This is a genomic window from Kitasatospora sp. NPDC092039, assembly GCF_044756065.1.
Lineage (GTDB): Bacteria > Actinomycetota > Actinomycetes > Streptomycetales > Streptomycetaceae > Kitasatospora.
Window position 1 is genome coordinate 1 of sequence record NZ_JBIVSD010000030.1, and the last position, 55,685, is coordinate 55,685.

Annotated in this window: 50 protein-coding genes (1 of these 50 running past the window's edge); 26 read left to right on the forward strand and 24 right to left on the reverse strand. The window is 73.3% G+C overall.

The features are described 5' to 3' along the window. Positions 1-36: 36 nt before the first annotated feature. The 5 genes from ACIQI7_RS36190 to pdxH form a co-directional block, all read right to left on the reverse strand. Positions 37-1,263 (reverse strand): FxsB family cyclophane-forming radical SAM/SPASM peptide maturase, encoded by a 1,227-nt coding sequence (locus ACIQI7_RS36190; protein ID WP_401118381.1) that lies wholly within the window; start codon positions 1,261-1,263, stop codon positions 37-39. A 45-nt stretch (positions 1,264-1,308) separates the two neighbouring features. After that, complete coding sequence (gene fxsT / locus ACIQI7_RS36195; protein WP_401118384.1) at positions 1,309-5,322, reverse strand: FxSxx-COOH system tetratricopeptide repeat protein; 4,014 nt, start codon at positions 5,320-5,322, stop codon at positions 1,309-1,311. Beyond that, positions 5,312-6,715: a TIR-like protein FxsC gene (locus ACIQI7_RS36200; RefSeq protein WP_401118386.1), complete on the reverse strand. Its 1,404-nt coding sequence runs from the start codon at positions 6,713-6,715 to the stop codon at positions 5,312-5,314. Before ACIQI7_RS36200 ends, fxsT begins: the two co-directional genes overlap by 11 nt. A 241-nt stretch (positions 6,716-6,956) precedes the next feature. Next, positions 6,957-7,148: an FxSxx-COOH cyclophane-containing RiPP peptide gene (gene fxsA, locus ACIQI7_RS36205; protein WP_049656076.1), complete on the reverse strand. Its 192-nt coding sequence runs from the start codon at positions 7,146-7,148 to the stop codon at positions 6,957-6,959. 144 nt (positions 7,149-7,292) lie between these two features. Then, positions 7,293-7,925 carry a pyridoxamine 5'-phosphate oxidase gene (gene pdxH, locus ACIQI7_RS36210; RefSeq protein ID WP_401118518.1) on the reverse strand — a complete coding sequence of 211 codons (633 nt, stop codon included), beginning with the start codon at positions 7,923-7,925 and terminating at the stop codon, positions 7,293-7,295. A gap of 423 nt (positions 7,926-8,348) precedes the next feature. Here pdxH and ACIQI7_RS36215 point away from each other — a divergent pair, with 423 nt between their 5' ends. Further along, positions 8,349-9,449 carry a citrate synthase 2 gene (locus ACIQI7_RS36215; RefSeq protein ID WP_380447642.1) on the forward strand — a complete coding sequence of 367 codons (1,101 nt, stop codon included), beginning with the start codon at positions 8,349-8,351 and terminating at the stop codon, positions 9,447-9,449. Between the two features lie 172 nt (positions 9,450-9,621). Beyond that, positions 9,622-10,740: a phosphoserine transaminase gene (serC, locus tag ACIQI7_RS36220; RefSeq protein WP_401118389.1), complete on the forward strand. Its 1,119-nt coding sequence runs from the start codon at positions 9,622-9,624 to the stop codon at positions 10,738-10,740. A gap of 294 nt (positions 10,741-11,034) precedes the next feature. Here the strand turns inward: serC and thpR are convergent, their stop codons facing one another. Further along, complete coding sequence (gene thpR, locus ACIQI7_RS36225; RefSeq protein ID WP_401118395.1) at positions 11,035-11,622, reverse strand: RNA 2',3'-cyclic phosphodiesterase; 588 nt, start codon at positions 11,620-11,622, stop codon at positions 11,035-11,037. Positions 11,623-11,668: 46 nt separating this feature from the next. Here thpR and ACIQI7_RS36230 point away from each other — a divergent pair, with 46 nt between their 5' ends. After that, positions 11,669-12,187, forward strand: a complete 519-nt coding sequence (locus tag ACIQI7_RS36230; protein WP_401118398.1) for a GNAT family N-acetyltransferase — start codon at positions 11,669-11,671, stop codon at positions 12,185-12,187. A 64-nt stretch (positions 12,188-12,251) separates the two neighbouring features. Here the strand turns inward: ACIQI7_RS36230 and ACIQI7_RS36235 are convergent, their stop codons facing one another. After that, positions 12,252-13,541 carry an MFS transporter gene (locus ACIQI7_RS36235; protein WP_401118521.1) on the reverse strand — a complete coding sequence of 430 codons (1,290 nt, stop codon included), beginning with the start codon at positions 13,539-13,541 and terminating at the stop codon, positions 12,252-12,254. A 535-nt stretch (positions 13,542-14,076) separates the two neighbouring features. Beyond that, a complete protein-coding gene (locus ACIQI7_RS36240) occupies positions 14,077-14,511 on the reverse strand; it encodes a MarR family transcriptional regulator (RefSeq protein ID WP_359905720.1) in 435 nt (144 codons plus the stop codon). A 165-nt stretch (positions 14,512-14,676) separates the two neighbouring features. Between ACIQI7_RS36240 and ACIQI7_RS36245 the strand changes: the two genes are divergently transcribed. From ACIQI7_RS36245 to ACIQI7_RS36255, 3 genes are all read left to right on the forward strand, one after another. Continuing rightward, entirely contained in the window at positions 14,677-15,198 is a 522-nt protein-coding gene (locus ACIQI7_RS36245) for a TnsA-like heteromeric transposase endonuclease subunit (RefSeq protein WP_401118401.1), read from the forward strand. 507 nt (positions 15,199-15,705) lie between these two features. Next, positions 15,706-16,143, forward strand: a complete 438-nt coding sequence (locus tag ACIQI7_RS36250) for a hypothetical protein (protein WP_401118403.1) — start codon at positions 15,706-15,708, stop codon at positions 16,141-16,143. After that, positions 16,104-16,919, forward strand: coding sequence for a hypothetical protein (locus ACIQI7_RS36255; RefSeq protein ID WP_401118405.1), 816 nt, complete (start codon positions 16,104-16,106; stop codon positions 16,917-16,919). Before ACIQI7_RS36250 ends, ACIQI7_RS36255 begins: the two co-directional genes overlap by 40 nt. A gap of 241 nt (positions 16,920-17,160) precedes the next feature. Here the strand turns inward: ACIQI7_RS36255 and ACIQI7_RS36260 are convergent, their stop codons facing one another. Further along, positions 17,161-19,929 carry a restriction endonuclease gene (locus ACIQI7_RS36260; protein WP_401118408.1) on the reverse strand — a complete coding sequence of 923 codons (2,769 nt, stop codon included), beginning with the start codon at positions 19,927-19,929 and terminating at the stop codon, positions 17,161-17,163. Positions 19,930-20,305: 376 nt separating this feature from the next. On the opposite strand from ACIQI7_RS36260, the gene ACIQI7_RS36265 reads away from it, so the two are divergent. Next, positions 20,306-20,764 carry a VOC family protein gene (locus ACIQI7_RS36265; protein ID WP_401118409.1) on the forward strand — a complete coding sequence of 153 codons (459 nt, stop codon included), beginning with the start codon at positions 20,306-20,308 and terminating at the stop codon, positions 20,762-20,764. A 285-nt stretch (positions 20,765-21,049) separates the two neighbouring features. Continuing rightward, entirely contained in the window at positions 21,050-21,928 is an 879-nt protein-coding gene (locus ACIQI7_RS36270) for an MHYT domain-containing protein (protein ID WP_401118412.1), read from the forward strand. A gap of 118 nt (positions 21,929-22,046) precedes the next feature. Here ACIQI7_RS36270 and ACIQI7_RS36275 read toward each other — a convergent pair whose 3' ends face one another. Together ACIQI7_RS36275 and ACIQI7_RS36280 are read right to left on the reverse strand one after the other, a co-directional pair. Continuing rightward, a complete protein-coding gene (locus tag ACIQI7_RS36275) occupies positions 22,047-23,759 on the reverse strand; it encodes a hydrogenase maturation protein (RefSeq protein WP_401118414.1) in 1,713 nt (570 codons plus the stop codon). A gap of 236 nt (positions 23,760-23,995) precedes the next feature. Then, complete coding sequence (locus tag ACIQI7_RS36280) at positions 23,996-24,919, reverse strand: DUF4231 domain-containing protein (protein ID WP_387760408.1); 924 nt, start codon at positions 24,917-24,919, stop codon at positions 23,996-23,998. Positions 24,920-25,050: 131 nt separating this feature from the next. Between ACIQI7_RS36280 and ACIQI7_RS36285 the strand changes: the two genes are divergently transcribed. Continuing rightward, a complete protein-coding gene (locus tag ACIQI7_RS36285; protein WP_401118416.1) occupies positions 25,051-25,500 on the forward strand; it encodes a VOC family protein in 450 nt (149 codons plus the stop codon). A gap of 77 nt (positions 25,501-25,577) precedes the next feature. Here ACIQI7_RS36285 and ACIQI7_RS36290 read toward each other — a convergent pair whose 3' ends face one another. After that, a complete protein-coding gene (locus ACIQI7_RS36290; protein WP_401118419.1) occupies positions 25,578-27,038 on the reverse strand; it encodes an NCS2 family permease in 1,461 nt (486 codons plus the stop codon). A gap of 176 nt (positions 27,039-27,214) precedes the next feature. Here ACIQI7_RS36290 and ACIQI7_RS36295 point away from each other — a divergent pair, with 176 nt between their 5' ends. Genes ACIQI7_RS36295 through ACIQI7_RS36305 form a run of 3 tightly spaced genes read left to right on the forward strand, consistent with a single transcriptional unit; the run spans position 27,215 to position 30,346 of the window. After that, positions 27,215-27,529 (forward strand): DUF2530 domain-containing protein, encoded by a 315-nt coding sequence (locus ACIQI7_RS36295; protein WP_401118421.1) that lies wholly within the window; start codon positions 27,215-27,217, stop codon positions 27,527-27,529. Positions 27,530-27,581: 52 nt separating this feature from the next. After that, positions 27,582-30,044: an HAD-IC family P-type ATPase gene (locus tag ACIQI7_RS36300; protein ID WP_401118423.1), complete on the forward strand. Its 2,463-nt coding sequence runs from the start codon at positions 27,582-27,584 to the stop codon at positions 30,042-30,044. Positions 30,045-30,070: 26 nt separating this feature from the next. Further along, a complete protein-coding gene (locus tag ACIQI7_RS36305) occupies positions 30,071-30,346 on the forward strand; it encodes a hypothetical protein (RefSeq protein WP_401118425.1) in 276 nt (91 codons plus the stop codon). A 27-nt stretch (positions 30,347-30,373) separates the two neighbouring features. Here the strand turns inward: ACIQI7_RS36305 and ACIQI7_RS36310 are convergent, their stop codons facing one another. Both ACIQI7_RS36310 and ACIQI7_RS36315 read right to left on the reverse strand, forming a co-directional pair. Then, the gene (locus ACIQI7_RS36310; RefSeq protein WP_401118428.1) at positions 30,374-33,670 is read right to left on the reverse strand and encodes a sacsin N-terminal ATP-binding-like domain-containing protein; all 3,297 of its coding nucleotides are present in this window, start codon (positions 33,668-33,670) and stop codon (positions 30,374-30,376) included. A 284-nt stretch (positions 33,671-33,954) separates the two neighbouring features. After that, positions 33,955-34,836, reverse strand: coding sequence for a DUF3027 domain-containing protein (locus tag ACIQI7_RS36315; protein ID WP_401118524.1), 882 nt, complete (start codon positions 34,834-34,836; stop codon positions 33,955-33,957). 593 nt (positions 34,837-35,429) lie between these two features. Between ACIQI7_RS36315 and ACIQI7_RS36320 the strand changes: the two genes are divergently transcribed. The 4 genes from ACIQI7_RS36320 to ACIQI7_RS36335 all read left to right on the forward strand — a co-directional run bounded on the left by ACIQI7_RS36320 (position 35,430) and on the right by ACIQI7_RS36335 (position 39,041). Further along, a complete protein-coding gene (locus ACIQI7_RS36320) occupies positions 35,430-36,785 on the forward strand; it encodes an MFS transporter (RefSeq protein WP_401118527.1) in 1,356 nt (451 codons plus the stop codon). Positions 36,786-36,857: 72 nt separating this feature from the next. Continuing rightward, on the forward strand, positions 36,858-37,388 hold the full coding sequence (locus ACIQI7_RS36325; protein ID WP_387760414.1) for a hypothetical protein: 531 nt from the start codon (positions 36,858-36,860) through the stop codon (positions 37,386-37,388). Positions 37,389-37,398: 10 nt separating this feature from the next. Beyond that, on the forward strand, positions 37,399-38,178 hold the full coding sequence (locus ACIQI7_RS36330) for a futalosine hydrolase (protein ID WP_401118431.1): 780 nt from the start codon (positions 37,399-37,401) through the stop codon (positions 38,176-38,178). Between the two features lie 11 nt (positions 38,179-38,189). Then, positions 38,190-39,041, forward strand: a complete 852-nt coding sequence (locus tag ACIQI7_RS36335) for a 1,4-dihydroxy-6-naphthoate synthase (RefSeq protein WP_401118433.1) — start codon at positions 38,190-38,192, stop codon at positions 39,039-39,041. A gap of 55 nt (positions 39,042-39,096) precedes the next feature. On the opposite strand, the gene ACIQI7_RS36340 is transcribed toward ACIQI7_RS36335, so the two are convergent. Beyond that, complete coding sequence (locus ACIQI7_RS36340) at positions 39,097-39,480, reverse strand: cold-shock protein (RefSeq protein WP_401118436.1); 384 nt, start codon at positions 39,478-39,480, stop codon at positions 39,097-39,099. 469 nt (positions 39,481-39,949) lie between these two features. Between ACIQI7_RS36340 and ACIQI7_RS36345 the strand changes: the two genes are divergently transcribed. Then, complete coding sequence (locus tag ACIQI7_RS36345) at positions 39,950-40,189, forward strand: hypothetical protein (RefSeq protein ID WP_392882480.1); 240 nt, start codon at positions 39,950-39,952, stop codon at positions 40,187-40,189. Between the two features lie 17 nt (positions 40,190-40,206). On the opposite strand, the gene ACIQI7_RS36350 is transcribed toward ACIQI7_RS36345, so the two are convergent. Next, on the reverse strand, positions 40,207-40,836 hold the full coding sequence (locus tag ACIQI7_RS36350) for an HAD family hydrolase (protein ID WP_401118439.1): 630 nt from the start codon (positions 40,834-40,836) through the stop codon (positions 40,207-40,209). A gap of 99 nt (positions 40,837-40,935) precedes the next feature. Between ACIQI7_RS36350 and ACIQI7_RS36355 the strand changes: the two genes are divergently transcribed. The 4 genes from ACIQI7_RS36355 to ACIQI7_RS36370 all read left to right on the forward strand — a co-directional run bounded on the left by ACIQI7_RS36355 (position 40,936) and on the right by ACIQI7_RS36370 (position 44,889). Beyond that, positions 40,936-41,964, forward strand: a complete 1,029-nt coding sequence (locus ACIQI7_RS36355) for a FecCD family ABC transporter permease (protein ID WP_401118441.1) — start codon at positions 40,936-40,938, stop codon at positions 41,962-41,964. Next, entirely contained in the window at positions 41,961-43,007 is a 1,047-nt protein-coding gene (locus ACIQI7_RS36360) for a FecCD family ABC transporter permease (RefSeq protein ID WP_401118444.1), read from the forward strand. The genes ACIQI7_RS36355 and ACIQI7_RS36360 overlap by 4 nt, the downstream gene beginning before the upstream one ends. Beyond that, positions 43,007-43,825: an ABC transporter ATP-binding protein gene (locus ACIQI7_RS36365; protein WP_387760422.1), complete on the forward strand. Its 819-nt coding sequence runs from the start codon at positions 43,007-43,009 to the stop codon at positions 43,823-43,825. Before ACIQI7_RS36360 ends, ACIQI7_RS36365 begins: the two co-directional genes overlap by 1 nt. A gap of 71 nt (positions 43,826-43,896) precedes the next feature. Then, on the forward strand, positions 43,897-44,889 hold the full coding sequence (locus ACIQI7_RS36370) for an ABC transporter substrate-binding protein (protein ID WP_401118446.1): 993 nt from the start codon (positions 43,897-43,899) through the stop codon (positions 44,887-44,889). Positions 44,890-44,909: 20 nt separating this feature from the next. On the opposite strand, the gene ACIQI7_RS36375 is transcribed toward ACIQI7_RS36370, so the two are convergent. Next, positions 44,910-45,749: a DUF6597 domain-containing transcriptional factor gene (locus ACIQI7_RS36375; protein ID WP_401118449.1), complete on the reverse strand. Its 840-nt coding sequence runs from the start codon at positions 45,747-45,749 to the stop codon at positions 44,910-44,912. 66 nt (positions 45,750-45,815) lie between these two features. Here ACIQI7_RS36375 and ACIQI7_RS36380 point away from each other — a divergent pair, with 66 nt between their 5' ends. Then, the gene (locus ACIQI7_RS36380; protein WP_401118451.1) at positions 45,816-46,403 is read left to right on the forward strand and encodes a TIGR03086 family metal-binding protein; all 588 of its coding nucleotides are present in this window, start codon (positions 45,816-45,818) and stop codon (positions 46,401-46,403) included. Positions 46,404-46,451: 48 nt separating this feature from the next. Here the strand turns inward: ACIQI7_RS36380 and ACIQI7_RS36385 are convergent, their stop codons facing one another. Both ACIQI7_RS36385 and ACIQI7_RS36390 read right to left on the reverse strand, forming a co-directional pair. After that, positions 46,452-47,336: a LysR family transcriptional regulator gene (locus tag ACIQI7_RS36385; RefSeq protein ID WP_401118453.1), complete on the reverse strand. Its 885-nt coding sequence runs from the start codon at positions 47,334-47,336 to the stop codon at positions 46,452-46,454. Positions 47,337-47,501: 165 nt separating this feature from the next. Then, complete coding sequence (locus ACIQI7_RS36390) at positions 47,502-48,476, reverse strand: PRC and DUF2382 domain-containing protein (protein ID WP_401118456.1); 975 nt, start codon at positions 48,474-48,476, stop codon at positions 47,502-47,504. A 199-nt stretch (positions 48,477-48,675) separates the two neighbouring features. Here ACIQI7_RS36390 and ACIQI7_RS36395 point away from each other — a divergent pair, with 199 nt between their 5' ends. From ACIQI7_RS36395 to ACIQI7_RS36405, 3 genes are all read left to right on the forward strand, one after another. Beyond that, positions 48,676-49,038 (forward strand): nuclear transport factor 2 family protein, encoded by a 363-nt coding sequence (locus ACIQI7_RS36395; protein ID WP_401118458.1) that lies wholly within the window; start codon positions 48,676-48,678, stop codon positions 49,036-49,038. A 159-nt stretch (positions 49,039-49,197) separates the two neighbouring features. Beyond that, entirely contained in the window at positions 49,198-49,737 is a 540-nt protein-coding gene (locus tag ACIQI7_RS36400) for a hypothetical protein (RefSeq protein ID WP_401118461.1), read from the forward strand. After that, a complete protein-coding gene (locus tag ACIQI7_RS36405; protein WP_401118463.1) occupies positions 49,734-50,936 on the forward strand; it encodes a sensor histidine kinase in 1,203 nt (400 codons plus the stop codon). Before ACIQI7_RS36400 ends, ACIQI7_RS36405 begins: the two co-directional genes overlap by 4 nt. A 19-nt stretch (positions 50,937-50,955) precedes the next feature. Here ACIQI7_RS36405 and ACIQI7_RS36410 read toward each other — a convergent pair whose 3' ends face one another. From ACIQI7_RS36410 to ACIQI7_RS36430, 5 genes are all read right to left on the reverse strand, one after another. Next, a complete protein-coding gene (locus tag ACIQI7_RS36410; RefSeq protein ID WP_401118466.1) occupies positions 50,956-51,747 on the reverse strand; it encodes a hypothetical protein in 792 nt (263 codons plus the stop codon). A 119-nt stretch (positions 51,748-51,866) separates the two neighbouring features. After that, complete coding sequence (locus ACIQI7_RS36415; protein ID WP_401118468.1) at positions 51,867-52,349, reverse strand: VOC family protein; 483 nt, start codon at positions 52,347-52,349, stop codon at positions 51,867-51,869. A gap of 133 nt (positions 52,350-52,482) precedes the next feature. Further along, on the reverse strand, positions 52,483-53,523 hold the full coding sequence (locus ACIQI7_RS36420) for a fatty acid desaturase family protein (protein WP_401118530.1): 1,041 nt from the start codon (positions 53,521-53,523) through the stop codon (positions 52,483-52,485). Between the two features lie 195 nt (positions 53,524-53,718). After that, positions 53,719-54,336, reverse strand: coding sequence for a TetR/AcrR family transcriptional regulator (locus tag ACIQI7_RS36425; protein WP_401118471.1), 618 nt, complete (start codon positions 54,334-54,336; stop codon positions 53,719-53,721). Between the two features lie 96 nt (positions 54,337-54,432). Beyond that, positions 54,433-55,206, reverse strand: coding sequence for an SDR family NAD(P)-dependent oxidoreductase (locus ACIQI7_RS36430; RefSeq protein WP_401118474.1), 774 nt, complete (start codon positions 55,204-55,206; stop codon positions 54,433-54,435). Positions 55,207-55,416: 210 nt separating this feature from the next. Here ACIQI7_RS36430 and ACIQI7_RS36435 point away from each other — a divergent pair, with 210 nt between their 5' ends. After that, positions 55,417-55,685: the start of an NAD(P)-dependent oxidoreductase gene (locus tag ACIQI7_RS36435; protein WP_401118476.1), read on the forward strand. Its footprint extends 367 nt past the window's final position; 269 of the gene's 636 nt are visible here — the first part of the coding sequence; its start codon is at positions 55,417-55,419; the stop codon falls past the right edge of the window.

The following is a 55,685-nucleotide window of genomic DNA, read 5'->3' on the forward strand; positions in this document are numbered from 1 at the left end:
CAACCTGGCCCACCCCCAGAACCGGCAGTCTGAAAATCACCCAGCCCCCGCAGCACCCACCCCCGGAGCCGCCCCCGGCCCCCCACCCTCCCGAAAGCCCGCACCCCGTCCCCCGACCCCCAGAAGCCCCGCCCGCAACCGCCCCGCAATGTGCCGGATCAACCGGTCCAAGTCCCCGCAGTACACCGACGGATGCCCGAACCCGTCCCCCGCGTACCGGTGCGCGTACAACCCCCCGCCGCACACCCGCACCAACGGGCAGCCCCCGCAGACCGGCCCGAGCCCCGCGAGCCCGCGCTGACGGGCCCGGAAGGCCGGGTGCGCGGCCGCCCGCGCGAAGCCGTGCCGCCACACGTCCAGCCCCGTCCCCGGGGCGCCCTCGTACGCCACCTTGAGGCTGTCCGCCTGCTCGATCGTCCCGTCCGCCTCGACCACCACCAGGTCGACGGGCGCCAACCCGACCGCCTCGCTGGCCGCCCGCCCGCCGAGCAGCAGCACCGCCAGCTCCTCGAACAGCCGCACCCCGGTCTCCCGGCGCGGCGCGCCGTACCAGCGGTCGAAGGCGGCGATCAGCCACTCCCCGTACAACGCCGGCTCCGCACCCGACGGCGGCACGTCCGGCACCGCCCGCGGCGGCACGCCCGGCGGCGGCTCGCACCAGGTCGCGTGCGGCAGCAGCAGGTCGAGCCGGGGCGGCGCGAACTCCAGCAGCGCCTCGTAGGTGGCCACCGGGTCCGACGCCAGGTCGACCACGCACAGCAGCCCGGCGAACAGCTCCCGGTGCCGGTCCGAGCCGAGCAGCCGCACCGCCTCGGCGGTGCGCGCCCAGCTGCCCGCGCCGGACGGCAGCCGGCGGTGCCGGTCGTGGTCGGCCCTGGCGCCGTCCAGCGAGACCCCGACCGCGACCCGGTGGCGGTGCAGCACGTCGAACAGCGCCGGTTCGTCCAGCAGCCGCAGCCCGTTGGTCTGCACGGTGAACCGCACCCGGGGCCGGACGGCCGCCAACTCGCCCAGCAGCGCGTCCAGGTGGGCCGCACCGACGAGCAGCGGCTCGCCGCCGTGCAGCACCACGGAGACCTCGTCCAGCCCGTGCTCGGCCGCGTGCTCGTCGATCCGCCGGGCGGTGCGGCGGGCGGTCGCGAGCTCCATCCGCCGCGGCCGCTCGCGCCAGCTCTGGTCCGCGCCCTCGTACACGTAGCAGTAGTCGCAGGCCAGGTTGCACCGACTGTGGATCTTCAGCAGGAACTGCCGGAACGGCACCATGCCCGTGAGCCTAAGACCTGGAGACCCGGACCACCCGACCGGCCGTCACACGTGCGGCGGCTCCACGTCCGAGTCCAGCCGCGTCCCGGCCCGCACCGCGATCGTGGTCGGGTGCTCCTCCCCCAGGGTGAGCCGGGCCCGCCGGATGCAGTCCGCCCGCAGCTCCGCGGCCCGCTCGGTCTCCCCGAGGGCGGCCAGCGAGAGCGAGAGGTTGGAGTTGATGCCGATGGAGTCGTAGTGGTCCTGCCCGAGGGCCTCGCACATCAGCGGCGCGGCCTCCAGCTCCAGGTCGAGCGCCGCCTGCAGCTCCCCGCCCAGCGACAGGTCGTTGGCGTGGTTCATCATCGCGATCGGGATGTAGAGGTGGTGCGCGCCGAGGACGGTGCGAAACTGCGCCAGGGTACGGCCGGACAGCTCGCGCGCCTCCGCCGTGCGCCCCGCCAGCCGCAGGTACACCGAGAGGTTGTTGGCGCCGGCCAGCGTCACCGGGTGGGTCTCGCCCAGGTAGTCGCGGTACCGCGCGAGGGCCCGTTCGGCCAGCGGGATCGCCCGCCCGGTGTCGCCGAGCGCGTTGAGGTCGCTGGCCAGGTTGGTGGCGGCGGCCAGGGTGTCGGGGTGCTCGGCGCCGTTGATGTCCAGGTAGCGCTGGTAGATGTCCTCGTCGATCTCCAGCGCCTCGTGGTAGCGGCCGGCCCGGCGCAGCGCCACGGCGAGGTTCTTGCGGGCGCGCAGGGTGTCGGTGTGGCTGTCGCCGATGGTCTGCTGGTAGATCCGGACGGTCTCCTCCAGCAGGTCCAGGGCCTCCCGCAGCCGCCCGGTCTCGCGCAGGTCGCGGGCGTAGTTGGAGGCCGAGGAGAGCGCGTAGAGGCTGTGCGCGCCGAGCGCGTCGCGCTGCTGGAGGTAGTTGCTGCGGTGCCGTTCCAGGGCGGCCCGGCGGTCGCCGGCCAGGTAGTCGGAGACGGCGAGGTTGTTGGTGATCATCAGGGTCCGCGGGTGGTCCGGGCCCAGGGTGCGCCGGGCGGCGTCCAGGGTGCGGCGGTCGAGCGCCCGGGCCTCGTCGTACCGGCCGAGGAAGCGCAGGTCGGCGCCGAGGCTGTTGGCGACGGCGAGGGTGTGCGAGTGCTCCGGGCCCAGGGTCGCGGTGAAGCGCTCCAGGATGTCCCGGTCCATCTCGTACGCCTCCTGCAGGGCGCCCTGGGAGCGGCGGATGTTGCTCAGCTGGGTGCGCAGCATGAGCGTCTGGGCGTCGTTGTCGACGTCGAAGCCGGGCCCGCCGTAGCCGTCCTGGCGCCAGTGCTCCAGGGTCCGTTCGGCCAGTTCCCGGCCGGACTCGTGCAGGCTGCGCTTCCACTGGTAGCGCACCGAGTCGATGATCCACTGCCGGACGTCCTCGTCGGCGCTGTCGAGCGCCCCGGACGGCCAGAGGTGGGGCAGGAGTTCGGCGTACTCGGCCCAGTTCACGGGCACGTCCGGGTCGCCGGGGTTGGCGGTGGCGAGCGCGGCGTGGACGACGCCGCGCAGTTCGGCCCGCCGCTCCTCCTCGACCTGGTCCCGCAGCACCGCCTGGACCAGCCGGTGCACGGTGATGGTCTCGCTGCCCTGGTCGGTGCGGGCGAGCCCGAACCGGTTGATGGCGCGCAGGAACTCGCCGATCGCGAGCTTGTCGCGGGGCGCGCGCGGGGGCAGCCGCAGGGCGCGGGTGACGGCCCGGCTGTAGAGCAGCCGCATCGGGATGGCGTCCGGGCCGAAGAAGGCGCAGATCTCCAGGATCTGGGCGGCCGGGGCGTTCATCCGGCGCAGCTCCTCGACCGAGATGCGCCAGGTCGCGGCGGCCGAGTGCGGGTAGTCGGCGGCGCGCAGCCGGGTGCGCTCCAGCATCTCGGTGAGCTCTTCGTCGAGCAGTTCGAGGTAGGTGGCGATCGGCATCGACGTCTCCTGGAGCCAGACGGCGGCCTGGCCGACGGCGAGCGGCAGGTCGCCGAGGCGGTGCGCGACCTGGTCGGCGTCCTCCGAGGAGAGGCCGCCGTTGAAGCGGCGCAGCAGCCGGACGCTCTCCTCTCGGAGGAAGACGTCGACCTCCACCAGGCCGGCGTGCCGGGCCCAGCCCTGGTTGCGGGAGGTGATCAGCACGTGCCCGCCGGAGGAGCCGGCCGGCTGCCAGGGGGCGAGCTCCTCGGGGGTGCCGGCGTTGTCGAAGACGAGCAGCCAGCGGCGGTACGGCTGGCCGCGGCGCAGCGCGTCGAGCACGGCGGCGGCGGTGTGCGCGACGTCGTCGCTGGTGGGGACGCCGAGCCGGGGCGCGAGTTCGGCGAGCTTCTGCGGGATGTTGGCGGGCTCCTCGGCGGGCACCCACCAGACCACGTCGTACGCGGCCTTGAAGCGGTGCGCGTACTCGGCGGCGATCTGGGACTTGCCGGCGCCGCCGAAGCCGTAGAGCACCTGGCTGAGCACGGCGGTGGGCCCGCCGGTGAAGCGGTTGCGGAGCAGTTCCAGCAGCTTGCCGCGGCCGATGAAGGCGGCGTTGCGCGAGGGCGCGTCCTGGACCTGCGGGGCGGTGCCGGGGAACCGCGCGGGGGCGACGAACTCGCCGCTGTCGGTGTCGGGCTGGCGGTTGCTGCCGGGCGGCGGGCCGAACTCGGCGTAGAGCTGGGACTCGGCGCCGACCGCGGAGGAGCGGACCAGGTCGGGCACCGGCTGCCCGGCGAACGGGCGGGGCACCGGTTCGTCCGAGTCCTGGAGCCGGAAGGAGACCAGGGCGGGTGAACCGGAGGCCAGTTCGCGCCCCTGCAGGCCCTGCCAGACCTCGGCGGCGCGGGGCAGCGCGGTGTACTCGGGCGAGAGCAGCGCGAGCAGTCGGCCCTGGCCGTCGACCGGTCCGGCGACCTCCGGCGGCCGGGAGCCGGCGTAGGTCTCGGCGGCGCTGTGCAGGGAGGTCTGGTAGCCGAAGCGGGTGAGCGTCCCGGCGGCCCACTCGGCCCACATCCGGTCCTCGGGGGCGTAGCTGACGAACACCTGGCGCGGCACCGCGCGGGCGGAGCGCAGGTAGGCGCCGTAGAGCCGGCGGCGGGTCTCGGCGGTGAGCGGGCGCAGGGTGCGGACCCGGCCCTCGGTGATCCAGCCGGCCAGCCGTTCGAAGGCGTTGAGCAGGCTGCGGGCCTCCTGCGGCCGGTCGGCGACGGTGGCGGGCACCTCCTCGTAGGCGTAGAAGGGCTTGTACGGCACCTCGACGTCGGCCCAGTAGCCGGCCCGGCGGTCGCCGGCCAGCCAGCGGCCGAGGTAGGGGGCGAAGGCCTCGCGGGCGTAGTCGCGGCCGGCCTCCAGGCGCTCCTGCTCGGCGTCCTCGACCCGCATCGGCACCGGCAGCACCCGGATCGCGCGCTCCTCGGCCTCGGCGATGGCGCGGGCGGCGTCGACGCCGCCGCGGATGTTCTGGGCGCTGAAGGTGAAGCAGTCCACCACGGTGTCGGGCATCAGGACGGTGCAGATGCCGGAGGTGTCGCTGACGCCGGTGCGGCTGTCGATGAGGACGTAGTCGTACGCGCGGGCCCAGCGGTCGCGCAGCTCGCGCAGGAACTCGCCGCCGCGGATGTCCCGGCCGTGGTAGAAGCTGCGCCAGTTGAAGCTGGTGACGGCGGCGGCGTAGGCGGCGTTCTGCCGGCCGGCGGGCAGGAAGTCGAGCCGGCCGCCGGGCGGCAGGTCGAGGGCGAGGCCGCAGACGTAGCCGTCCAGCCGCCCGGGCTCGTCCAGCCAGGCGGCCGGGGACTGGCCGACCGGCCCGGCGGCGGAGGGCAGCGCCTGCCGGACGTAGGAGCGCAGCAGGTCGATCAGGCCGTCGGTGGAGTGCAGTTCGGGGTCGACCAGCAGCGGGTGGTAGTAGCGGTGGAGGCCGGGCGCCTCCAGGTCCCAGTCGACGACCAGGACGCGCAGTCCGCGGCTGGCGAGGATCCAGCCGACGTTGGCGAGCGCCATGGTGCGGCCGGTGCCGCCCTTGAAGGAGTAGAACGTGACGACCGATCCCGGTCCGCCGCGCTCCGGCTCCGGGCCGGGCTCAGTGGTCATCGTGCTTCTCCCCCCTCAGCGGGGCGGTGTCCTCGCCCCGTCTCTGGTGCGGCAGGTCCGTGGATCCCGGGCGGCCCCGGTCGACGCGTACGGTCCCCTGGCGGGGGCCCGGCGGGCCGGCCGGGATGGCCAGCCCGGGCATCGCCGGGCCGGTGTCCGGGCCGCCGCCGGGGCCGAAGCCGAAGGCGTCGCCGCCATCGTCCCCCCAATCCAGGTTGTCGTCCATGAGCTTGTTCTGGGCGACCGTCACCATGATGGTGAGCTCGTTGTCGAAGCTCTCCCGGCTCACTTTGACCCGGAACAAGTGCTCCAGGTCGCTCCGGCGCAGCCAGTTGCGCCGGAACACGTCGCGCACGCCCGCCCAGAGCGCGTCGCGCCCCGGCCCGTCGGCCGGGTCGTCGCTGCCGGCGGGCACCATCACGCCGGTGACCGGGTGGTTCTGCTCGTCATAGGCGCGCAGCGCGGTGCGGTAGCGCTCGCCGCCGGCCACCCAGGGGTCCACCAGCAGGATGCTGACCTGGCTGTCCTCGCGGGCCTGGTCGAGCTTGTCGGCGAGGGAGGCGTCGACCTCCTCCAGCGTGGTGGTGTGCCCGGCGCCGGTGATCACCTGCTGGGCGCGGGCGGCCAGCGACGGCTGGGTGGGCGGGTGGTACGGCGCCCAGTGCCAGGGCTTGGCGCCGTACCAGCCGCCCGCGCGGGAGCCGCCCGCGGCGGCGCCCTCCGAGGCGCGCCCGGCCGCGATGAACAGCCGCACCATCCCGGGCGCGGACGCCGCGGGCGGCGCCGCCGGGGGCGGGAAGTAGCCGCGCACGGCGCCGAGGTCGAACTCGGGCAGTTCGCCGAGCCGGCGCGCGGCCGCGTCCCGGACCCGCTCCGCGACCACCCGGACGACCTGCTCGTACGCCCCGGCCTGCGCGGTGCGCAGCAGCGCCCGCAGGCCGTGCCGGGCGTAGGCCTCGCCCATGTCCGGCTGGGCCCACTGGATCTTGTTCACCTCGTCGGCCAGGCCGCCCGGCTCGACGGGCTCCCAGAGCACCGGGACGAGCGCCGAGATGAGCTCCCCGGTGTCCTCGTGGTGGCGGCGGACCCGGCCGCGGAAGGCGGTCCACTCCTTGCCGCAGTAGAGGCTGGCGAAGTAGGCCGGGGAGTAGAGCGCGACCATGGTGCGGCTGCGGCCGAGCATCGTCGCCAGCTTCTCGGCCCAGTCGTCGCCCAGGCGCAGTTGTTCGGTGTCCCGGTAGGCCAGTTCCTCGACGCGCACGGCGGCGCCGACCATCCGGCCGAGTTCGTCCCGCAGGTCGTTGAAGAACTGGTTGACGAAGGCGTCCTCGGCCTCGAAGTCCCGGCGCGCGTAGCTGAAGAAGAAGTACGGCCGGTGTTGTTCGTGCTCCATCACCTGTTCCCCCCGTGCCCGACGGTCCGCGACGGCGCTGGTTTCATACCCCAGCATGTCGTGAACTCCACCGTCCACGCTGGAGAGTTGGCGGAATCGGCGGCCTCGGGGGGTTTAGCCGGTGGTCAGGCGCACTCGCCCGGTCGGGAGCGCTCCGGCGCTCGGGGGCGCGCCGACGGGGGCGCGGGCGCCCGGGGGGATCGGCGCGCCGGACGAGGGGGCGCGGGCGCCGGGCGGCGCGCTACCGGTCGAGGGCCGACTGGAAGGCGGCCAGCGGCTCCGCGCCGGGGGTCAGGGCGTCCGCGACCACCCGGCGCAACAGGTCGCCGAGGACGGTGTCGGGCAGGGCGTCGAGTTCGTCGAGCGGCAGGGCGGCGACGTCGACCAGGTCAGAGCCGAGTCCAGCGGCGGTTTCCGCACCGGTGACGCCCATCAGTCCCTCACTCGATCGTGTCGGCACAGCGGGCTGCCGGCCGGAAGTGCATCGGCCCAGGTCCGCGACGGGCATCCTACACCCGGGCCGTGACGGTCCATCAGCTCCGCGCGGACGCCGCGCGGAGGCCGTGGGCCGAACGGATCACGGGCAGAGCCGCTCCACCCGCCACCCCGTCGGGCCGGACGGATCGGCGACGTAGCGGAGCCGGTCGTGCAGGCGGTTCTCCCGGCCCTGCCAGAACTCGACGCTCCGCGGCACCACCCGGTACCCGCCCCAGAACGGCGGGACGGGCACGCCCTCGCCCTCCGGGTAGCGCCGCTCCAGCTCGGCGTAGCGCTGTTCGAGGACCTCCCGGCCGCCGACCGGGCTGGACTGCTCGCTGGCCCAGGCGCCCAGCTGGGAGCCGTGCGGGCGGGTGCGGAAGTAGGCGGCGGTCTCGTCCCGGCCGACCTTCTCCACCCGGCCCTGGACGATCACCTGGCGGGCCAGCGCGATCCACGGGAACAGCAGCCCGGCGTACGGGTTGGCGGCCAGTTCGGCCCCCTTGCGGGAGCCGTAGTTGGTGAAGAAGACGAAGCCGCGCAGGTCGTAGCCCTTGAGCAGGACGGTGCGGGAGCTGGGCCGCCCCTCGGCGTCGGCGGTGGAGAGCACCATCGCGTTGGGTTCCACCACCCCGGCGTCGTCCGCCTCGTGGAACCAGCGGGTGAACTGGCCGATCGGCTCGGGCGCGAGCTGCTCCTCGACCAGGCCCTCGTGGCTGTAGTGCTTGCGCATCACGGTGAGGTCCGGGCCGGGGCGGGCCTCGTCGGCCAGGATCCGGTAGGCGGGGCTCGGGGGCGTCGACTGGGCGCGATCCGGGGTCTGCACGCCAACATCATCCCGTACGACAAGCAACGGGGACCGCTTCCTCCGGACAAACCTCGGCGGGAGATAAGGTGTCCCGCCACCGCTTGGCCGCCCGCCATGCGGGGAATTGTCCGGAACGAGCCGTTTTGGTTCCGGGCCTCCGGGGCGCGGACGACCCCCCGACGGGAAGACCGACCGGGCCCGCGGGAAACATCACCATGGTGGTGTATGGCGCAATGCACCCCGTGCCTGTCACCCTGGCACCGAGTGCCAAACACCATTCGGTCACTGGCGCGCCGCCCCACCACGGCGGGTGCGCCGATCGCGGAACTGAACTGAAGGAGCCGTCGCATGTCCGATTTCGTACCCGGGCTTGAGGGAGTCGTCGCGTTCGAGAGCGAGATCGCCGAACCCGACCGTGAAGGCGGCGCCCTGCGGTACCGCGGTGTCGACATCGACGACCTGGTGGGCAACGTCTCCTTCGGCCACGTCTGGGGCCTGCTGGTGGACGGCAAGTTCAACCCCGGCCTGCCGGCCGCCGAGCCGTTCCCGATCCCCGTGCACTCCGGCGACATCCGGGTCGACGTGCAGTCGGCCCTCGCCATGCTCGCCCCGGTCTGGGGCCTCAAGCCGCTGCTGGACATCGACGCCGAGCAGGCCCGCGACGACCTCGCCCGGGCCGCCGTGATGGCGCTGTCCTACGTCGCCCAGTCGGCCCGCGGCCAGGGCCTGCCGATGGTCCCGCAGAGCGAGATCGACAAGGCCGAGACGGTCGTCGAGCGGTTCATGATCCGCTGGCGCGGCGAGCCGGACCCGAAGCACGTCAAGGCCGTCGACGCCTACTGGACCTCGGCCGCCGAGCACGGCATGAACGCCTCCACCTTCACCGCCCGGGTCATCGCCTCCACCGGCGCCGACGTCGCGGCCGCCCTCTCCGGCGCGGTCGGCGCGATGTCCGGCCCGCTGCACGGCGGCGCGCCGTCCCGGGTGCTCGGCATGATCGAGGAGATCGAGCGCACCGGCGACGCGACCGCCTGGGTCAAGAACGCCCTGGACAAGGGCGAGCGCCTGATGGGCTTCGGCCACCGCGTCTACCGCGCCGAGGACCCGCGCGCCCGCGTGCTGCGCCGCACCGCCAAGGAGCTCGGCGCGCCGCGCTTCGAGGTCGCCGAGGCGCTGGAGAAGGCCGCCCTGGAGGAGCTGCACAACCGCCGCCCCGACCGCGTGCTGGCCACCAACGTCGAGTTCTGGGCCGCCATCATGCTGGACTTCGCCGAGGTCCCGGCGCACATGTTCACCTCGATGTTCACCTGCGCGCGCACCGCCGGCTGGTCGGCGCACATCCTGGAGCAGAAGCGCACGGGCCGGCTCGTGCGCCCGTCCGCGCGCTACATCGGCCCCGGCCCGCGCCGCCCCGAGGAGATCGAGGGCTGGGACGCCATCGCCCGCTGACCGCCCCCGCGGGATACCGGACGAGCGTCCGGTCAGCACCCCTGAGCAGCGGGTCCGGCTCCGGCCGGGCCCGCTGTCGCCCGCCCGCGACCGGCCCGCGAGCAGCCAAGATCACAGTCTCAGCGGGCGGACGACCGTACCCCGCGGGACCCCCGGCCGGTAGGCTGCGCGCGTGGCTCAGATCCAGATCCCCGCTGACATCAAGCCCGCAGACGGCCGTTTCGGCTGCGGACCGTCCAAGGTGCGCCCCGAGGCCCTGAGTGCCCTCGCCGCCACCCAGACCTCCCTGCTCGGCACCTCGCACCGCCAGGCCCCGGTCAAGAACGTGGTCAAGCGCGTGCGCGAGGGCGTGAGCAGCCTCTTCTCGCTGCCGGACGGCTACCAGGTCGTCCTCGGCAACGGCGGCTCCACCGCCTTCTGGGACATCGCCGCCTTCGGCCTGGTGCGGGAGAAGTCCCAGCACCTGGACTTCGGCGAGTTCTCCTCGAAGTTCGCCTCCTCGGTCAAGGCCGCGCCGTGGCTCGGCGAGCCGACCGTGATCAAGACCGCCCCGGGCACCCACCCGCTGCCGGTCGCCGAGGCCGGCGTGGACGTCTACGGGCTCACCCACAACGAGACCTCGACCGGCGTCGCGATGCCGATCGCGCGCCCGGCCGGCGCGGACGAGGGCTCGCTGGTCCTGGTGGACGCCACCTCGGGCGCCGGCGGCCTGCCGGTGGACATCACCGAGACGGACGTCTACTACTTCGCCCCGCAGAAGTCCTTCGCCTCCGAGGGCGGCCTGTGGCTGGCCACCTTCTCCCCGGCCGCCCTGGAGCGCGCCGCCGAGATCGCCGGCTCCGGGCGCTACGTCCCGCCGTTCTTCTCGCTGCCGACGGCCATCGACAACTCGTCGAAGGACCAGACGTACAACACCCCGTCGATCGCCACCCTCTTCCTGCTGGCCGACCAGCTGGAGTGGATGAACGGCAACGGCGGCCTGGACTGGGCGGTCGCCCGCACCGCCGACTCCTCGTCCCGGCTGTACTCCTGGGCCGAGAAGTCCTCCTTCGCCACCCCCTTCGTGGCGAACCCGGCCGAGCGCTCCCAGGTCGTCGGCACCATCGACTTCGACGAGTCGGTGGACGCCGCCGCGGTCGCCAAGGCACTGCGTGCCAACGGCATCGTGGACACCGAGCCGTACCGCAAGCTGGGCCGCAACCAGCTGCGCATCGCGATGTTCCCGGCGATCGACCCGGCGGACGTCGAGGCGCTCACCCACTGCATCGACTACGTGGTCGAGCAGCTCTGACCCGGCCCCCGAGGACACGGCCGAGGGCCACCGCCGACGGGCGGTGGCCCTCTCGCCGTTCCGGAGCCGGGGCCCTTCGGCCTGCCCGGCCACTGCGGCTTCGCGGTCGACGCGGGCCGACGCGGGCCGACGCGGCTAGCGTCCGACCAGCGAGCTGATCAGCACGACGACCAGCATCAGCACCAGGGTGCCGGAGACGATGCGCATACGAGTCTTGGGATCCACGGTCAACGAGCGTACCTCCGGCTCATCCGGGACTCCGCCCGGGCCCTGCCCCGGGGGCGCCCCAGGAGCTCAGCCCCAGTCCGCCAGCGGCCAGCTGCGCAGCGTCTCGTAGTGCGCGGCGCCGCCGCCCAGGCCGCTGCGCACCAGGTGCAGCTCGGCGGCCGTCCACTCCGGCCCCCGGTAGCCGGCCAGCGCCGCCACCATGCCGTCCAGCTCGGCCGCCGCGACCCGCTGCACGGCCCGCCGGTGGCCGCGCGAGGAGCCGGCCCGGGCGAGGGTGAGGTGCGGGTGGAAGGCGAAGTCGTCGGTCGCCCCGGTGACCTCGGCGGTGGCCTCGGTCACGGCGTCGGCCAGCCGGCGCAGCGCCCAGGTCTGGCCCTCGACGCCGGCCCAGAGCACCCGGTCGCCGAACCGGCCCGCGCCCGCGATCCGCAGCCGGTGCACCGAATGCACCTCGCTGACGGCGGCCAGGCCCGCCTCCAGCTCCGGCAGCCGCTCGGCCGGCACCTCGCCCAGGAAGGCCAGGGTCAGGTGCCAGCCGTCGACGCCGGTCCAGCGCAGCCGCTCCGCCCCGGGCAGCTCCCGCAGCGGAGCGACGGCGTCGAAGAGCCCCTGCAGCGCCCCGGCCGAGGGCAGTACCGCCACGAACAGCCTCATGGACCAATCTTCCCGCGCCCGGCGGTCTGGGGTAGAACGTTCTTCCATGAAGATCCGCAACGGGGGCCCCTCGGACGTCCCCGACATCCTGTCCCTGCTCGACGGTGCCGTCTCCTGGCTGACCGCCCAGGGCCGCACCGGCCAGTGGGGCGACCAGCCGTTCAGCACCAACCAGGCCCGAATCGACCAGGTCTCCTCGTACGCCGAGGAGCCGTTCCTGATCCGCCTCGCCGAGGACGGGGACGGCCGCACGGTCGGCTGCTGCGTGCTCTCCGAGGACCGCGGCCGGTGGATCCCCGCCGTGGACGAGCGCGAGCTGTACGTCCGCAACCTGGTCACCGACCGCGACCGCAAGGGCTCCGGCATCGGTGCCGCGCTGATCGCCGACGCGATCGAGGAGGCCCGCCGGCGCGGCATCGGCCTGCTGCGGGTGGACTGCTACGGCGGCGCCGACCGCAAGCTGGTCGGCCGCTACCGGGCGCTCGGCTTCACCGAGACCGTGGCGTTCGAGGTCGACCAGCCGCACGGCGTCTGGCCCGGCCAGGTTCTGGAGATCCGCCTCTGACCCGAAGTCCCCACCCTGGTTTCCCCGAAGGCCGACGAGGACCTCGGGGAAACCCGACTCTCCGTCAGCAGGCCGGGGCGAGCTCGGACTTGTTGGTCGCGCCGGCGCGCGGCACGAAGGCCACCACCCGGCCGCCGCGGCCCGGGTGCAGGTCGAACCGCACCCGCAGGTCCGCGCTGCGGGCCAGCACCAGACCGACCGCGCCGGCCGCCGCCGCGGACACCAGCCCGCAGGCCAGCAGGCCGAGCCGGGGCCCGTACGAGGCGGTGACCCAGCCGACGATCGGGGCGCCGATCGGCGTGCCGCCGGTGAAGACCAGCACCAGCAGGCCCATCACCCGGCCGCGCACCTCGGGGTCGGTGGCCAGCTGCAGCGAGGCGTTGACCGAGGTGTTGAAGGTCAGCCCGAAGACCCCGATCAGCATCAGCAGCAGCGCGAAGGTCCAGTAGTCGGGCGCGAACGCGGCGACCACCTCCAGCGTGCCGAAGGCCAGCGCGGCGCCGACCAGCCGGCGCAGCCGCGGCGCGCCCCGGCGGGCGGCGAGCAGCGCACCGGTCAGCGAGCCGATCGCCATCGCGGTGTTCAGCAGGCCGTACTGGCCGGCGCCCACCTCGAAGGTGTCGTACGCGAACCCGGAGAGCAGTGTCGGGAAGTTGAAGCCGAAGGTGCCGATGAACCCGGCCAGCACCATCGGCCAGAGCAGTTCGGGCCGCTCCCTGACGTACCGCAGGCCCTCGCGCAGCTGTCCCTTCTCGCGGGCGATCGGCTCGGTCGGACGCAGTTCGCCCTCCCGCATCGCGAGCAGTCCGCCGATCACGGCGGCGAAGGACAGCGCGTTGACGGCGAACGCCCAGCCGCTGCCGACCGCGGCGATCAGCAGGCCCGCGACGGCGGGGCCGACCAACCGGGCGGTCTGGAAGTTGGCGGCGTTCAGGCTGACGGCGTTGGCGAGGTCCTTGGGCCCGACCATCTCGGAGACGAAGGCCTGCCGGGTCGGGTTGTCCACGACCGTGACCAGGCCGAGCAGCAGCGCGAAGGCGTACACGTAGTACGGCGTCACCACGCCGCCGACGGTCAGCACCGCGAGGCCGGCGGCCAGCAGGCCCATCGCGCCCTGGGTGTAGATCAGCAGCCGGCGCTTGGGCATCCGGTCCGCGAGCACGCCGCCGAACAGGCCGAGCAGCAGCATCGGCAGGAACTGCATGGCGGTGGTGATGCCGACCGCGAGCGGGCTGCCGGTGAGGCTCAGCACCAGCCAGTCCTGGGCGATCCGCTGCATCCAGGTGCCGGTGTTGGACACCACCTGGCCGGCGAAGTAGTAGCGGTAGTTGCGAACGCGCAGTGAGGAGAACATCCCCCGGGGCCGGGTGAACTCGGCGCCTGTGGGAGACGTGGCCGGGCGGGTCCGGCCGGGAGCGGCGGGGTCCGCCGCGGTGCGTTCGTCGGGGTCGTCGTCGCCGTTGCCGGGCAGTCCCGCGGGGGCGGGGGCCTGGGCGTCGGCGGTCGCGGTGGCCGCGGCGGGGTGGGTGGTCGGGTCGTCGGTACGGATGGCGGCGCTGGCTGCGGCCGGCGGTGTCACGGTGGTCTCCCCTCGTGGCGGGGGGGGCCGGGCGGGGGGGGGGGGGCGCCCGGGGGGGGGGGGGGGGGGCGGGGGGGCGGGGGGGGGCCCGCCGGGCGGGGGGGGGGGGGGGGGGGGGGGGGGGGGGGGGGGGGGGGGGGGGGGGGGGGGGTCCGGGGGGGGGGGGGGGGGGGGGCGGGGGGTGCCGGGGGGGCCCCCCCGGGGGGCGCGCGGGCCTGGGGGGGGGCCGCCCCGCTCCTGGTGTCGGTGGTCGGTCCTGCGGTGATGCGGTGCTCCTCGTTCTTCCGGCGGCTTGCCGGATTCGGTGTGCCTAGAGGTGTGCGAGCTTGTAGAGCACGGGCGCGGCCTCCCTGAGGACGGCCCACTCCTCCTCGTCGAGCCCCTGGGCGAGCTCGGCGAGCCAGACGTTCCGGCGTCGACGACTCTCCGCGAGGATCGTCTCGGCCTGCTCGGTGCTGCTGACGACCACCTGTCGGCGGTCCTCGGGGTGCGGCTCGCGCCGCACCAGCCCCTTCTCCTCCAGCATCGCGACGATCCTGGTCATCGAAGGGGGCTGCACGTGCTCCTTCCGGGCGAGCTCACCCGGCGTCGCCTTTCCGCACCGGGCGAGGGTGCCCAGCACTCCCATCTCGGTGGGACTCAGCGACTCCTCCACCCGTTGGTGTTTGAGTCGTCGGGAGAGGCGCATCGTGGACGATCGCAGCTGACTGACCGCTGCGAGGTCCTGCTCGGACATCTCGGGCATCTCTTTAGCTTACGTCATTACTCTCGCTAAGGAAAATGGGATTCCGCCGCCGTGCCGGAGGGTCACTGTCCTGTCGCTGTGATGGCTTCACCGTCCTGAGTTACCTTGCTTGTGATCTTTCAGTGCTCAGGGTTACCTTCCGCCTGCTGTGCCGTTGCTCCGTTCGTGAGTGTCGGGCTACGCGTCCTGCCTGGGGGCACACACGAGACGTCCGTTGGCGGGTTCGAGGTCGGGTACAGCAGGCGTGTCGGTAGCGAGGTCCGGCTGCCATTGGCAGACGCGTGGGCAGTACCCTTCGAGGATGCTGCTCCGGCACGCGAGATCCGGTCGTACAAGGGCCAGCACAATCTCCCAGACCGGTGGTGGTCGTCCACAGTGGAACGCCATGTCGGCTACGAGTCGTGGCTGGAGCGGGATCACGTGCTGCTGCTGGACTTCGATCCGGCGGTCGTTGGGATCACCTCGCAGCCGTTCTGGCTCTTCTGGACGACCGACGAGGGTCGGAGCCTGTCCCACGCACCCGACTACTTCGCCCGCCAGTGCGACGGGTCAGCGGTGGTCGTGGACTGCCGGCCGATTGAACGCAGGAAGCCACGTGACCTGGTGAATTCGAGGCCACACGCCACGCTTGTGAGGTGCTCGGCCGGGAGTACCGGTTGGTCGGTGCGCCTGACTCCGTCCTGGTGAGCAACATGCGGTGGCTGTCGGGATACCGGCGCCCCCGTCACCACCTGACGGATGTTGCCCACGCTCTTCGTGACGTCTTCAGCCAGCCACGGCCTGTCATGGACGGAGCCCAGGTGGCAGGGGATCCGATCGCGGTCCCTTCCGGTGCTGTTTCACCTGCTGTGGCGTCATGAACTCTTGGCGGAAACATCCGTACCGCTGCATGCGTTGAGCATGGTCCGTCCCGCGGAGCGTAGCTGATGGGCCGCCGGGTTCGCCCCGGTACTGCGGCCGGGGGATTGGGTCGTCTACGACGGTGGCGAGCACCAGGTCGTCGCACTGGCTGGAACGGCGATCCGTCTGCGATCTCTGGACGGGCCTGACCAAGTCGTGCTCGCGTCGTTCCCAATGGCCGCCCCCGACTTCGCAGTCGTGGGCTCCGATGCGCCTCCCTCACTGGAACCGTTCACGCCGTTGGACAGCCTGCCTGAGCGGGTCCTGGCTGATGCCCGGAATTGGGAACGACACGTGGTGGAGGTCGAGACGGGGCTCCCACCTGAAGCGCCGCCGGGCACCCAACCGTGTCCGGAGTTCGACCCGCAGAACCAGTCGGTCGTGCAACGCACCGAGGCGAAGGCTGCCGAGTTGGGCGTGAGCACTCGAACTGTCCAAACCAAGCGGTCCAAGTACACGAGTCAGGGCCTATGGGGCCTGGTCGATCAGCGCGCGGTACAGGAGTGGGAAGCGACGGGCCGGGCAGACGCCCGGCTGATCGAGGTGATCCGCCAGGCACTGGACGCGGAGACCGATGTCTCGGCGGGCACCCGTTCGAGGCTGATCCGTCGGGTGGTCAATGCGGTGGAGGCGACGTACGGCCCGGAGTGGTTCCGCAGCCGAGCCGGAGCACGTTCTACAAGCTCGTCGACGTGCTTTCCACCGGCCGTCACACCTTCGGCTCGGCGGTGACCCGACGGCAGACAGCGAATCGTCCAGCGGGAACGTTCACCCCGACGCTCGCCGCAAGGCCTGGTGAGCAGGTGCAGATCGACTCCACCCCGATCGACGTGATGGTGGTGGTGGACTCCGGGCAGACCATTCGCGCCGACCTGCCCATTGTGGTCGATGTTGCCACCCGGACCTTCTGTGCGGCCGCTCTCCGGCCGGTCGGCACGAAAGCGGTGGATGCAGCGCTGCTGCTGGCCAAAATGCTGGTCCCTGAGCCGATGGCCAGGCTGGTCCCCCTCGCTGCGGATGGCCGCCTCGCAGCTGCCGCATGCCCGCCTGCTGGACGTGGATGCTCGGATGGAACAGGCCGCCGCCCGGCCAGTGATCGTCCCGGACACGATCGTCATCGACGGCGGGAAGGTATTTCTATCGGACACCATCGTCGAGGCCACGTTCAGAGCGATCAACACCTTTGTTCTGTCAGCACGTCGCCGGCTACATGGGGCCGAACGTCTCCCGCCGCGGCGCGAACGTTGAGGCTGATGCCCTGGACCGTCCCTGAGCTCCAGAACTTGTTCGACGAGTGGCTGATCGCGGGCTGGCAAGCCCGGCCTCATGACAGCCTCCGAAACCCATACCGGCCGAAACGGGCGATGTCGCCGAACGAGAAGTACACGTCGCTCGTGCAGGCATGCGGCTACCTTCCGCTCACACTGTCCGGTGAGGACTATCTGGAGCTTCTGCCAGTCAGCTGGCGACAGATCAACGACTCGAGAATACTCTCCAGGGCAAACTAGCGCATTAGTAAAATTACCACACGAGAGTAGCATTGAACGCAATTCCCGCAGTGCATTGTGATATGGCCGCAACCGCCGCGCAGGATCCAACATTCTCCGCCACCGCCGCGTGGCGCCCGCGATAGAGCGCGCTTGGAATCCAAAGTTTGAGCGGATTGAGGGGTGCATCTGGCACAGCAAAGACACAAGCGTGAATCTCATGAGGAAAACATCCACAGAAAGGAATTCACATGACTTGCCATCAGAATAGCGTGGTCCCCTCAGCTGGCTCCTCGACAACGGGTCGTGCACGGACTACATCAATACCAGCCCTCCTCGCCCAACTTCGAAAGTCCTTCCCAGCCTTATAGATCGTCGAATCACCCCATCCTGCCCCATATCCAGCACACATAAGCAAGCCAAGCTCATGATTGTTAACGCGCGGATCCTTACGCAGCAACTCTAGAGCCGCGGAGCCGCCTGGGATCGACCTGATCGCCTCAATGATGGAACCTGGAACGATATTCCCATTTCCATCGGCGACATTTGACGAGATGTACAATAACCCATTGCTCTCGGATGCAAGCTTCAGGGTAATCAATTCCCGCATGGCCATCCGCTTTGCCCTGCTCCAAGAGCTGGTAACCTTCAAAGCAACTGAACCATTTGCCAGTTCGGCCAGGAGGTCAAAAGCTGGCTTAGGAGTTCTGAGAACGAATCCCTTCGCCCGCCCGGGCGACTGGCGAGAACGCAACGATCCTCGCGGTACGTGACCATCTGGCGGAAGGTAAAGCCTATCGTTTTCGAAGACGGCAAGACCCGCATAGTCAAACCAGAGGGCAAAGCACCGCGCATAGCCAAGCCATGATGGGGGCTGGGCAGCTACCGCCGGGAAAGCATTCGTAAGTTCTCGGGCATATGCTGCCGCCGCAACGCCATTACCACCCCGCTCAGCCAAGCTCGTGAATGACGAGTAGGCCCTATTTCTTTTAAGTGCTGCCGCAACCCTGCGCCGGATCTCAGTTTCAATGCTATCCGCGTTGATCACGTCGTCAAGAATCTTAACACGCTGGGGCTCATATGCCGTAAGGCCGAAGAGGCGCGGCTCACGCGACCGATTATAGATGACTTTCGTGCTGACGCCGAGATCTGTCGCAAGATCCGATACGGTGGCATCGCCTCCCAGCTCCAACACGGCAAAGATCAGTTCTGCCACGGCTCGCGGACTCTGTCGAACAATATAAGAGTCCTCGATTGGCACGCGCCCTGTGTTAAGAAAGTCCCTAAAGGTATCCCAGTAAGTATCCAGCTTTTCTGCGACCGCTACAACCAGGCGCGAGTCCAGAAGAGACTGAATCGCGGCACCATTGTACTTTTCGGTCACATCGACTGCGGAGACTGGAGCGAACCTGGCGATGTGCCTAAGCGCATCACTCTCAATCGGTGAAAGACCCGCCAGATCCGAGTCGAACAAGCTCTGCACGTTAAGAGACTCACTCACCAGCTGCTCTTGCGTCTTCTGGCGAGTCTCAAGCTCACTAATAATGTGGCCGCTCAACTTCTTAAAGAGCCACGGAAGGCCCTGGGAGTACTCTCGAATCCGCTGGCGCAAGTCTCGGGAAATTCTCACGCCAAGCCTGTGCTCAAGTCTCCTGAGTAGAGCGTCCACTTCCTGAGCACCCATTGGCCCAACGGAAACAAATGTGCTATTGCTTCGAATTTCATCACGCAGGCGAAATGGATGCGACTCTGTCCAGGCAACCAAGTCGGTTTTCCAGGCGAAACCCACCATGAGCGGGATTCCTGAATCCGGCACCATCAATGCCAGATCACGGAATTCTCGCGTTACGTCTTCGCTCTGGAAAACATTCTCGAATTGATCAAAGAAGATCAGGATCGGACGCCCATCATCCGCCCAGCGGGCGCGCCTCAAGGTCCAGATAGAGCTAGCCAGGCTGGCCCACGACGAATCGCTGGGAAGCGTTACGAGTCCGTGCTCTTGCGCTTCATTGGCAGCTTCGCGCAAGACTTCTGATACAAATCTCGGATTTGTGGCCGTTCGACTATCTACTACGATAGAGTAGCCGCGCTCGTCCTCTACAATTCTCTGAAGCTGTAGCGCAAGCGAACTCTTCCCCCAGCCGGACTGAGCATTCAAGACTAGCGTCCCGGAACGCTTCCGCACGAACCCCTTTAGGTCCAGGATCGTTGATTCTCGACCCACGAAGTACTCTGGCGAAGCAGGAAGCTGGTACTCAAAATCGGCCGAACTTCCACGCACCCTTACGATCGTGAATGGGAAAATATCCTCGCGCTCTTCGTGCGTTTCTACCTTCCCTAGATCTGAGACTGTCTTTATGGGCAGGCCGGCAGCATAGACTTCCCCCTTCAATAGGGACTTTACGCTGGCAGGCACCCTGGATCCGCTGGCAGACCAAATAAGGATCGAGTCCGCCCGATGAGACTCTGGGTCAAGAATCTTTACACATGTGAAGATTCCATCTTCCGCAATAATGATAGCCGGATCACTATGCGCGGGAACAATTGGGGTCAACTGTGAAAGTTCGGAAATTAGCCCGCGCCCGCGCAGTAGCTCAACAATGTCAGAAACATTGAAGTATCTAAAGAGCTTATCCATGGCTGCGGCTTTTCTGGATACTTCTTCCCCTTGCGCAACAAGCCTCGGGATTACAAACAGGTAGCCGGAGACGTTCGGATCGCCTTCATATCGCGCTAGCTGCAGCTTCCCCAGGAATGACGTGCATGCTTGGGCTTTCACATTCGACGTGTAAGATTTGCACTCAACAATCGCAGACTGCCCGCCGATGGAGCTTGTGGCAGCTATGTCGATTTCGATGCCATCCGCCGTTACATTCAAGTCTCCTACGGTTGGCGCTTCATAGCCATACTCATGCAATAGGAGGGCGACGAACTTCTCAAAGAGGCGGCCCTTTGAATTATTCTTCGCTGCGGTTGTGTCTCCTGATGCCAGCACCAGGACCTGATAGTCCTGGACCACTACGCGCTCCATGGCCACCATCATAGGGGCCACTAGTGACATCGTGAGTCCGTACTTCGTTGTCCCTCTCGCTAGTTGATGTTCATTCAGCTCGGCGTGCAGAGCTGAAGGCCAGCTCAACGAAGCCAAGCCTTGGGCTCACGTGGCACCACACCCGTTGGAACCATGGATCGGCAGCCTGCCCGTTCCGCTCTGGTCTGAGAACGCTGTCGTGGCCCAGATCTGAAGAGTTCGGCTGGACACGCGAACCAGAGGTAGGTAGCCCTACCATTCACCCGCCAGGTCGGCGAGCGTGCCAAGTGTTCCGATGGGGGAGACAGGACAGTCACCCCGGTGCCATATTGGGTCTTGGGCCCCAGCTCTCGACTCCCAGAAGGGCCGACCTGCCATGTCCGACCTCGCCACCGAGCAGTCCGAGCGGTCCGAACGGCCGCGGCCGTCCGAGCGGTCCGAGCGGTCCGAGCGCACCGGGCCCGGCGACACCGGCTTCGCCCGGCTCGCCATGGTCACCATCGACTGCGCCGACCCGGTCGCGCTGGCCGCGTTCTACGGCGAGCTGCTGGGGTGGGAGACCAGGCACGCGGACGAGCACTTCGCGATCCTGGACAACCCGGAGGGCGGCAGCCCGCTGGGCTTCGGCCGGGTGACCGGGTACCGGCCGGAGCCGTGGACGGAACCGGACGGCAGCAAGCACTTCCACCTCGACTTCTACGTCGACGACCTGGACGAGGCCACCGCGAAGGCCCTCGCGCTCGGCGCCACCGAGCCCGCCTACCAGCACGGCCGCACACTGCGGGTGCTGATCGACCCGGCCGGCCACCCGTTCGGGCTAGCCCCGCTGGAGTGAGCACCGAACGGGCCCTGGGGGGCGGTGCGCAGGCGGTGTCAGGGGTTGGTGCCGGGATCATGCAGGCCTCGTAAAGGTCCTTTCTGACCTGGCACTTCACGAAAAACACGAACATTGTGCGACTACCGGGCAGTGGCTACTCTGCCCGATTGTCAGGGGCACCACATGACAGGCTCCTTCCCGCGGGACCACGCTCCCGTTCCGGTGCCCGTTGCCGCGCGCCTTCCCCGGCCAGCCGCGTCCGCTCACGCCCTGGTGCCCTCAACCCTCGTCCAGGGAGCTCTATTGGGTGCGATCCACCATGCCGACCACGGCTGGGTGACCCCGGCGGTCTCGTACTTCGTCGCCTGCGTCGGCGCCTTCGTCGCGCTGCGCAGCGCCCGCTGGGCACTCGTCTCCCAGGGCCGCACCCGGGCCGTCTGGCTGCTGTTCGCCTCGACCTCGCTCGGGGCCGGGATCTGGTCCATGCACTTCATCGCGATGCTCGGCTTCTCCGTGACCGGCGTCGAGATCAGCTACCGGCCCGGCCTGACCGTGCTCAGCCTGCTGGTCGCCGTCGCCGTGGTCGGCGTCGGGCTCTTCACCGTCGGGTACTGGCGACGGCACCCTGCCCTGGCGCTGCTGGTCGGCGGGCTGACCACCGGTCTCGGGGTCGCCGCGATGCACTACCTGGGCATGGCCGCGATGGTGCTGCCCGGCCGGCTCGGCTACGACCGGCTCACCGTGGCGGCCTCGGTGGTGATCGCCGTGGTCGCGGCCACGGCCGCGCTCTGGGCCGCGCTGAACATCCGGGGCACCATCGCCGTGCTGGCGGCGGCGCCGGTGATGGGCGTGGCGGTCTGCGCGATGCACTACACCGGCATGGCGGCGCTCTCCGTCCACCTGGACTTCTCGCGCTCCACCGAGGACGGGGTGATGGCGCTCCAGTTCATCTTCCCGCTCGGGGTCGGGCTCGGCTGCTACGTGTTCTTCGGCTCGCTGGCGTTCGCCGTCTCGCCGAGCCGGTCCGACGCCCAGCCCCTGCTGGCCGGTCCGGCCGCCCCGCTGCCCCCGCGTGCCCCCGGGGCCGCGCGGGCGGCGCGCACCCCGGGCGGCCCGGACAGCCCACTGGTCCCGCCGCAGCAGCGGCGGCGGCGGCCGGTGGGCGGGGCGACCCGGCGCTGACGCGCCGGGTCGGGAGCGGGGCCCGATCGGGCGCCCGGCCGGGCCCCCCACCCCGGCCGGGCGTCGCCCGCTCCCCCTGACGACGGCCCGGGCCGCACGACCGCCCAAGGCCGTACGGCTACTCGGGCCGCCCGAGCAGCCCCGCCACGTGCTCCGGCGTGGCCACCGGGCAGACCTTGTGCACGAAGTCCCGCCGCAGCGCGTGGTACGGCTCGCCCGCCCGGTAGAAGTTGGCGTGCATCCGGCGCAGTTCCTCCGCCCGGTACTCGGCCAGCGGCTTCTCCTCCTCGTCGGCCGCGCGGCGGCGCTTCTTGTCCACCAGCCGCCCGGTGAGCTCCGGCGAGGCGGCGATCCGGGCCGCCTCGCGGGCCGCCCAGCGGCGGAATCCGGCCGCGTCCCCGCCGACCGTACGGTCCACCAGGCCGAGCCGGCGGGCGTGGTCGGCGCCGACCGGCAGCGCCTCGGTGGTGAGCCGCTCGGCCTGCTCGGCGCCGACCCGGCGGGGCAGGGTGTACGTCCAGTACTCGGAGCCGTACAGGCCCATCAGCCGGTAGTGCGGATTGAGCACCGCCGACTCCCGGCACCACACCTCGTCGGCGGCGAGCGCCATCATCAGCCCGCCGGCCGCCGCGTTCCCGGCCAGCGCCGCCACCGTCACCTTGTCCGTCGTGGTCAGCACCGCCTCGACGAAGTCGTCCATCGCGTTGATGTTCTCCCACGACTCCAGCGCCGGGAAGGCCGCGCCCTGGATGACGTTGAGGTGGATCCCGTTGGAGTAGAAGTCCCGGGGCGCGCCGAGCACCAGCACCGAGGTCGGCCGCTCGGCCGCCGCCCGGTAGGCGGCGAGCAGCCGGCGGCACTGCTCGGTGCTCATCGCCCCGCCCGCGTAGGCGAATTCGAGGAAGCCGACGTCGCCCTCCTCGCGGTAGCGCAGCTCCGACCAGGTGTCCCGGCGGCCCGCCGCCTCCGGGCTCACCGGCACCTCGCGGACCCGGTGCAGCTCGTCGGCGAGCACGGTGGCGGCCGGCAGCTTGAAGGTGGCCGGCCCGCCGGGAGTGCGGCGCGGGCGCAGCTGGGGTATCCACACCGCGCCGTCCACGGTGGCCCGGCAGATCGCGCCGTCCCGGGTGGCCAGCACGGCGCCGGGCACCGGGCCGCGCAGCTGGTCCTCGGGGTGGCCGCCGTGCAGGAAGAACTCCCGTCCGTACAGCTCGTCCAGGACGCCGGGCTGGGAGTCGGCGGCGCGCAGGCGGCGCAGCACGGTGGCGGTGTCGTCCCGCTCCCAGTCGATCCGCCGCTCCTCCTGGCGCAGGAAGGGCCGCGGTTCGCCGTGCACGTCCGGCCGGGAGTAGTCCAGCGGTTCGGGGGTGTACACCCCGCCCTCGTAGCGCTGGACGGCCAGCAGGACGGCCTCGACGGCTGCGTCCGCGAGCTCGCCCCGGTACAGCTCGCTCTTGCCGCAGGCGGGGACGGGGAACTCGACGGAGGCCCAGATGTCGCCGGCGTCCATCTCCTCGACGGCCTGCAGCACGGTGACCCCCCAGCGCTCCACCCCCTCGGTGATCGCCCGGTCGAGCGAGGAGGGGCCGCGGTCGCCCTTGGGCCCCGGGTGGACGATCAGGACGGTCCGGGTGGACCAGATGTCCTGCGGGACGGCCTTGGTGAGCATCGGGCAGACGATCAGCTCGGGATCGGTGCGGGCCACCCCCGCTCTCATCTGCTCGTCGCCGAGGGCGAGTTGGACGGCGACCTGGTGGCCGCGCTCGCGCAGGGCGGTGTGGACGCGCTGGGTCAGGCTGTTGAACGCGCTGGCGATCAGGAGAATGCGCAAGGAGGGCCTCCGGCGGGAACTGGGGTCGCGCGCAGGCGATGAAACCAGGGCATGGACACGTAATGATTACGGTCCGTACCTCGGCGCTCTACTCTCACGCACCCCGCACACCTGTGCGCCGCGCTTCGCCGGATCTCCCCAAGTCCCCGTTGCGGTGGAGTACCCTCCCGTGCCACGCCTCCCGCCTCCCGGCTCCGGCACGACGGCCCCCGGAACGCCGACCGCGGGACGACGGCTCAGCGCGGGAACGCCCGGCGGGCCCGCCAGGTGGTGTGCTCCCGGGAGACCGCGTCCTCCGCGTCGGCGGCCAACCGGGCCCAGCTCGCCTCGGCGTCCGGCGCCCGGAGGTCGAGGTCGGACAGCTGGTTGCCGACGTTCTCCAGCTCGCGCGCGGCCAGCTGGTACGCGGCGGCCAGCGGGCCGAGCTGCTTGAGCTGCGTCCAGGCGATGATCGCCGCGGCCGCGGCCGAGCTGGCGCCGAAGAGGTGCACCGACAGCGCGCCGGTGGCCTGGGCGACGGCCGCCGCCGCGCCGACGATGATCAGCACCGCGATGCCGAGCCCCCAGGAGACCGCCTGCGAGTCGCAGGCCTCGGCCCGGGAGCGGTACCAGGTGCGCTGGCCCTCGACGCGGGTGCGCAGGTAGAGGGTGCGCCGCGCGGTCAGGTTCCCGGCGCGCTGCCGGCGCATCTCCGGGGTGATCTCGGCGACGCTGCCGGGCGGCACGATCTCCGGGTCCTCGAAGGCCCGCAGCACGTCCTCGACCTGGAGCAGGTAGCCGCGGTCCACGTCCGCGGACTCGGCCGGGCCGTCGAACGGCCGGGCCCGGACGGTGTACTTCCAGGCGAGCGTCTTGACCGACTCGGCCGCCGCCCGGGCCTGGTACCAGCGGCCCTGCGGGTTGCCGCGGCGCAGCCGGGACCAGAAGTAGCCGGCCACCAGGAACGCGGCCACCGAGAACAGCGGCCAGACGTCGAAGTCGCCCTTGTCGTCCGGGCCGGGGAACGACCCGATCACGGCGGCGACCACCAGCATCGCGATCAGTCCGCGGTACCAGCGCAGCGTCTCGCGCTGGCCGTCCAGCGAGGCCTTGTCCGCCGTCCAGAACAGCTCCGGCAGCAGCTGTGCCTCGACGCCCCCCGGCGGATCCTGTTGCACCATCGGTCGAGCCCCCTCCCCCTTCTCCGTCCAGCCAGTATTCCCGTCGGCAACTCGCCTACACGGGTGCCTTTTTGACAACTTCTGACGGCCGACCGTTGATCCGCCGCCCTGTAACCGATATAAACAGTTACATGCCGCTGCACTGGAAGCTCGTCATCGACTGCACCGACCCGCACCGCCAGGCCGCCTTCTGGGCCGCCGCCCTGGAGTACACGCTGGAGGACCACAGCACGCTGATCACCCGGCTGCTCGCCGCCGGCGCGGTCGGCCCGGAGGCCCTCACCGAGCTGGACGGCCGTCCGGCCTGGCGCTCGCTGGCCGCCGTCCGCCATCCCGAGGACCCGTTCGACCCGGCCTCGGACACCGGCCTCGGCCGCCGTGTCCTGTTCCAGGCCGTCCCCGAGGCCAAGCAGGGCAAGAACCGCCTGCACCTCGACGTCCACCCCGGCCCGGGCGAGCGCGCGGCCACCGTCGCCCGCCTCGAAGGCCTCGGCGCCTCGGTCCTGCGCCAGGTCGAGGAGCCCGGCGGCGCCTGGACCGTCATGCGGGACCCGGAGGGCAACGAATTCTGCGTCCACTGACCGGTGGACCGCCCGCGGAAACGCCGTGGCCCCGTCCTCCCCGGCGGGAGGACGGGGCCACGGGCGGCCGTACGGCGTCAGAGCAGGCCGAAGGCCGGCATCAGGTAGTAGAAGGCGAACACCGCCGCCACCGCGTACATCGGGACGGGGACCCCGCGGCCGCGACCGGCGGCCAGGCGCAGCACGCAGAAGGCGATGAAGCCCAGGCCGATGCCGTTGGTGATGCTGTAGGTGAACGGCATCATCACGATGGTCAGGAAGGCCGGGATCGCGATCGTGTAGTCCGCCCAGTCGATCTCCTTGATCGAGTTGGCCAGGATCAGGAAGCCGACGGTGATCAGGGCCGGGGTGGCGGCCTGGGCCGGGACCATGGTGGCGAGCGGTGTGAGGAAGAGCGCCACCACGAAGAGCAGGCCGGTGACGATCGAGGCGAAGCCGGTCCGGGCGCCCTCGCCGACACCGGCGGTGGACTCGACGAAGCAGGTGTTGGCCGAGGCCGAGGTGGCGCCGCCGGCCGCGGTGGCGATGCCGTCGACCATCAGGACCTTGTTGATGCCGGGCAGGTCGCCGTTGCGGTCCAGCAGGTGGGCCTCGTCGGCCACGCCGAGGATGGTGCCCATCGCGTCGAAGAAGCACGACATCAGCACGGTGAAGACGAACAGCAGCCCGGTCAGCACGCCGACCTTCTCGAAGCCGCCGAACAGGCTGACCTTGCCGACCAGCCCGAAGTCCGGCGCGGAGACCGGGTTGCCGGGCCAGGTCGGGACGGTGAGGCCCCACTTGAGCGCCGGGATGTCGGCCACCTTGTCGATGATCGCGGCGAGCGCGGTGGAGACCGCGATGCTGATCAGGATGGCGCCGGGCACCTTGCGGATCAGCAGGATCAGGGTGAGCACCAGGCCGATCACGAAGATCAGCACCGGGAAGCCGAGCAGGTGTCCGTTGCCGCCGAGCTGGAGCGGGACGGTGGTGTGGGCGGCGTCCGGGATGCGGCTGACGAAGCCCGAGTCGACCAGGCCGACCAGGCTGATGAACAGACCGATACCGATCGCGATGGCCTTGCGCAGACCGAGCGGGACGGCGTTCATGACCCGCTCGCGCAGCCCGGTGGCGACCAGCAGCATGATCGCGAAGCCGGCCAGCACGACCATGCCCATGGCGTCCGGCCAGGTCATCTTGGGGGCGAGCTGGAGCGCCACGATCGTGTTGACGCCGAGTCCGGCGGCCAGGCCGATCGGGACGTTGCCGATGACGCCCATCAGGAGGGTGGTGAGACCCGCGGTGAGGGCGGTGGCGGTGACCAGCTGACCGCTGTCCAGGTGGGCCCCGGTGACGTCCGTGCCGCTGGCCAGGATGATCGGGTTCAGCACCAGGATGTACGCCATGGTGAAGAAGGTGGCGACACCGCCGCGGATCTCGCGCGGCAGGGTGGAGCCGCGCTCGCTGATCCGGAAGAAGCGGTCGACGGCGCCGGTGGGGGGCTTCGGCGCGGCGTCGGCGGGTTCGGGCGACTCGGTGGTCGGCTGGACCACAGGCATGCGTGCGTCCTCTGTGGGGGAGCTGAGGAGAGGGAGGGGACGCCCGGGGCGACGGTGGCCGGGCGCAGATCTTTAAGTATGGTTTCCCGATCGCACACGCGCTATCTTCGCGCGTAGAGCCCGTACGGGGTCACGGCGCCCGCACAGCCGCCCCACCGCACCGTACGCTAGGCCCCATGCCCAAGACGCCACTGCACCCCTCGCCCCCTCCGCTGGAGGCCAACGACGTCGCCATCGTCGGCGGCGGCACGGTGCTGTGGTTCGTGGCCTTCCTCGCCCTGCTCCCCTTCCAGGGCACCCTCTCCGAGCACGGCCACGGCACCTGGCCCTGGATCTGCCTCTCCGGCGGCCTGCTCGGCCTGATCGGCCTCTGGTACTGCCGCGCCCGGCGGGACGCGATCGCCCGTAGCCGCGCCGCCGAGGACGCCGGACGGACCGTCGGACGGACGGCCGGAGACGACGGCCGGAACCAGGCCACCCGGTCGGACTGAATAGTCCTTTAGTAGCACGCATCGGACATAAGGCGCCCGTAGAGTCGGTGCCATGACGCAGCCTGCCCAGCCAGCGGAAGAGCGGCCGACCGACGGGGAATGGCCGGACGGAGCGCACCCCCTCGGCCTGCTGCCCGGCCGGCGCGGTGGCCTGACCGCCGCCGAGGTGGCCGAGCGGGTCGCGAAGGGCCAGGTCAACGACGTGCCGGTGCGGTCCAGCCGGTCCACCGCGGAGATCGTCCGGGCCAACGTCCTCACCCGCTTCAACGCGATCATCGGCGTGATGTTCGGGATCATCCTGGTCGTCGGTCCGATCCAGGACGGGCTGTTCGGCCTGGTCATCGTGGCCAACACGGCGATCGGCATCATCCAGGAACTGCGCGCCAAGAAGACCCTGGACAGCCTCGCCCTGATCGGCGAGGCCCGCCCGCAGGTCCGCCGGGACGGCTCCGCCCAGCAGGTCGGCGTCTCCGAGATCGTCCTCGACGACACCGTGCTGCTCGGCACCGGCGACAAGGTGATCGTGGACGGCGAGGTCACCGAGGCGGACGGGCTGGAGATCGACGAGTCGCTGCTCACCGGCGAGCCCGACCCGGTCCTCAAGCAGCCCGGCGACCAGGTGATGTCCGGCAGCTTCGTGGTGGCCGGCGCCGGCGCCTTCACCGCCACCAAGGTCGGCCGCGAGGCCTACGCGGCCCAGCTCGCCGAGGAGGCCAGCAAGTTCACCCTGGTGAAGTCGGAGCTGCGCTCCGGCATCGACAGCATCCTGCGGATCATCACCTACCTGCTGGTCCCCACCGCCCTCGGCCTGATCATCAGCCAGCTGGCCGTCGAGGGCCGGGACTGGAAGGAGGCCGTCCGGCGCATGGTGGCCGGCATCGTGCCGATGGTCCCCGAGGGCCTGGTGCTGCTCACCTCGGTCGCCTTCGCGATCGGCGTGGTGCGGCTCGGCCGCAAGCAGTGCCTGGTCCAGGAGCTCCCCGCGATCGAGGGCCTGGCCCGGGTGGACACCGTCTGCCTGGACAAGACCGGCACCCTCACCGAGGGCGGCATGGACGTGGTCGACCTCCGGGTGCTCGCCGACGGGGAGCCCGCCGCCGTCACCCCGGAGACCGTCGAGCACGCGCTGGCCGTGATGGCCGGCGCCGACGCCCGCCCCAACCCGTCCATGCGGGCCGTCATCGACGCGTACGGGCGCGGCGACGGCGGTGCGGACGGCGCGCCGGGGAACGGCTGGCGGGTGATCGAGGCGATGCCCTTCTCCTCCGCCCGCAAGTGGAGCGGCGTGCAGCTGCTGGAGCCGCAGGGCGGCGAGGCCAGCTGGCTGCTCGGCGCGCCCGACGTGCTGCTGCCCGCCGGGCACCCGGCGCTGGCCGAGGTGGACGAACTGGGCGCCAAGGGCCTGCGGGTGCTGCTGCTGGGCCGCACCCCCGTCCCGCTGGACGCCCCCGACCCGGCGGCCGACCTCACCCCGCTCGCCCTGGTGGTGCTCCAGCAGCGGCTGCGCTCGGACGCCGCCGAGACCCTGCGCTACTTCGAGAGCCAGCGGGTCCGGGCCAAGGTCATCTCCGGCGACGCGGCGGTCTCGGTCGGCGCGGTGGCCGGCCACCTGGGCCTGCCCGGCGCCGACCACCCGCTGGACGCCCGCAGCCTGCCCGCCGACCCGGAGGAGCTCGCCGACACCGCCGACCGGACCAGTGTCTTCGGCCGGGTCACCCCGCAGCAGAAGCGCCGGCTGGTCGGGGCCCTGCAGTCCCGCGGGCACACCGTGGCGATGACCGGCGACGGCGTCAACGACGTGCTCGCGCTCAAGGACGCCGACATCGGCGTGGCGATGGGCACCGGCTCCGACGCCACCAAGGCGGTCGCCCAGATCGTGCTGCTGAACGACTCCTTCGCCTCGCTGCCCTCGGTGGTGGCCGAGGGCCGCCGGGTGATCGGCAACATCGAGCGGGTCGCTTCGCTCTTCCTGGTGAAGACCGTCTACTCGGTGCTGCTGGCGCTGCTGGTGATCTTCACCCACTCGCCGTACCCGTTCCTGCCCCGGCACTCCACCGTGCTGTCCTCGCTGACCATCGGCATCCCGGCGTTCTTCCTCGCGCTCGCCCCCAACAACGAGCGGGCCCGCACCGGCTTCGTGAAGCGCGTGCTGCGCCTCGCGATCCCCGGCGGCGCCATCGCCGGCACCGGCACCTTCGTCGCCTACACCCTCGCCCGCACCGACCACGCGACCGACCTCACGGCCGACACCAGCGTGGCCACCCTGACGCTCTTCCTGATCGCCATCTGGGTGCTCGCCATCGTCGCCCGCCCGTACAACTGGTGGCGCCTGCTGCTGATCGGCAGCATGGGCGGCGCCTTCGCCCTGGTCCTGCTGGTGCCCCCGCTGAAGACGTTCTTCGACCTCTCCCTGGTCGGCTTCCGCGACCCGCTGACGGGCGTGGCCATCGCGGTGGTCTGCGGCATCGCGCTGGAGGTCGCCTGGGCCTGGATGAAGCGCCGCGGGTACGAGTAACGTGCCCGGCGGGAGGGGGTGCCGACATGGCGTACCGAGGTGGGGAACCCGATCGTGAGGCCGGGCAGGTCGAGGCCTTCGCGGCCTTCCTGGGCGGCGCGCTGGCCGCCGGGCTGGCCGTCCTGGCGCTGCTGGGCGGCAGCTGGCTGGCGGACGCCGGCGGGCCGGCCGCCCCGGCCCGGCCGTGGCTGCCGACGGCCGTGAAGGCCCTGGTGGCGGCCGTCTGGCCGGCCACCACCGTCGGCCTCTACCTGCGGCTCAAGCGCCGCGGGCGGACGCGCCGGGCCGACTCGGCCCGCTGACGCCCGGCCCCCGGGGCCCCGGCCCGCTCAGCCCTCGAAGTCGCGGGCGGCGGAGAGCTCGTAGGCGCGGTCCGGCTCGCTGAGGGCGGCCAGCACCTCGAAGCGGCGGTGCCACTGCCCGACCGACCAGGCCAGCCCCGCGGCGAGGCCCTCCGGGGTGGCCGCGTGCAGCAGGCCGGACACCGGCGGGACCTCGAACTCGTCGTCCTCGTCGCCGGCCTCGGCCAGCTCCGGGTCGTACGGCGGCTCCGGGGTGTCCGCCCCGGTGTCCCAGCGCCAGTCCACCGCCGCCTCGGCGCCGTCCGGCCCGACGACCAGCAGCTCCTCGTGCTCCTCGTAGGCGACCGGGCAGCCGGGCAGCAGCTCCCGCACCACCGCCGGGACCCGGTGCAGCGCGCCCTCGGAGAGCACCCGGCCGCCCGCCACCTCGCTGGCCAGCGACACGTGCAGCCGCTCGGCGAGGTCGGCGGCCAGCGCCGGGGCGACCGGCAGCAGCGGGTACGGGTGCAGCAGCTGGACCAGGTCCGGGGCGTCGGCGACGACCGCCTCGGTGGCGTCCACCACCACGGTGTGGTCCGGCCGGCGCCCGGTGGCCGGGTCCAGCGGCGGCAGCGCCCGCACCACGTCCAGCGGCTCGATCCGCTCGCGGTCCACCCGGGCCAGCGCGGTGTGGATGCCGTGCAGCTGGCGGTGGCCGACCTCGGCGGCCGGGTCGGTCATCCGGTCCAGCACCTCGTCCGGCCCGTGCGGCTCGGCGAGCAGCGCTGCCAGCGTGGTGCGCACCCCGAGCGCGTGCAGGAACCGGTCGTCCAGGGTGGTGCGGGCCTCGTCGTACAGGCCGCGCAGCAGCGGGTCGGCGCCGGCGGCGCGCAGACCGGCCGGCTCCCGGCCCGCCAGCACCGGGTGGTCGCGCAGCCACCACGCGGTGTACGGCGGCAGGTCGGCGTACGAGCCGTCCGGCAGCAGGGTGCGCACCGGGTTGACGACGGCGTCCCGGTACGGCGGGCGGGCCAGCGCGGCGAGCGCCTCCGGCCAGGCGTCGTCGTCCACCAGGTCGAGGTCGCGCACCGCCAGCAGCTCGGCGGCCACCGGCGGGACACCGACCGCCTCGTCGGCCTGCAGCGCCTCCAGCGCGTCCTCGGCCCACTCGGCGAGCCCGTCCGGCGCCTCGTCCAGCAGGCCGGTGGGGTGGCCGCCGGCCGCGCGGTCGGCCGGGACGGTGGGGTCCAGCCGCTCCAGGTCGTCCGGGTCGAGCACAACGTCCTCGGCGCGCACCAGCACGAAGTCGGCCAGCACGCCGACGGCGGCGAGCACCTCCGGCCCCCAGCGCTCCAGCAGCTCGTCGTCCACCCAGCCGGCGTCCTCCTCGCGGGCGAGCGCGGCGAACGGGCTTCCGGGCAGCACGAGTTCGCCGGCCCGGGCGGGCTCGCCCTCGTCGTCGAGCAGCGCCAGCCGGGCCAGCCAGGGGTGGGCGCCCGGCTCGGCGGCGGCGGCCTTCACCAACGCCAGGACGGCGTCGGCGAGTTCGAGCGCCGCGTCGAGGTCGTCCTCGGCCAGCTCGTAGGAGCGGGCGACGGCGGCCCGCACCTCGGGGGTGTCCAGCACCCCGGCCGGGGTGGCGGTGCCGGCGCCGAGCTTGGCCAGCAGCGGGTGGGCGGCCTCGGGGTGGGCCAGCCGCAGGTCGAGCGCGGCGAGCGCGCCGGCGAGCGACCCGGGGTAGCCGGGGAAGGCCGCCCAGTCGGCGTCCTCGGAGGGCAGCAGCACGCGCCGCGGCCCGGTGACCGTCCGCCCGTCGGCGAGCGGGACGGGCAGCGCGCCGAGCGCCTCCGGGTCGGCCGCGCCGAGCGCCGCGTACAGGTTGCGCCACCAGGCGGGCTCGCGGTCCAGGCCGCCGAGCTGGTCCACCACCTCGGCCAGCGGCACCCGGCGCACGTTCAGCACCCGCAGCTCGGTGCGGCGCTCCAGGCCGGCCGGCAGCAGCCCGGGGAAGATCGGCGCGAGCGCCTCGACCACCGAGCCGTCCGCGCCCTCCAGCAGCGTCGCGTCGCGGGGCCGCAGCGCGGGCGTGCCCTGCTCGACCGGCGCCGGGTGCGGCAGGAACGGCGTGCCGGGCAGCCGGGAGAGCACCGCGGCGCGCAGCGCGTTGTCCAGCGCGCCCTGGCCGAGCGGGGCCGGGACGAGGCCGAGCGAGCCGAGGTCGGCGCCACGGGCGCGCAGCAGTTCGGCGTAGCTGTCGGCGGCCCGCTCGGTGAGGAAGTCGGCCAGCGGGCCGGGCGCGACGTGCCGGCGGGTGGAGTCCAGCGGGTACGAGGCGATCAGCAGCGCGGGCAGGCCGACCGGCTCGTCGCTGGGGGTGGGCGCGTGCAGCACCGAGGCGATCCCGGGCCGCTGCGGGGCACCGTCCGGGCCGACCGGGACGGCCCAGGTCACCGTCCAGTACGGGCGGGCGCGCTCCTCGGTGGGCCGGTCGGCCAGCAGCTCGGCGGCGAGCGTGCCGGAGGCGCCGGCGGTCTGCCAGACCGTCTGCCGCAGCCCGCCGCCCGCGTCGTCGGTGACGGTGACCTCGGTGACCCCGTCCGGGCGGGTCTCGGCGGCGGCCCGGGTGAGTGTGCGGGTGCCGTCCGGGGTCTCCACCACGACCTCGCGCAGGCCGGGCAGGGTGAGCAGCAGCGCGTCGTCGATCCCGGCCAGCAGACGGCGGGTCAGGTCCTCGGCGGCGGCGTCCCGCAGCGGCAGCACGACCACCGTGTCGTAGCCGTCCGGGGCCGGGCCCTCCGCGGCGAACGGCAGCCGCAGCAACGGCACGTGGCCGTCCCGGCGGCGCAGCTCGTCGGCCAGTTCGGGCTGGGCCCCGGCCAGCGCCCGGGCCTCGCCGAGCGACCAGCGCACCCCGCCGGTGGCGCTCAGCACGGCGGGCTCGTCGCTGACCGCGAGGACGGCGGCGAAGCCGACCCCGAACCGGCCGACGGCGGGCTCCTCGCCGCGCTTGGAGGACGCGCGCAGGGTGGACAGCGACTCGACGGCGGCCGCGTCCAGCGGGGCACCGGTGTTGGCGGCGGCGAGCACGCCGTCGGCGAGGGTCAGCCGCAGCCGGCCGGGGCCGTGGCCGGCCCGCACCGCGGCGTCGGCCGCGTTCTGCGCCAACTCGACCACCAGGCGGTCCCGGTAGCCGCCGAGCGCCAGCTCCTCCTCGGCGTTGGCGTCCTCCCGGAACCGGGCCGGCGAGGCGGCCCAGGCGTCCAGCACCCGCCGCCGCAGCGCGGCGCTCCCGAAGGGGTCCGCGAGGTGCTCGTCCGTGCCGCTGCCGATGATCCGAGGTTCCACTGGACCTGCCGCCTTCCGCTGCCCTGTTCGTCGTAGGGCATTCTTCCCTGCCCGGGCACCCCCGACGGACCACGGGCGCCCGCTGCCTATGCCGAGGCCCGGGTTCCGGTCGGTGAGGGGGAGGGCACGCGGTCTCCGACGGTTCCTGGTACGTCCTGGTACGTCCTGGTCGAACGCGACCGCGCCGCCCCGCCCGGGCGCGGGCTGTTCGGCCGCCGCTGAGCCCGGGAACGCCGACGGCCCGCCCCAGTTCGTCGCCGGGGCGGGCCGTGCGGCCCGGGGCCTCAGGAGTGGCCGAGCTCCTCGGCCGGGGCGTCGGGTTCGACGGAGCCGGAGGCGCGGTCGGGGTGCAGCGGGAGCGGCTCGACCACCAGCTCGTCCAGGATCAGCTCGGACGGCGCCGGCGGGGCCGGGATGACGGCCGCCTCGGAGTGCCCGCCGCAGCCGTACGCGAAGGAGACGATCTGGCCGTCGGCCGGGCCGAACTCGTTGCCGCACACGCCGAACGCCTGACCGAGCGAGCCGCCGATCGGGACCAGGAAGCCGCAGCTCGCGCACGAGGCCGGCGCGGCCTGCGCCATCGGGGTCTGCGGGCCGTGGACCTTCTCCCAGCGCTCGGCGGCCAGGTGCAGGCCGAGCCGGGAGAGCACCCGGCTGCGGCCGAGGCCCAGCTCCTCGGCGACGGCGTTGATCCGGGCGCGGGCCGGGGCGGGCTGGACGTGCGGGTCGGTGACGACCAGGTCCTCGTCGTCCACCAGGGCGACCGCGGAGTTCGGCGCGGGCTCGTCCTCGCCGGTCCAGCCGGGCTCCAGCCGCAGGTCGTCGGCGTCGGTGGGCAGCAGGTCGCCCGGGCCCATGTCGCCGGGGCGCAGCCGGTCGCTCCACGGCACCCACTGCGGGGCGAGGACCGCGTCGGGGCCGGGCAGCAGCACGACCTCGTCCAGGGTGACGTTCTTGGCGCGCGGCGCACGCGCGACGGTGACCGCCCAGTGCCAGCCCCGGTACGCCGCGTCAAGGCACTCGAAGGTGTGGGTGACGACGCGGTCGGCGTCCGCCTGGACACCCAGGTGCGGCCCGACGGCCTCCGCACCGACGGCCTCCTCGGCGGCCTGGCGGGCGAGTTCGACGGCCTCGGCACAGAGCCGGTCGGGGGTACGGCTTCGCATCGCAGCACTCACGGCGTCGATTCTCTCCCAGTTCTTCTGTCGCCCACGGCGTGTTGCCTGATCCGTCGCGGCTCGGTGTCCCTCGTCCATTCTGCGCGACCCGGAGCCCCCTCGGGTACCGGCCGCGCCGCTCGACCGGCCTGCCGGCGCCCCGGCGCCCCGGCGGGTCGACCTTGGGCAGGCTACCCGCCGGTCGGTGCCCCGGCACAGTCCGGGGCGGACACGGCCGTCCCCGGGCCGCGCCGAGCGGAGCCCGGTCCCGCGTCGGCTCGGCGATTCTGGGGCAGGATGGGCTTGTGGCGGACCACGACCCGTCGCAGCACGCACTCCGCGCCCCGCAGGCCGGCAGCCCCGACCAGGCGGACGCCGTGCCGCGACAGCAGCCCCCGGTCCCCGGCGCGGGCGAACCGCGGCCGGCGGACGGCGCCGGGGCGCCCTCCGGGCCCGTCGACCTCTCCAAGACCGGGGCCTCCGCCGCCCCCGTGGGCCCGTCCCGGCCCGCGGCCCCCGACGTTCCCGACGCCCCCGGCCGGGCCGGGCAGGAGCCGCACGACGACGAGGACGGCGCCGAGGCCCCCGAGCCCCGCCGGAACATCCTGGTCCGCACCGCCTCCGCCGTCGGCTCCCGCACCGGCAAGGTGGTGCACGGCACCGGCCGGCGGATCCGCCGGGCCACCGCCGCCGAGGGCGCGGGCGAGTCCGGCCTCGCGAAGCTGATCGAGCTGCACGCGCTCAACTCCTTCGGCGACATGCTGATCACCGTCGCACTGGCGTCCACCATCTTCTTCTCGGTGCCGACCGGTGAGGCCCGCGGCCGGGTCGCGCTCTACCTGCTGATCACGATGGCCCCGTTCGCCCTGCTGGCCCCGGTGATCGGCCCGCTGCTGGACCGCCTGCCGCACGGCCGCCGGGCGGCCATGGCGATGGCCATGCTGGCCCGGGCGGTGCTGGCCTGGACGATGGCCGGGGTGATCGTCGGCGGCGGCATCGCGCTCTACCCGGAGGCGCTCGGCGTGCTGGTCGCGTCCAAGGCGTACGGCGTGGTGCGCAGCGTGGTGGTGCCCCGGCTGCTGCCGAGCCGGCTGTCCCTGGTGAAGGCGAACTCCCGGGTGACCCTCGCCGGGCTGCTGGCCACCGGCGCGGCGGCCGCGGTGGGCGGGCTGCTGCACCTGATCGGGCCCGGCTGGCCGCTGCGCGGCGCCTTCCTGGTGTTCGTGGTCGGCACCCTGATGGCCTTCCACCTGCCGCCGGCGGTGGACTCGGCGAAGGGCGAGCAGCGCGCCGTCCTGCACGCCGAGGTGCACGGCGAGGGCTCGCACCTGATCCACCACCGGCCGCCGCCGGTCAAGGCCTCGCTGCGCACGGTCGGCCCCTCGGTGATCCTGGCGCTGCGGGCGATGTCGGCGATGAAGTGGCTGGTCGGCTTCCTGGTGATGTTCCTGGCCTTCCTGCTGCGGGAGGAGCCGGTCGGCGGGCTGCGGCCGACGGTGGCACTGGGCCTGGTGGCGCTGGCGGCCGGGACGGGCAACGCGCTGGGTTCGGTGCTCGGCTCCTGGCTGCGCACCCGCGGCCCGGAGGCGACGGTCACCGCGATGCTGCTGCTGGCGACCTGTGTGACGGCGGCGACCGCGCTCTGGTACGGCGTGGTGACGGTGGTGCTGGTCGCCGGGGTGGCCGGGATGGCGGCCTCGCTGGGCAAGCTGGCGCTGGACGCGCTGATCCAGCGGGACGTCCCGGAGGCGGTGCGGACGTCGGCGTTCGCCCGCTCGGAGACCCTGATGCAGCTGTCCTGGGTGGCCGGCGGGGCGGTCGGCATCCTGCTGCCGCTGAACGGGAAGCTGGGCCTGTCGATCGCCGCCGGGGTGGTCGGCCTGATGCTGCTGTGGACGCTCCGCTCGCTCTTCCGGGTGGGCCTGCGGCGGCACCCGACGGCGCCCCGGGTGGCCTGATCGGGGCGGGCGGCAACACGCGGTGCCGACCCCCGCGTCGCGTGATCGGCCAGGCCCGGTAGATTCTGACGCATGAGCCTCAATTCCCGTGTCATCGCCGCCCTCGGCGCCGTCGTCGTGGTCGGCGCCGCCACGGTGGGCACCTCCGTCGCCATCGCCGCCGACCAGACCGAGCACAGCTCCCACCGGGCCACCCTCACGGTCGGCAACTCCTCGGTCGAGACGGACCCGCTGTGCTGGAACGGCGGCAACCCGATCACCGAGGACCTCCAGCAGGAGTGCCAGGACAAGGCCACCGAGGCCCTCAAGAACGGCACGCTGCCCACCTCGGACGTGGTGGCGAGCGACCGGGTCGGCGTCGGGGTCTCCCCGAACGTGGCCGAGACCGGCTGGTGGGCGTTCACCAACGGCGGCTCGACCGGCCAGGGCGGCCGCTTCAGCCTGTTCTCGTACGCCAAGGGCCCGACCTGGTCGGGTTCCCAGCAGGCCAACAAGGTGCTGAACGCCAGCGGCAAGACCCTGGTCACCGTGGTCGAGGGCGACAAGAACTCGGACAACCCGATCGCCGTCTGGTACTTCCAGCTGAACACCCAGGACAGCTGACGGTCCCGCGATGACCGCGCCCGCCGTCACCGACGGCCCCGACGAGCGGTCGGGCCCCGCCCGGGCCCGGCTGCTCGTCGTGGTCGCGGTGGCCGCCGAGGCCGAGGCGGTGCTGCGCGGCCTGCCCGGCGGGTCCGCCGCGCTGCCGCTGCCCGGCGGCACCCTGCACCGCGCCGAGCAGGCGCCGGTGGACGTGCTGGCCGCAGGGGTCGGCCCGGCCGCCGCCGCTGCCGCCGCCTCCGCCGCGCTGGCGGCCCACCCGTACGCGCTGGCCGTCTCGGCCGGGATCGCCGGCGGCTTCGCCCCGCTCGCCCCGGTCGGCGGCACCGTGCTGGCCGACGCGATCGTGGCCGCGGACCTCGGCGCCGAGACCCCGGATGGCTTCGCCGACGTCACCGAACTGGGCTTCGGCACCGTCCGGCACACCCCGCCGCCGGCCGCCGTCGCGCTGGTCGCGCGGGCGCTGGCCGGCCCGGGCCTGGCCGTCGGCCCGGTGCTGACCGTCTCCACCGTCACCGGCAGCGCCGGGCGGGCCGCCGAGCTGGCCGCCCGCCACCCCGGCGCCGTCGCCGAGGCGATGGAGGGCTTCGGCGTGGCCGAGGCCGCCGCCCGGTACGGCGTGCCGGCCCTCGAACTGCGCACCGTGTCCAATCCGGTGGGCCCGCGCGACCGGGCCGCCTGGCGGATCGGCGAGGCGCTGGCCGCCCTGGAGCGGGCCTTCGCCGCGCTGCCCGTCCACGAACTGCCCGGGCTGGTCGCCGCCACCGGCCGCGCGGCACGAACCGACTGAGGAGGCCGGCCGTGGCTGAACGGCTGAGCATCGCGTACTCGCCCTGCCCGAACGACACCTTCGTGTTCCACGCCTGGGCGCACGGCCTGGTGCCCGGCGCGGACGCCCCCGAGGTGACCTTCGCCGACATCGACGTCACCAACGGCCGGGCCGAACGCGGCGAACTGGACGTGCTGAAGATCAGCTACGGCGCGCTGCCGTGGGTCCTGGAGGAGTACGCCCTGCTGCCCTGCGGCGGCGCGCTGGGCCGCGGCTGCGGCCCGCTGGTGCTCACCCTGCCAGGCGTGGACTCCCCCGCCGACCTGGCCGGGAAGACCGTCGCGGTGCCCTCCGAGCGCTCCACCGCCTACCTGCTGTTCCGACTCTGGGCGGCGAAGGCGGTGCCGGGCGGCTTCGGCGAGATCGTCGTGCTGCCGTTCCACGAGATCATGCCCGCCGTCCGGGACGGCCGGGTGGACGCCGGCCTGGTGATCCACGAGGCCCGCTTCACGTACCGGCAGTACGGCCTGCACAGCCTGGCCGACATGGGCGAGGCCTGGGAGCGGGAGACCGGCCTGCCGATCCCGCTGGGCGCGATCGTCGCCCGGCGCTCGCTCGGCGCCGAGCGGCTGCGGGCGATCGCCGACGCGATCCGCGCCTCCGTGCGGCAGGCCTGGGCGGACCCGGCGGCGAGCCGCGGGTACGTGCTGGCGCACGCCCAGGAGATGGACCTGGACGTCGCCGAGCAGCACATCGGGCTGTACGTCACCGAGTTCACCGAGGACCTCGGCGAGGAGGGCTACGCGGCCGTCCGCGCACTGCTCACCCGGGCCGCCGCGGAGGGGCTGGTGCCCCCGCTCGACCCGGGTGCGCTCGCGTTCTAGCCGCCGGTTCCGGCCCGCTGTCCCGGCGGTCGGCCCCGGTTCCGGCTCCGGCCGGTCAGACGTCGAACTGGTCGGCCACCGCGCGCAGCAGCCCGGCCAGCTTCTGGCCGGTCGGCTTGGCGGGGTAGCGCCCGCGCTGGAGGCCGGGCAGCACCGAGTCCAGCGTGGTGATCAGGTCCTGGACGATCGGCGCCATGTCGTCGGCGCTCCGGCGCTGGGCGGCGGCCACCGAGGGCAGCGCCTCCAGCAGCTGCACGGCCATCGCCTGGTCCCCGCGGTGCCCGGCGACCACGCCGAACTCGACCCGCTGGCCCGGCTTCAGCGACGTGACACCGTCGGGCAGCGCCTTGGTGTGGACGAAGACGTCGCCGCCGTCGTCGCGCGACAGGAAGCCGAAGCCCTTCGTCTCGTTGAACCACTTGACCTGGCCGGTGGGCATCTCGAACAGTCCTCGAATGGGTGTGAGGGATCCCGGCCCTGGCCGGGGATCACTGGGTGGTGGGAAAAGCGTCCGACCCCGGGTCGGCGCCCGTGGGCGCTCATGGTCGGCACGCGGTCAGGAGCAGACTAACGGTCCGTCACTGCCTCATCCGCGTTCCGCGAGGGAACCGCGTTCCGAGGCCCGGTCGGGGCGGCGGGAGCGGGATCTCGCGGTCACGGGCGACCCGGCACTGGCACGGCCGGGGCGCGGCTCCGCGCAGTCCATCGGCTCACACCCCCGGGTCTGAGGACGCGGGGCGCACCTGTAGCGCCCCTCGGCACCCCGTGCATACCCCCGCTCAACAGGGATCAAAACGTTCAGCTGCCGGGAAACTGCGCAACGTGACCGGCCCGCTCCGGCCGACGGCCCCGGCGGCCGCTCTGCCAGACTGGGGGCAGTCCCGACCGGTCCCGAGGAGTGAGCAGACGTGAGCAGCCAGAGCGCCGACCCCGGCGACGTGTACGTCAAGGCCGGGGCGATCGTCTTCGGTCTGGGCGCACTCGCCACCCTGGTCACCTTCGTCCCGCTGTTCCTGCACCTGACGCCGCTGCCGACGGCCGCGTACTGGCTGAGCATGCTGATGCCGGCCGGCTTCCTGGCCGCGCTGACCGGGCTGCTGCTGAACGCGCGGGCCCAGCGCCGCCGGACCGGGCCCGTCGGGTCCTGAGGGCCCGCCGCGGGCCCCTAGAGGGCGGCCAGGTGCCCGGCGAGCCAGTCGGGGAAGGCGTTGAGGTCGTCCAGCACCACGTCCGCGCCCGCCTCGCGCAGCTCGTCCGCGCTGTACGGGCCGGTGGGCACGCAGACCGCGACGGCGTCCGCGTGCCGGGCTCCCCGGATGTCGCCCAGGTGGTCGCCGACGTAGACGGTCGCGCCGTGCTCGCGCAGCGCCTCGCCCTTGGTCTCCGCCCACAGGTCGCCGATCACGGTGTCCGCGACCAGCCCGGCGTGCTCCAGGTGGAGGCGGGCGTTCGGCTCGTACTTGCCGGTGATCACCGCGACCCGGCCGCCGTGGGCGCGGACCGCCTCGACGGCGGCGTACGCGCCGGGCAGGGCCGTGGTCGGGGCGAAGGCGTGGTCGCGGTAGAGCTCGCGGTAGCGGGTGACGGCCCGCTCCACCTCGGCCTCCGGGAACCAGTTGCGGATCTCGTCCGCCAGCGGCGGACCGAGCCGGGTGACCACCAGGTCGGCGTCGATGCGGGTACCGGTCTCGGCGGAGAGCGCCAGGTAGGTGGCGCGGATACCCGGCCGGGTGTCCAGCAGCGTCATGTCGAGGTCGAAGCCGACGGTGAGCTGAGCGGTTGAGGTCGCGGGCATGCCGTCAGGCTACCCAACGGGTGCCGCGGAGGACGAGGCAATTTGCCCGGGCTCCGGAGCTGAACTTAGGTTTGCCTCAGTTGTCTCCGGAGAGGGCCCATGAACACCAGCGCACCGCCCGGCACGCCCCGCGCGCCGCGGCGCCGAATACCGTGGCTCGCCGCCGCCCTCGCCGTGCTGGCCGCCGCGGTGCTGCTGAGCCTGGCGGTCGGCAGCCGGACCGTCCCGTTCGGCGACACCCTCGACGCCCTGCTGCACGGCGGCGACACTGCCGACGCCGTGGTGGTCCGCGAGCTGCGGGTGCCGCGCACGGTCGTCGGGCTGGCCGTCGGAGCGGCGCTCGGCCTGGCCGGGGCCGTCATGCAGGGCCTGACCCGCAACCCGATCGCCGACCCCGGCATCCTCGGCGTCTCCCAGGGCGCGGCGGCCGGCGTGGTGGTCGCCATCTCCGGCTTCGGCGTCTCCACCCTCACCGGCTACGTCTGGTTCGGCTTCGCCGGCGCGGTGGTCGCCACCGTGCTGGTGTACGGGCTCGCCGGGCGCGGCCGGGGCGGCGCCACGCCGATCAAGTTGGCGCTGGCCGGCTCGGCGATGTCCGCCTTCATCGCCTCGCTCAACACCCTGGTGCTGACCACCGACGCGGCCACCATGGACCAGTTCCGCTTCTGGCACGTCGGCTCGCTCTCCGGGCGGACCGCGGACGTGGCCTGGCAGCTGCTGCCGTTCCTGGCCGTCGGCACGGTGCTGGTGGTCGCGGTGGCGCGCGGGCTGGACGCCCTGGCGCTCGGCGACGACACCGCGAAGGGGCTGGGCGCCAGGACCGGCCTGGTCCGGGCGGTCGGCGCGCTCGGCGCGACCGTCCTGACCGGCTCCGCGGTGGCGGCGGCCGGGCCGATCGCCTTCGTCGGCCTCGCCGTCCCGCACGCGGCCCGCGCGGTGGCCGGCGCCGACCACCGCTGGATCCTCGCCTTCTCCGCCGTCCTCGGTCCGGCGCTGCTGCTGCTCGCCGACACCCTCGGCCGGGTGCTGTTCCCGCCGTCCGAGGTCCCGGCGGGCGTGATGACGGCGCTGGTCGGCGTCCCGGTGCTGGTGGCCCTGGTCCGCCGCCGGAAGGTGGTGGCGGCATGACCTCGGTGTCGCTGCGCGGCTACTCGGCCGTCCGGGCCGGGCGGGCGTCGTTCCTGGTGCACCGGCGCTCGGCGGCCGTCGCCGTCGGCCTGCTGGCGGCCCTGGCGGCGACCGCGGTGGCCGCGCTCTGCCTGGGCGAGTCCACCGTCGCGCCGGGCGAGGTGGTCAAGGTGGTGCTCGGGCGACCGAGCCCGCACGAGCTGGTGGTCGGCGAGTTCCGGCTGCCCCGGGTGGTGGTCGGGCTGCTGGTCGGCCTGGCGCTCGGGCTGGCCGGGGCGCTGGTCCAGACCGTCGCCCGCAACCCGCTGGCCAGCCCCGACGTGGTGGGCGTGACCTGGGGCGCGACCGCCACCGTGGTCGGCCTGATGGCGTACGGCGTGGTCGGCTCCACCGGCGAGGCCCCGTACGCGGCGGTGGCCGGCGGCCTGCTGGCCGGGCTGCTGGTGTACGCGCTGGCCTGGCGGCGCGGCCTGCACGCGCAGCGCTTCGTGCTGATCGGCATCGGCATCAGCGTCGCGCTGTCCTCCCTGACCTCCGTCTTCCTCACCAAGGGCGACGGCTTCCAGGCCCAGGCCGCCAAGGTCTGGATGACCGGCAGCCTGAACGGCGCCGGCTACGACCAGGCCGGCCGGCTCGCCTGGGTGCTGCTCGCCGCCCTGCCGGTCGCGCTGTGGGCCGCCCGGGCCCAGCGGTCGATCTCCTTCGACGACGCCACCGCCGTGGGCCTGGGCCTGCGCCTGGACCGGATCCGCCTCGGCATGGCGCTGCTGGGCATCGTGCTGGCCTCGTGCGCGGCCGGGGCCGCCGGGCCGGTCGACTTCGTCGCGCTGATGGCCCCGCAGATCGCGCTGCGACTGGCCCGCTCGGCGCAGGTCCCGCTGTTCTGCTCGGCGCTGACCGGCGCGCTGGTGGTCGTCCTCGCCGACCTGGTCGCCCGGCGGCTGCTGGCTCCGACGGAGCTGCCGGTGGGCGTGGTGACCGGCATGGTCGGCGCGCCGTACCTGATGTGGCTGCTGATCCGTTCCCGCCGTGGAGGTTCCTGATGTCCGATCACCGCCTGGAGGCCCGGGGCCTCACCCTGGCCTACGAGGCGCGCACGGTCGTCGAGGGCCTGGACGTGGCCGTTCCGGACGGGCGGGTGACGGTGATCGTCGGCCCGAACGCGTGCGGCAAGTCGACCCTGCTGCGGGCCCTCGGCCGGCTGCTGAAGCCGGTCCGGGGCGCGGTGCTGCTGGACGGCGAGGAGCTGGCGCGGATCCCGACCAAGCGGATCGCCCAGCGGCTCGGCCTGCTGCCGCAGTCGCCGACCGCCCCCGAGGGCATCTCGGTGGCGGACCTGGTCGCCCGCGGCCGCCAGCCGCACCAGAGCTGGTGGCAGCAGTGGTCGCCGGAGGACGAGGCGGCGGTCGCGGAGGCGCTGGAGCGCACCTCCACCGCCGACCTGGCCGAGCGGAGCATGGACGAGCTGTCCGGCGGCCAGCGCCAGCGCGCCTGGATCGCGATGGCGCTCGCCCAGGGCACCGACATCCTGCTGCTGGACGAGCCGACCACCTACCTGGACATCGCGCACCAGGTGGAGGTGCTGGACCTGGTCCGCCGGCTGAACGTCGAGCGCGGCCGGACCGTCGTCGCGGTGCTGCACGACCTCAACCAGGCCGCCCGGTACGCGGACCACCTGGTGGCGATGCGGGACGGCCGGGTGGTGGCGCAGGGCGCGCCCGGGGACGTGGTGACGGCCGAGCTGGTGCGGGAGGTGTTCGGGCTGGACTCGGTGGTCGTGCCGGACCCGGTGACCGGCACGCCGCTGGTCGTCCCGGGCGCTCCCTGGGCGGCGCTCACCCCCGGCGGCACCCACGCCTAACGGCGCTTCAGCGGCCATTTCGGACATAATCGACGGCGCCCCGACCCGACCGCGCCGCCTGAGGACCGCCGATGCCCCGGATCTCCCGCCGCACCCTCCTCACCGGTCTCGGCGCGGGCGCGCTCGCGGCGGCCGCCGGCTGCACCACCCGGCGCCCGGCCCCGCCGACCGCGGACGGCCTCAGCACCGGCGCCACGCCGTCCCCGGCCCAGGTCCAGGTCCCGCCGGTGACGGTGAACGCCGCCACCGGCCCGGTGGTGGTGCCGGGCGCGCCGATGCGGGTGGTCGTGCTGGACACCGACGTGCTCGACTCCGCGCTGACCCTCGGCATCACCCCGGTCGGCGCCGCGCTCGCGGGCCGCGACACCGGCTACCCCCAATACTGGCCGGCCTCCCGGACCGCCGGGATCCGGCTGGTCGGCCCGGCCGGCGCGCCCGACCTGCCGACCGTACGGGCGCTGCGGCCGGACCTGATCCTCTCCAACCAGGCCCGCGACGGCGACCGCTACGAGCAGCTGCGGGACATCGCCCCGACCGTGCTCACCCAGACCGCCGGGGCGCCGTGGAAGGCGAACGTCCAGCTGCACGCCCAGGCGCTGAGCCGGGAGGCGGCCGCGGCGGCCTTCGCCGGCGCGTACCAGAAGCACGCCGGGCAGGTGGCGCAGGCGCTGGCGGCGGCGAAGGCGTCGGGGCGCAGGGTGAGCCTGGTGCGGTTCGTGGAGGGCGGCGGCATCCGGCTGTTCGGCCGGCAGAGCTTTCCCGGGACGGTGCTCGCCGACGCCCAGGTGGGCCGGCCGGACGCGCAGAACGTCGACCAGTCGGACTTCGAGATCCCGCTGGACCAGCTCGCCAGGGCCGACGGCGACCTGCTGCTGTACGCCGTCTACGGCGGTCCGGAGGCGTCCGGCGCCAACGCGGTGCTGGCGAGCCCGGGCTGGCAGGCGCTGGGGGCGGTCAGGGGGCACCGGGCGTTCCCGGTGGACGACCAGCTCTGGTTCCAGGGGATCGGCTACACCGGGGCCAACTACCTGCTGGACGAGTTGCAGCGCTTCCTGGGGGCGTAGGCGGCCCGGGGGCCGCCGTCTCAGCGCGTCCCCGCGTAGCGGGCCGGGGAGACGCCGACGGCGGCGGTGAAGTCCCGGGTGAGGTGCGCCTGGTCCGCGTAGCCCAGCTCGGCGGCGAGCGCGGCCAGGTCCAACCCGCCGTCCGCCCCGGCGCGTTCGGCGGCCTCGTGGAGGCGGGCGCGGCGCAGCACCCACTTCGGGGAGGCGCCGACGTACTCGGCGAACAGGCGCTGGAGGCGGCGGACGGTCAGGCCCAGCTCGGCGGCCAGCCCGTCCACCCGGCACAGGTCCGGCGCGCCGGTGATCCGGTCCACCATGGCGGCGACCTCGGCGGCGACCGGGTCCGGCGCGGGCAGCCGGGGGCGGAGGAAGGCGTCGGCGAGGGCGGCGGGGCTGCCGGGCGCCGCGAGGATCTCCGCGCAGACCCGGTCGGCCTCGGGCCCGAAGTACTCGGCGGCGGGCACGGAACGGTCGGCCAGCCCGCTCACCGGGTGTCCGGCGAAGGGGCGGAAGGCGCCGGGGCGGAACCGCGCGCCCAGCACGTGCCCGGCGCCCTCCAGGCGGCGCACGAAGAGCGAGCGGTCCACCCCGTACACGCGCGCCCGCGGGGCCTCGAAGACCAGGTGGACGTTGGGGTGGGCGAGCACCTTCTGCTCGTACGGCGGCAGGCCCCGCAGGTCCCAGCGGACCAGCCAGTAGTACTCGACGAACCGTGCCACGGCGGGGTCGGGCGCGAGCCGGTCCACGGTGATCAGCTCCGCCGCCCGGGCGGGGTGGAGCACGCCGCGGCCGAGGTCGGAGGGGTCCTGAGGGTCCTGGGAACCCGGGGGCTCCTGGAGGTCCCGGAGGTCGATCGCCATGCCGCCAGGCTACGGCCGTCGCGTTTCTTCAAGACCGGCCGGTGCCCCCCGCGCCAGAATCGACGCATGAACGCCCACCCGATGCACCCCTTCCTGGCCCGCGCCGCCTCCGCGGCGGCCGCTGTCGCCGCCGCCGTCCCGGCCGACCGGCCGCTGGACGGGCCGACGCCCTGCACGGAGTTCGACACCCGTGCGCTGATCAACCACTGGGTGCTCTACACCTCGCACGGCCTGGAGCACCGGGCCCGGCGGACCGAGCTGCCCGAGGAGCTGGGCTCGCGCGACTTCACCGCCGACGCCGACTGGCGCTCCGCCTACGCGGCCCAGCTGGAGCGCGCGGTCGCGGCCTGGGCGGACCCGGCCGCCTGGGAGGGGGACGTCGACCTCGGCGGCTCGCCGGTGCCGGCGGTCGGGATCGCCCGGATGCTGGTCCTGGAGCTGCTGCTGCACGGCTGGGACGTCGCCCGGGCGACCGGCGGGCGGATCGAGGTCGACGAGGAACTCGCCCTGCTGGTCGGAGAGATCGTGGCGGAGAACGCCGAGCTGTACCGGCAGTACGCGGGGTTCGCGGCGTCGGTGGCGCTGCCGGAGGACGCCTCCGCCTGGGACCGCGCGCTGGCCGCCTCGGGACGCGATCCGCGCTGGAAGGCCTGAGCCCCGCGGGGAGCGACCGGTGGACCCCTCCGTGCCTGCGGCCGACGATCACTCGAAGCGGAGCGCCGCCCGGAGCCTGGCCCGCAACAGCCGTACGGCCGGGGACGGTTGGTCGTGGCGGGCGACCAGGCCGAGCCGGGCGCAGGTGGCGGCGTCGGCCAGCGGCACGGTCCGCAGCCCGGCGCCCGCGGTGCCCGCGGCGGAGGACGCGCTGAGCACGGCCACGCCCGCGCCGCGCTCGGCGAGCCGGAGCAGCGCGACCGGGGAGCTGGCCTCGATGTCCACCCGCGGGTCCAGGCCGAGCCGGCGGCAGGAGTCCTGGTAGGCGGCGCGGATGCCGGTGCCCGGGGAGAGGCAGAGGATCTTCTCGCCCCGCAGGTCGGCGAGTCGCAGCCGCGCCCGGTCGAGCGGGTGCCCGACGGGCACGACCGCGGCGATCGGCTCGTCGACGGCGACGGTGGCCTCCAGGCCCGGGGACACCTCGCCCGCGTAGCCGATCAGGGCCAGGTCGAGGGAGCCGGCCAGGACCTGCGCCTGGAGGTCCTCGGAGTGCCCCTCGTGCAGGCTGAGTTCGATGCCGGGGTGGCTGCGGCCGAGGTCGGCGACGGCGTCCAGGAAGGGCGGGATCGAGCAGCCCGTGATCATGCCGAGCCGGACCCGGCCGCGGACGGCGTCGGCGAACTCGGCGGCGGTGTGCTGGATGGCTTCGAGGGTCGCCAGCGCGTTCTTCGCCAGCGGGAGGACCGCCTCGCCGGCCGGGGTGAGACGGACCTGCCGTCCGGCCCGGTCCAGCAGCTGCTGGCCCAGTTCGCGTTCCAGCTTGGCCACTTGGGTGCTGATGCCGGACTGGCTCACGTGCAGCCGGGCCGCGGCGGCGGTGAAGGTGCCCTCGTCGACCACGGCGGCGAAGTAGCGCAGCTGGTGCATCTCCATGACCGGTGACGATATGCGACCGGGTGCTCCATCCGCTCGGCCGATCGGCCCGTCGGGGGAAACACCCGACGGGCCCGGGGAAGGATCCGGCGACCGGTCGGTCCGACGAACGGCCCGGCCGACGAGCGGGCCGTGGCCGCCCGGGCGGTCACGGCCCGCCGGGTGTCACCGGCGGCGGTCCTTGTCGCGGAGCTCCTGGGCCCGGAACTCCTTGTCCCGCAGGTGCCCCGACTTCCCGTCGGGCAGGTCGGCCTCGATGCGCTCCTTGCGCACCTGGCCGGTGACGGTCTGCTCCTCGACGCGTTCCTCGGTCACCAGCCGCACGCGCTCGACCGGGACGGCCTCGGTGCGCACCACCGGCCGCTCCGCGTGCAGGGTGACCTCGTACTCGGCCTCCGAGATGGGCTCACCGGACATCGCGGCGCCGCGGTTGGCGTCGGTGATGGGTTCGTGTTCGAGGTGGACCTCCTCGTGCCGCACCGGGACGGTCTGCCGTTCCTCCTCGGTGACGACGTACTTGCGCAGTTTCGCGTGGCCGGCTTCGTACCGCTCGACGCCGACGCTCATCCGCTCCTCGGAGCGGGTCATCGCGCCGTCCTTGCCCAGGTGGCCGGTGGTCCGCCCGGTGGCGGCGGTGCCCGGAGCGGCGGCGGCGCGCGTGGTGCCGGTCGGGGTGACGCCGGTCGTACCGGTCGTACCGGCGCGGCCGGTCGTGGCGGCGGTGCCGGCCGCGGCACCGGCGCCCGCGGCGGCGGCGGTACCACCGCCCGCGTGGGCCCAGCCGCCCTCGCCGGGCTGGTTGGCGGACTTCCAGGCGTCGTCCCAGGCGATGCCGTAGTGCTGGTAGAGCCGGCGTTCCTCCCGCTCGGAGAGGTGTCCGGTGCTGTCCACGTCCACCAGCGGCGCGTCCTTGACCTTCTCCTTCGGGTACGGCACCTCCAGGTGGTCGTCGACGACCCGGGCGTCGCGGATCGGCACGAACGACTCGCTCGCACCGAACCAACCGGTCTTGACGCTCACCCACTCCGGTTTTCCGGTGGCGTCGTCAAGGAACATGTGGTCCGCTTTGCCGATCTTGTTGCCCTGGGCGTCATGGACGGGGTGGTGCAGCATGGAACGGGCCTGCTGTTCAGTGATCACGATTCACGCCTCCTTCACATTCCAGCTCTGAGCGCCTTACCGGGCCCGGCGGTCCGAAACCACCTCAGCTGACATTCGCTCAGCGTGACGACCGTGCCCGACCGCTCACGCACCGTGCGCCATTTCAATCACCGCAACAGATAGGAGCCATCAGATCCATCTGTTGGACGGATGGCTCGGCCGGTCGGAGGATGGAGGCATGACGACGACGAAGAGCGCGCGCGAGATCGCCGAGACCTACTTCACCGCCTGGGAGGCGGGCGAGTTCGACACCGTCCGTGACCTGCTGGCCGACGACGTCGACTTCGTCGGGGCCCTGGGGACGGCCTCCGGGGTGGAGGAGGCGCTGGCCGGGCTGAAGGGGCTCGGCCGGGTGCTGGAGAGGATCGACGTGAAGGTCCGGGTGGCCGAGGGCGACGAGGTGATCACCTGGTTCGAGCTGTGCACGAGCATCGCCCCGCCGGCGCCGACCGCGAACTGGATGCACGTCGAGGACGGCCGGATCACCCGGATCCGGGTGACCTTCGACCCGCGCGGGCTGCTCGCCGGCTTCGGCGGCTGACCGGGCGCCCGGCCCCTCGCACCCGCCCGTACGAGGGACCGCGACCCGCCCGGCCGGCCACTCACCCGAGCGGTCATGCCCGCAGGCGACGCGGGACGGGGCGCGCTACGACTGGGGTGAAGGACCCCAGTCATCCCACTCCCCCCAGGGAGCCCCACCATGAACGAACGGACGACCCCGGCCCCGACCGTCGGCGCCACCGTGCACCAGGTCCAACCGGGCGGGGAGACCGGTCCGGTCCTCGCTCACGGCTTCCTGCTCGACTCCCGGTCGGTCCTGGTGCCCGACCCGCCGAGGACGGTCGGCGACCCGTGGCAGAGCCTCGCCGTCCGGATCACCGTCGACCCCGCCCCCGGGGACGGCGCCGAGGCCCTGCGGGTGGCCGGCATCGGCCTGGCCGCCTTCGCCACCGACGGCACCACCGGCGCGGCGGCCTTCCTGGCCCTGCTCACGCCGTCGCGGCACGGTCCCGCCGTCGGGGAGATCACCCGCGACCGGTTCGTCGAGACCCTCCGGCAGCACCACGGCGACCTCTGGGCCGCGCACCTCGCCCTCGGCTACCCGATCCGGCCGCCGGAGCACACCGCACCGGTGGAACCGTGGTGGTCCGACAGCCAGGCCGGCGGGTTCGCGGAGTTCGCCGACACCTGGTGCTGCCTGGGCTCCAACCACACGTGCTGCCGGGAGCTCCGGTTGTGACGGACCCCGCCCGTCGGCCGTGGTCACGGACCGTCACGGCGCAGGACGCCGCACTGGCGCTGGCGGTCACCGTCCCCGACGTCTTCTTCTACGCGACCCCGCTCGCGCCGGAGGTGAACGGGCGCGACCAGCTGCTGCTGACCGCCTTCGCCCTCCCGGAGGTCGTCGCGCTGACGTTCCGCAGGCGGTGGCCGACGGCGGTGTTCGCCGTGGTCTGGGCCGCGGCCGTCGGCGCGGCCCTGCTCTCCCTGGACTCCGACTTCGGCTTCACCCCCTTCTTCGGGCTGCTGATCGCGCTGTACTCGGTGGCCCGGCTGGGCGCACGGCCGGTCGCCCTCACCGCGCTGGTGCTGACCGGCCTCCCGGTCGCCCTGGGCATCTGGGATCCGATCGCCACCGGGGCGGTGCGCCCCGACCGCCAGACGGCCCTCGTCATCAGCGGCATCGCCTTCTACCTGCCGATCACCGCCGTCGCCTGGGGCGCCGGCCGCTGGATCCGGTCCGCCGCCGTCGCCGCCGAACGCGACCGGCGCGAGCTCGCGCTGGCCCGCCGGGCCGTCCGCAACGAACGCGTCCAGATCGCCCGCGAGTTGCACGACATCGTGGCCAACGCGGTGGCCGTCATCGTCATGCGGGCCGACACCGCCCGCAGCACGGCGCCCACCGACCCCGGGCGGTTGGCCGCCACCCTCGGCGACATCGAGGAGCTGGGCCGCAACGCGATGGCGGAACTGCGCCGGATGCTCCGGCTGCTGCGCACCGCCGACGTGCCCGTGGCGGACGGCGCCGGGCGGCGCGGACTCGCCGACCTGGGCCTGCTGCTGGACGACGCCCGTCGCGCCGGAATCCTGATCGACCTGGAGGTGCACGGCCACCCGGCCCGCCTCGACGACAGCGTCGACCTGACGGCCTACCGGCTGGTCCAGGAGGCCGTCACCAACATCATCAAGCACTCCGGCCCCGGCAGCCACGCCGCGGTGCGGATCCGCTGGTCCGAGGTGCTGGCCCTGGAGGTGGTCGACGACGGCGCCGGCCGCCGCCCCGAGGCCCCCCGGGAACTGTCCACCGGCCACGGCCTGCTCGGGCTCGCCGAGCGCATCGCGCTGTTCGGCGGCGAGCTGACCGCCTCGCCGTACCTCTCGGGCTTCCGGGTCACCGCCACCCTGCCGCTCTCGCCGCCCCCCGCCACGGCCGGCTGACCGGCCGGTCCGCGGCCGCTCACTGCTCCTGCGCGTACCGGGTGGTGAAGCCCAGGACCGCCACGTACCGGCCCTCGGCCGGCCTCGTGACCTCGCCCGGCCGCACGGGCTGCCAGGCCAGGTACTCGGACCGCTGCCCCTCGTCGTTCCGGTAGCGCCGGCCGCCGTACTTCTCGTACCAGTAGTCCTCGCCGGAGGTCAGGAGTTCGGGGCCCGGCGCCCGGGCGACGCTCACGTACAGCTCGGTCCGCACCGCCTCGTCCGTCGACAGCTCGAACTCCACGGACGGGGAGACCGGCCGGGCCGCCGCCTCCGCCACCTCCTCCGGGGTGGGGTCGGCGGGCGGCTGGTGGTCGTACTCGTCGGCCTCGACCAGGCCCTTCCACCGCTGCGAGCTCAGCCAGCCCTGGCCGTCCAGGTACCGGTCCAGATCGGCCAGCCGGGAGCGGACGTCGCTCCCGTCGAAGGCCAGGTAGACGTTCACGGTCCGCTCGCAGGCCGTCGGCAGCCACTTGCCCCGGGCGAACAGGTCCCCGCGGTAGTCGGTCCGACACACGTCGACCGTCGACCGGGCCAACCCCTGCGCCCACGGCAGCAGTTCGGGCAGCAGGTCGATCCGTCCGGCCATCCGCTCCTCGGCCGCCCGGCGGGCCTCCGCGGTCGCCGCGTCCCGCGCCAGCCCCGGGACGTCCGGCGGGGCCGGGATGGCCGTGTCGCGGTACTGCCGCCACCCCGCCCAGCCGACGGACACCACCGCCGCCGCCAGCGCCGCGATCAGCACCCATCGCAGCCAGAACCGAACCACATCCACCCCCGGCCTCCGCACACCCCGCTCGGGCATCGTACGGGCGCGGACGCGGAACCGGGCGGGCGGTGCCGTCCGACACGGGAGGCCGGTGCGTTCGGCCCCCCCGTACGGGAGGGTGCCGTTCAGGCCTTCGCTTCGGCCTTCGCTTCGGCCTTCGCTTCGGCCTTCGCTTCGGCCTTCGCTTCGGCCACGTCGGCCCGCCCGTCGATCTGCCAGGCGGCGCGCTGGCGCAGCGCGATCCGGTTGCCGTCCGGGTCGACCGCCTCGATCCGGATGCCGAAGCCGTAGTCCTCCGGCTCCGGCTGCTCGAAGGCCACCCCGCGCCCGCGCAGCACCTCGAAGTCCGCCCGCAGGTCGTCGGACTCGATGAACACCGGCCCCGGCACGCCCGCTCCGGGCTGCCGACCGGTCGGCAGCCCGGCCGACTCCGGGTGCGGCCACAGGACGATCTCCGGCCCGCCGCCCGGGACGGCCACGGTGAGGAACCGCCCGTCCGGGCCCGGGTGGTCGATGCGCTTCTCCAGGCCGAGCCCGTCGACGTAGAACTCCAGGGCGCGGTCCTGGTCGGTCACGTAGACCGTCACGTACATGATGTTCGTCAGCATCCCGCTGTTCCTCCGTACCGTCGGTGTGGTCCCACTGCCCCACCGACGGATCCCGGCGGCCGGATGTGACGGCCGCCCGCCGGCCGGCCGCCGCGCACCCGGCGCCGGAGCCCACCCGCCGGAGCGGATCGGCTCACCCGCCGGAGCGGATCGGCTCACCCGTCCGGTGCAGGTGGGCGAAGATCTCCCGGTAGGAGCGGAACAGGCCCGTCTCGCAGTACGGGACGCCCTTCTCGGCGCAGAACTCCCGGGTGATCCGGGCGGCCCGCCCGAGCGCCGGGGTCGGCATGCTGGGGAACAGGTGGTGCTCAACCTGGTAGTTGAGCCCGCCCATCACCGAGTCGACGAGCAGCCCGCCGCGGACGTTGCGCGAGGTGAGCACCTGGCGGCGCAGGAAGTCGAGCCTCATCTCCGGCGTCACCATCAGCATGCCCTTGTGGTTCGGGGCGAAGACGCAGCCCAGGTAGACGCCGAGCAGCGCCTGGTGCACCGCGAGGAAGGCGACCGCCTTGCCGACCGGGAGGGCGGCGAACACCAGCCCGAAGTAGGCCGCGAAGTGGACCACCAGCAGCGCGCCCTCCAGCACCGGGCGCTTCATGGCGGGGCCGCGCAGCGCGCGGAAGCTGTTGAAGCTGAGGTTGAGGCCCTCCAGCAGGAGCAGCGGCACGAACAGGTACGCCTGCCGGCGGCCGATGAACCGGGCTAGGCCGCCCGCCTGCCGGGCCTGCCGCTTGGACCACACCAGGAGGTCGGGGGCGACGTCCGGGTCCCGTTCCTCGTGGTTCGGGTTGGCGTGGTGGCGGGTGTGCTTGTTCATCCACCAGCCGTAGCTCATGCCCATCAGCAGGTTGGCGGCGATCCGGCCGCCGACCTCGCTCGGCAGCCGCCGGTCGAAGACCTGACGGTGCGCCAGGTCGTGGGAGAGCAGGCCGATCTGGGCGAACACCACGGACATCGCCGCCGCCAGGCCGAGCTGCCACCAGGTGTCGCCCAGCGCGAACAGGGCGTACCAGCCGCCGAGGAAGGCGGCGAGCACCAGGCCCGCGCGGACGGCGTAGTAGCCGTGGCGCCGGGCGAGCAGTCCCTCGGCGGCTATTCGGCGGGTCAACTGGGCGAAGTCGCTGCCGCCGCTCCCCGACCGGGGGGCGGGGGCTTCGGGCGCTTCGGTCGTCATCACGGGCTGCGCGGGCATGCCCCGAGTCTGGCCGCGACCGGCCCGCCCGCAGAACGGGGAAAGCACCCGTCCCGTACGGGTGTTAACCCCCTTGCCGCCGGGGGTGCCGACCCGAGGCGAGTGCGCCTGCCCGAGGCGGGGGGTGCCGACCCGAGGCGCGGCGCACCGGCCCGCCGCGGCACCGCGCCGAGTCCCTCAGGAGGGCTCCGCCGGACCGCCGAGCGCGGCGCGGACCAGGCGGGTGACGGCCGGGGTGGCGGCGGTCAGGGCGCCGTCGCCGTCCGGTGCCCCGGCCGCCGCCTCCGTCGCCAGCGCGTCGTAGGTCTCGAAGGCGGTGAGGACGAACAGCAGGCCCGCCGCGTCCGGCGGGGCGGCGGGCAGCCGGCCGGTCAGCACGGCGGCACCCTCGCGACGGCGGGCGTCGCGGTCGGCGATGACCCGGCCCACCTCCTCGTCGAGCGCGGCGAGGGCCCGCAGTCGGCGGGTGCAGACCCGGTCGACCGCCCAGAAGCCGCCCATCACCTCGACGAAGCGGTCGACCGCCGCCCAGGGATCGGCCAGGGTGAAGGCCTCGGCGAGCCGGGCCATGCCGCCCTGTTCGGCGAGGGCGTCGCAGACCGCCTCCAGCAGGCCCGCCTTGGAGCCGAACTGGTAGTAGACGGTCGCCCGGGCGACGTCCGCGCGACGGGCGACGGCGTCCAGCGAGGCCCCGCCGGTCTCGGCCAGGTGCGCGCGGGCGGCCGCGACGATCCGGGCGCGCGTCTCGTCGACCTCCGCCTGCCGCTGTCCCATCCGGTAGGACCGGGGGCTCATCCCGCTCGCCTCCACTCGTTCCGTGTGAACTGGCAGTATCGCCGATCCGTCCACCCGGGCCGGGCCGCCCCGGCGCTCGGCGGGGCGGCCCGCCGCTCAGAGCATGATCCGCCCGCCGCTGACGTCCAGGGTCTGCCCGGTGATCCAGGACGACGCGTCGGAGGCCAGGAAGAGCGCGGCCGAGGCGATGTCCTGCGGCTCGCCGAGGCGGCCCAGCGGGTGCGCGGCGGCGACCGTGGCCCGCACCTCGGGCGGCATCTGCGCGGCGGTCCGCTCGGTGCGGACGGCGCCCGGCGCGACGGCGTTGACCCGGACGCCCGCACCGGCGACCTCCAGGGCGAGGTGCCGGGTGAACATCAGCACGCCCGCCTTGGCCGTGGCGTACGCGGCGGAGGCGCCGCTGGGCAGCCGGCCCGCCGTGGAGGCCATGGTGACGATCGAGCCGCTGCCGCGGGCCAGCAGACCGGGCAGGAAGGCCTGGACGGTGAGGAAGGTGGCGGTGAGGTTGCCGTCCAGGACGGCCCGCCAGTGCTCCTCGGTCTCGCGGACGGTGGGCACCGGGTAGCCGTCGCCGCCGACGAAGGCGGCCAGGACGTCGACCGGGCCGAGGTCCCGCTCGATCCGGGCGGCGGCGGAGCCGAGCGCCGTCGCGTCCGTGCAGTCGGCGACCAGCCCGAGCGCCCGGGCGCCCTCCGCCCGCATCCGCTCGGCCACCTCCGTCAGCGCCGCCGCGTCGCGGCCGAGGACGGCGACGGCCGCGCCCTGCCGGGCGAAGGCGAGGGCGGTCTCCGCGCCGATGCCCCGGCTGCCGTCGGCGATCACCACCACCCGGCCGTCCAGGTCGCGGTAACGAGTCTGCCGAACTCCCATGTTCCATCGCTCCTTCGGGGTCGCACTCGCGGTGCACTGTGGTTCACTTGGTTTCATTCATACAGTCCGTCTGAATGAATAACAAGCACCGCTCCGGTGCCCGGTCGCACGCCACGGGTCGCAAGTCCCGAGCGCGAGTCACGAGCACCAGTCACGAGTCACGGGTCACGGGTCCCGAGTCCGGGTCCCGGGAATCCCGAGGAGGAACCGATGAGGATCGCAGTCGTGGGCGCCACCGGACGCACCGGCCGCCTGGTGGTCGACCTCGCCCTGGCGGCCGGACACACCGTCACCGCCGTCGCCCGCGACCCCGCCCGACTACCGCACTACGCCCACGGCACCCCGCGCGCCGCGCGGGCCGACGTCAGCCGACCCGGCTCCCTGCACGGCCCGCTGGACGGCCAGGACGCCGTCGTCGCCACCCTCGGCACCACCGGCCGCCGGGCCACCACCGTCTTCTCCGACGGCGCCCGGGAGTT

Coding starts and splice junctions, on each gene's coding strand:
- ACIQI7_RS36190 (WP_401118381.1), bottom strand. CDS start 1,263: ATGGTGCCGTTCCGGCAGTTCCTGCTGAAGATCCACAGTCGGTGCAAC.
- fxsT (WP_401118384.1), bottom strand. CDS start 5,322: ATGACCACTGAGCCCGGCCCGGAGCCGGAGCGCGGCGGACCGGGATCG.
- ACIQI7_RS36200 (WP_401118386.1), bottom strand. CDS start 6,715: ATGGAGCACGAACAACACCGGCCGTACTTCTTCTTCAGCTACGCGCGC.
- fxsA (WP_049656076.1), bottom strand. CDS start 7,148: ATGGGCGTCACCGGTGCGGAAACCGCCGCTGGACTCGGCTCTGACCTG.
- pdxH (WP_401118518.1), bottom strand. CDS start 7,925: ATGCGCAAGCACTACAGCCACGAGGGCCTGGTCGAGGAGCAGCTCGCG.
- ACIQI7_RS36215 (WP_380447642.1), top strand. CDS start 8,349: ATGTCCGATTTCGTACCCGGGCTTGAGGGAGTCGTCGCGTTCGAGAGC.
- thpR (WP_401118395.1), bottom strand. CDS start 11,622: ATGAGGCTGTTCGTGGCGGTACTGCCCTCGGCCGGGGCGCTGCAGGGG.
- ACIQI7_RS36230 (WP_401118398.1), top strand. CDS start 11,669: ATGAAGATCCGCAACGGGGGCCCCTCGGACGTCCCCGACATCCTGTCC.
- ACIQI7_RS36235 (WP_401118521.1), bottom strand. CDS start 13,541: ATGTTCTCCTCACTGCGCGTTCGCAACTACCGCTACTACTTCGCCGGC.
- ACIQI7_RS36240 (WP_359905720.1), bottom strand. CDS start 14,511: ATGCCCGAGATGTCCGAGCAGGACCTCGCAGCGGTCAGTCAGCTGCGA.
- ACIQI7_RS36260 (WP_401118408.1), bottom strand. CDS start 19,929: ATGGAGCGCGTAGTGGTCCAGGACTATCAGGTCCTGGTGCTGGCATCA.
- ACIQI7_RS36265 (WP_401118409.1), top strand. CDS start 20,306: ATGTCCGACCTCGCCACCGAGCAGTCCGAGCGGTCCGAACGGCCGCGG.
- ACIQI7_RS36280 (WP_387760408.1), bottom strand. CDS start 24,919: ATGGTGCAACAGGATCCGCCGGGGGGCGTCGAGGCACAGCTGCTGCCG.
- ACIQI7_RS36285 (WP_401118416.1), top strand. CDS start 25,051: ATGCCGCTGCACTGGAAGCTCGTCATCGACTGCACCGACCCGCACCGC.
- ACIQI7_RS36290 (WP_401118419.1), bottom strand. CDS start 27,038: ATGCCTGTGGTCCAGCCGACCACCGAGTCGCCCGAACCCGCCGACGCC.
- ACIQI7_RS36295 (WP_401118421.1), top strand. CDS start 27,215: ATGCCCAAGACGCCACTGCACCCCTCGCCCCCTCCGCTGGAGGCCAAC.
- ACIQI7_RS36300 (WP_401118423.1), top strand. CDS start 27,582: ATGACGCAGCCTGCCCAGCCAGCGGAAGAGCGGCCGACCGACGGGGAA.
- ACIQI7_RS36305 (WP_401118425.1), top strand. CDS start 30,071: ATGGCGTACCGAGGTGGGGAACCCGATCGTGAGGCCGGGCAGGTCGAG.
- ACIQI7_RS36315 (WP_401118524.1), bottom strand. CDS start 34,836: ATGCGAAGCCGTACCCCCGACCGGCTCTGTGCCGAGGCCGTCGAACTC.
- ACIQI7_RS36325 (WP_387760414.1), top strand. CDS start 36,858: ATGAGCCTCAATTCCCGTGTCATCGCCGCCCTCGGCGCCGTCGTCGTG.
- ACIQI7_RS36330 (WP_401118431.1), top strand. CDS start 37,399: ATGACCGCGCCCGCCGTCACCGACGGCCCCGACGAGCGGTCGGGCCCC.
- ACIQI7_RS36340 (WP_401118436.1), bottom strand. CDS start 39,480: ATGCCCACCGGCCAGGTCAAGTGGTTCAACGAGACGAAGGGCTTCGGC.
- ACIQI7_RS36350 (WP_401118439.1), bottom strand. CDS start 40,836: ATGCCCGCGACCTCAACCGCTCAGCTCACCGTCGGCTTCGACCTCGAC.
- ACIQI7_RS36355 (WP_401118441.1), top strand. CDS start 40,936: ATGAACACCAGCGCACCGCCCGGCACGCCCCGCGCGCCGCGGCGCCGA.
- ACIQI7_RS36360 (WP_401118444.1), top strand. CDS start 41,961: ATGACCTCGGTGTCGCTGCGCGGCTACTCGGCCGTCCGGGCCGGGCGG.
- ACIQI7_RS36365 (WP_387760422.1), top strand. CDS start 43,007: ATGTCCGATCACCGCCTGGAGGCCCGGGGCCTCACCCTGGCCTACGAG.
- ACIQI7_RS36370 (WP_401118446.1), top strand. CDS start 43,897: ATGCCCCGGATCTCCCGCCGCACCCTCCTCACCGGTCTCGGCGCGGGC.
- ACIQI7_RS36375 (WP_401118449.1), bottom strand. CDS start 45,749: ATGGCGATCGACCTCCGGGACCTCCAGGAGCCCCCGGGTTCCCAGGAC.
- ACIQI7_RS36380 (WP_401118451.1), top strand. CDS start 45,816: ATGAACGCCCACCCGATGCACCCCTTCCTGGCCCGCGCCGCCTCCGCG.
- ACIQI7_RS36385 (WP_401118453.1), bottom strand. CDS start 47,336: ATGGAGATGCACCAGCTGCGCTACTTCGCCGCCGTGGTCGACGAGGGC.
- ACIQI7_RS36395 (WP_401118458.1), top strand. CDS start 48,676: ATGACGACGACGAAGAGCGCGCGCGAGATCGCCGAGACCTACTTCACC.
- ACIQI7_RS36400 (WP_401118461.1), top strand. CDS start 49,198: ATGAACGAACGGACGACCCCGGCCCCGACCGTCGGCGCCACCGTGCAC.
- ACIQI7_RS36415 (WP_401118468.1), bottom strand. CDS start 52,349: ATGCTGACGAACATCATGTACGTGACGGTCTACGTGACCGACCAGGAC.
- ACIQI7_RS36420 (WP_401118530.1), bottom strand. CDS start 53,523: ATGACGACCGAAGCGCCCGAAGCCCCCGCCCCCCGGTCGGGGAGCGGC.
- ACIQI7_RS36425 (WP_401118471.1), bottom strand. CDS start 54,336: ATGAGCCCCCGGTCCTACCGGATGGGACAGCGGCAGGCGGAGGTCGAC.
- ACIQI7_RS36430 (WP_401118474.1), bottom strand. CDS start 55,206: ATGGGAGTTCGGCAGACTCGTTACCGCGACCTGGACGGCCGGGTGGTG.